Raw genomic sequence first — 57,671 nt, 5'->3', positions numbered from 1 at the left:
TGATGGCTATAGAATGTTACCTTCAAATAGACATAAGAAAAGAGGAGCGCCGGGAAGCGCTCCTCTTTCCGTTATGCATGCCCTTGGGCTAACTCCATAGACGGTCATTGGAATGATAGTGATTCCATTGATCTGTGGACTCCCATAGGCCAGGAATTTTTGGATGCAGATGCTGCGCGAGAATCTCGTCGTTCAGATCGTCAATGCCGAGACCCGGAGCGTCACTCATATGAATAAAGCCATTCTGGACGAGCTTCTTAGGGAGCTTGCTGCTGATGATGATATCATCCCACCAAGGCACCTCGCAGGAGTGGTATTCGAGAGCAAGGAAGTTTTCTGTAGCTGCAGCAACATGTGCGGCGGCTAGGCAGGCAATAGGGCTCTCCGCCATATGAATGGCCATCGCCACGCCATACTCCTGCGCCATATCTCCGATTTTCTTTGTTTCCAGTATACCGCCAGTCGTGAGCACATCCGGATGAATGACCGATACGCCGCCGGCTTGAAGAAGCGGGCGGAAGTTTTCCTTCAAATAGATATCCTCGCCCGTACAAATCGGAGTGGCCACGGCGCGTGAAAGCTTGGCATATTGATCGGTATACTGCCAAGGGAGCATATCCTCCATCCACGCAAGGTTGAATTTGTCGACACGTCGGCCAAGCTTGATGCAATCCTCAAGTCCAATGTGACCGAAATGGTCGACTGCCAGCGGGACCTCATAACCGATTACGGCACGAACGTCCGCGACATACTGCTCCAGCATATCCAATCCTTTCTCCGTAACGTGAATCGCCGTGAACGGATGGGGAATGTTGTGAATATCGTAGTGCTGATTGCGGATATCGCGGATTTCTTCGTCGGTCAGCGTATCGTGATTATTGCTGTACCTGTTTTTTGAAGCGTTCCGCATTTCATCGATAAAACCGACGGGTGCGCTTAAAGTGCCCGGTTCATTTATAATTTGACCGATGCCCAAATCCATTTTGAGAAAGGAGAAGCCTTGTTCCATTCGTTTTTTAAGAGCTAACCCCATTGCGGTTCCCGTGTCCTTGCCAACAACCTCCGTATCGCAGTACATACGGATTTTTTCACGGAATTTACCGCCCAGCATTTGATATACCGGAATACCGTATGCTTTGCCTGCCAAATCCCAAAGCGCGATCTCGAGGCCGCTGACACCGCCGCCTTGACGGGCATGGCCGCCAAACTGCTTGATACGCCTAAAGATTTTATCAATATTGCAAGGATTTTCGCCTAATAAACGTCCTTTTAAAATTTGCGCATACACTTTATCCGCACCATCGCGTACCTCGCCAAAACCAACCAACCCCTGATTGGTATACACTTTAATCAAGCTGCTGTGGAAAGGGCCGCCAACGATGTCCGTAAACCGAATATCGGTTATGCGAAGCGTGGAAGGACTGGAAAACGTACTGACATGGGCAAGTGTTTCCTCAAAAGACGGATTATTGGACACAAAGGTCACTCCTTGGTTAGTAGAATGGAATTGTTTTAAAATGCTTGGATTAAAGCAGCATGCTGCCACCGTCAAGCCTAATCGCAGAGCCCGTCATGAATTCGCTTTCATGGGATGCGATGAAACAAACGAGCTGAGCAACATCGAGCGGGCGGCCCACGCGTCCGAGCGGGAATTTCTCGCGGATGGGACGAGACTGCCTTTTGTGCTTATCCATTTCCTCAGCTGTCATGAATGGTTTCGATTCACGTGCGCTTTGCTTGCCTACGTCGACTGCGCCAGGTTCGATCGTATTAACCGTAATGCCATATTGGGCCAGCTCAATCGCGCTTTCTCTGCCCAGCATGCGAATGCCGCCTTTCGTCATGGCGTATACCACATCGAAATCGGTAGGCCGTTTGCTATGAACCGAGGACATGAGAATAATCCGGCCGAACTGCTTTGCCTTCATATAAGGAACGACAGCCTGAATGCACTGCCAGTATCCTTTCAAATTAATATTGAACATTCGGTCAAAATCAGCTTCGCTATACTCGAAAAAAGAATGGTTAAGCTGAAGCGCAGCGTTATTGACCAAAAGATCGACACCGCCATAATGTTCAGCTATACGGCTGACCATTCGCTCTATTTCCAGCTTATTGGCCACATTAGCCTGCACGAGAAGGCAGCTTCCGCCTATCTCGTCAATCATTTGCTTGGTATGGAGCGCGCCTGCATCGCTTTGGTTGTAATGCACGGCGACCTGTACGCCGCGCCTTGCGAGCTCGACAGCTACCCCTTTGCCGATACCCGTTCCTGCTCCCGTCACTAATGCGATTTTGCCTGCGATACTCATGCTACACCTCCAAAACGGCGGTTAAGGTTTTTTCATTTTGACATTCATATAATGGAGCAGGAAGCCGCCATCCAGTCTAATATCCGTGCCATTTATATACGTGGAGGCATCTGATGAGAGGAAGTAAATGAGCTCGGCCAGATCTTCCTGCGTCCCAAGGACAGCATTCGGAACCTTGTATTCATAATCGTTATAAAGGGTCGAAATCGTGCTTTCGAACAGCTGCGTATCAGCTTCGATCGGACCAACTTCAACCGTATTTACGCGGATGCCGTAACGGCCAAGAACAAGAGCAGCTTCCTTCGCCAGCATGTTGACAGCACCTTTGGCGATGCTGTAGGTAAATGCTGCACCTGTAGGTTTCTCAGCATGAATGGAAGAGACGTAAATAATCGTTCCTGCTTGCTTCTCCTTCATGAGCTTCCCGGCGGCTTGCGTACAAATAAACGCTGATTTGGCATTAACCGCTATGCTTTGAGAGAACAGTTCCTCATCCCCATACTCGATTGAGCTCGGCAAGACCAATTTGCTGTTGTGGATAAGCGTGGTTACCGTGCCAAGCTGCTGCTCGGCGAATTGCAGCATATCCATTACATCAGCATGCTTGCAAAGATCAATATTAACGACTATCGCTTGCTTACCCGATTCCTCGACGAGCTTCAACTCTTCAGAGAGGGCTGCCCCTCCAGATTCACTGTTCAATAGGAAATGCGCCTCTTCAGAGATGAATCTGCGAATAGCCGCTTTGCCGCTGGCGCTATCCGAATCTGTAATAAAAACAACATAATTTGACAAGAGCATAGATCCCCTCCAACATGCAATCTGGAAAATGAGATGAAATCATAGCTTAATCTTAGTAAGTTTGGCCCCCAGGTGGCGATGCCGTAAAGTTATGATTTTGTTTGTTTTTTTGCAAACCGTATAATGGACGAATGCCTCCATCATGCGGCATGCACGTTTTCAAAGAAACAGATGATATGAAAATATTAAAAATGTGCTTTATATGCTACTATGGATGTACGATCCGCCGTTTCTGCACACAGGGCTGGCATTCATGCTATGTCATCGTCTCAAATTCACAAAACGATAAGGAGCGATAAACGATGAAGGTGTTATTTATTGGAGGAACCGGATTAATAAGCGAAGCCGTTTCCAAGCTGGCGATAGCGCGAGGAATAGAGCTATTTCTGTTCAATAGGGGCAAGCGCGATGAATTCGTGCCGGAAGGCGCTCAAGTCATTACTGGTGATATAAGAGACGCCAATGGGGCCGCCGAAGCGCTCGGAAATATGCAGTTCGACGTTGTCGTGGATTGGATCGCTTTCACGCCTGAGCATGTAAGCGTTGACATTGAGCTGTTCCGCGGGCGCACGAAACAGTACATATTTATTAGCTCCGCTTCCGCCTATCAAAAACCACCGCAGCATTATATTATTACAGAGGAAACAACGCCGCTTGATAATCCGTATTGGCAATATTCGCGCGACAAAATCGCATGCGAGAAGCTCTTAATGGAAGAACAAGCTGCTAGTGGTTTTCCCGTCACCATTGTTAGGCCATCCTATACGTATGGGGATACGATGATTCCAGCGTCTCTTAATAGTTGGCAGCACCCTTGGTCAATCGTTGCTAGAATCCGCGCAGGCAAGCCTATAATCGTACATGGCGATGGTACATCATTATGGACCATGACACATAATACGGATTTTGCAAAAGGTTTTGTCGGTCTTTTAGGCAAAGAAGAAGCCATTGGTCAAGCCTATCATATTACATCGGATGAGGTTTTAACCTGGAACCAAATCTATGAAGCAATAGGCGCAGCTGCCGGTGAAGCGCCAAAGCTCGTCCACATCGCTTCTTCGTTCCTAATCTCCCATGATCCAGACCTGGAAGGCGGATTGCTCGGGGACAAATCAGTTACGAGCGTATTTGACAATAGCAAGATCAAAGCACTGGTTCCTGATTTCGATGCTGCGTTATCCTTTGCAGAAGGAATCAAGCGTACCGTTGCTTGGTTTGAAGACCATCCGAGCCGCTGTACGGAAGACGAAGCATGGAATCTTCAAATGGACATGATCATTGCCGCACATGAATCAGGCTTTAAAAAATAAAGCTCAAACACCTGCGCATATCTGAAAAAAGCTCTTAATCCTTAGGGATTAAGAGCTTTTTTGCGCTTGAAGCTAACCTCCGAGAATGAAGAATAAAGCTTGGATCATTTACTGAAAATTTCCTCATAATTCGCAATTAGCTGAAAATTTGGCCGAAACCTCGTCTTTTGATGGACGGACCGACATATACTCATCACAGACCGTCCACTTTTTCTTGATGCCTGCTTATAATCGCGATCTAACTTATATCGTAACAGGTATACTTCATTAACTTAAGGGAGAGGTATAATCATGCGAAAAAAGTTGAGTCAGCATTTATTTTTTTATTTGCTCATATTGTCGTTAGTCGTCACATTGGGTATGTACGTGCAACCTTTGAATAATGAAGCTAAAGCTCCAGTCAGCAGCACCCTGCCGGCGGAGGAAACGCTGCTTGCCGTATCCGAACCCGTACTTGAGATTCCGACAATTGAACCATCTCCAGCTTTAAGTCCCGCGAGTACGCCACCAACCACACAGAATTATGCGTCGATCATTAAACCAACCCTTTCAACGAACAGCCCCCCTGAACCGGTGCAAATCTCCCAAAACAAACCGAACTCGGCGGATATCATTGAAGATCCGCTGCCTACATATGAAGTTACTGCCTTTTACTTAAACATACGGAAAGAGCCGAATGCCAAATCCGAGATTCTAAGCGTCGTGAAACAAGGAACGCCATTAATGATTACAAAAGAAACAGCGAATGGTTGGTTAGCGCTGAAGGACGGCGGATTCGTCCATGGCGGTTACGCCAAAAAAATGAAAAATGAAGTTTCCATTCTGTCTGTACCAGCTTCAAGCAACAGACAGCCAACAATTGCAATTGTTGACAACGGCGCACAAATTGCGCAGCAGTCTGAAAGCATAGATGAGGGCATTGAAACAGAGAAAGGCGAAAGCGCTGAAGAAAAGCTAAACGCGCCAACTTCGTTCGTCGAATCCGATTCCGGTCTCACGGAGGAGCATATCGCGACCATATTTGAAGGAACGGCGCTATCGGGGCATGATTTGGAACAAGCTATCCTTGAAATAGAAGATGAGTACGGCATCAATGCTTACTTTACGATTGCAGTAATGAAGCTGGAGAGCGGAAACGGAAAAAGCCGATTGGCTAAGAGCAAAAACAACTTGTTTGGTTTAAACGCTATTGATGGAGATAAGTACAACAAAGCGTTCAGCTTCGAAACGAAAGGGGACAGCGTACGCAAATTCGGCCAGCTGCTCTCCAAAAACTACGTGGGCAAAGGTCTTACCACCATCGAGAAGGTAGCCCGGAAATATTGTCCTGCCAACTCCAAGTGGTCGAGTTTAGTCAAAACCATTATGAAAAGCGATTATAGAAAGCTCTAACATGGCAATTTTGCAGCCAATATGGTATTTTCAACTTCTAGGTGATTGAAGATCATTGACCAAAGGAGGCTGCCGGCTATGAGCGATATGGTTCAAAAAATGCCTTTCGGCTACGAACCACCAGTAGATGAGCGGAAAGGCACAATCGTATATTATGATTCCTTCGAGCATACGACAGATCGAGAGCTGGACCTCGCAGCTTCGATTGCCAAGGAGCGTTCTTTTCGCAAGCTGGTGCTTTATCCCTTGCACGAGCAGAGCATAAAACGGATGACCAAAGAGGAGGTTAAGCCTTTCTATAAAAGGGAAGACCGGCTTCACTTATGGAAACAGGAACGCGGTGCTGCTGATGTTGTTGTTGAAAGACTGGAGATTAAACGGAAAAAATATACGCCGATCGATTCGGCTCTGAGACATTTGGCAGAGACTTATCCTAAACCGTTGTTTTTGCTCGTGACGGGCGAATTGGCTAATTTATTCGCTTCTTATTCATCGTTCGATGAATGGATCGTCAAAATTAGATTGCTGCTATCAGAAGAGCCACCTAGCTTGCATCCGAAATTGATCGCCAACAAGCATAGATGGGAATCCATTGTGAATAAATAAGAAAGAGCTGTCCGCAGACATCGTCGCGGACAGCTCTTTTTCTGTACACCAAGATTCTACCCTGTAGATGGACTGTTCGGCACATGGCCTTTCTGATTGCGGTTTTCTTCAGTCGATGCGGCTGTGTTATTCTCTGCTTCGCTTGAGCTTGCTAAGAAAGCTTCGTTTTTTGCGGGTATTGATTGATTTTTGTGCTTCGCCATTTGACAACCTCCACTTGTTCATATGCTGATCTGAGAAAGCAAACATAGGTTATCCATGTTCCTTGGAATTCATTTGTCCTTGCCGTGCATTGGATAGAAAACGAAGGACTGGAAAATAATAAACGGACCTTGTATTCCGCTTCCATGAAAGGGAACCACTGAGATGAATGCAGTCGCCTTTAATCATGATCAGGCAATATCCGCGCATATCGAGCAGTCACGCATACAAATGGAGGCATTGCTGAAGGACTGCAGCGATGCTGCCTATTTGGAATGCAAGCTTGGCGGTCAAGTAAAGGGCATATTTTGTTATTTCAACGGTTTAACGAATGAAGAACGCTTGAATGAAATCAGATTCGAAATGTCAGAATGGGATATCGGAAGTGCGGAGGAATGGTTGGAGTCTGTGGAGCAGGAAGTCACGTCTTTCAGCTGCACAAGAATGGAATCGTTTACCGATATGATGGATCAAATGACGCTTGGCAATGCGGTCTTACTGGTCGAAGGTTTTGATTTCGGCTTTGTATTCTCGCTGTCGGATTGGCGGAAACGGGCGATCGAGGATCCTGTTGCGGAATCCGTCATCCGAGGACCGCGTGAAGGCTTTACGGAGTCCCTTGATGATAATATGGCGATGCTAAGGAGGAGAATTCGCAAATCATCCTTGAAAATGAAAGGGATGGAAATTGGCGAATACACCAAAACGCGGATTGTCATCGGATTTATTGAAGATCTTGCCGCCCCTGAGCTGATAAAAGAAATCGAGGAGAGGCTGTCAGCCATAAAGGTGGATGGCATTCTGGAGAGCGGCAATATTGAAGAATATATTGAGGATGAGCCTTATTCTCCTTTTCCCCAGCTGATCTCAACTGAGCGTCCGGATACGGTAGCAGCAGGATTGCTCGAAGGGCGAGCTGTTATTTTCACGGATAATACGCCGTTTGCATTGGTGGCGCCGATCAGCTTATTTTCACTGCTTCAATCACCAGAGGATTATTACCAACGTTTCCTGATCTCTACCTTTATCCGTTGGCTGCGTTATTTGTTTTTCTTGGTCGCTTTGCTTGTTCCGTCTGCTTATGTGGCACTGCTTACCTTCCACCAAGAAATGATCCCATCCGCACTATTGCTCAGCATTGCCAAATCACGAGAATCGATTCCTTTCCCCGCGCTCGTGGAGGCGTTTATTATGGAGACGATGTTTGAAGCGCTGCGGGAAGCGGGAGTAAGACTTCCGAAGCAGGTTGGCGCTGCCGTCAGTATCGTTGGTGCACTTGTCATTGGACAGGCGGCAACCTCGGCAGGACTGGTTTCCTCGCCAATGGTTATGGTTGTGGCCATTACGGGCATTGCTTCATTTTTACTGCCTCACTATTCGATTGGAATATCCATTCGATTATTAAGGTTTCCGATCATGCTTATGGCAGGCGTCTTGGGACTGCTTGGCTTATTGCTCGGCGTGATCGGAATTGTTATCCATCTGAGCGGCCTGCGCTCCTTCGGTGTCCCGTACCTATCGCCGATTGCGCCAATGATGGTCGGTGAATGGAAAGACGTCGTCATGCGGCCGCCTGGCTGGGTTTCGAGGCAAAGGCCCAGATTTACAAGAAGCGGGGGAGGCTTTCGAAAAGGAGCAAAACGCAAAAACGTGGGCACCGCAAGCAATAAGGAGTGAGCAGCGATGAAGCGTTTCCGTACTCGTTTGTTTCTATGTAGTCTTAGCGTATTAAGCTTGGTGCAGCTAACCGGCTGCTGGGATCGAATGGAAGTCAACGATATTGCGATTATTGTCGGTGCTGGCATCGATCAAGCAAGCTCTAATCAGGTGAAGCTCTCCGCTGAGATCTATATTCCCGAGGAGAATAATTCGGAGTCCCAGGTCGGAGGAGTCGCAAGCAATAGCGGCAATGGCAAAACATTCGTTTCAAGCGCTACTGGCGCATCGATGGCTGAAGCCATGTACAAGCTGCAAGAGAGATCGTCAAGGAAGCTATATTGGGGTCATAATGACATTTTTGTATTTGGCCAAAAACGAGCAGAGAAAGGTATACAGGATGACCTGGATTTCATTCTGCGCTATGTTCGGATGCGGGAGAGAGCCAACGTCTATGTCGCGGAAGGCAAGGCTGTTGACATTCTCGGCATTATCCCCATGCTGGAGCCGAATTCGATGGAAGCATTAAGCGAACTTTCCAAAACGGAAATCAGCATGACTGTCGATATAAAAAAAGTGACCCAACAGATCATAGAGACGCCTGACGAATCGTTTTCCATACCCTATATCAATCGCGGCACAATGATCACAGACAAGAACCATGTTCGTAATCCAAACGTTTCTTATTTTCAGGGAGTCAGCATTTTTAAAAAGACGAAGATGATCGGGAGTTTGAATACGAACGTTAGTTGGGGATATTTCTGGATAACGAATAACATTAAAGGCAATACGATTATTGCGCTCGACATGCCTCAACAAGAAACGATTGCCATCCTCCTCACGGGAAGTAAAACGACGTTAACTCCGCGCATTACTGCAGATGGGAAATGGATCATGAGGGTCAAGGTACGCAGCGAAGGCAATCTCCTGCAAAATACGTCCGACATCGATTTCATGAATCCGAAGCAGCATGCTGAAATCGTCAAGCTCGCTAATGAAGAGGTGAAATTCAGCATTTCGAATACGATGCGAATTTTGCAAAAGAAATACAAGGTAGATGTGCTTCAATTCGGCGATGAATTCCGCAAAAAATATCCGAAGCAATGGAGTAAAGTGAAATCCGATTGGAGTACGGCCTTCCAGCAGGTGCAGCTTGAATTAGATGTCATGGTTAATGTTCCTCGACCTGGCGTTCTGAATAAAACGATCCTTCAAATGAAAGGGGCTAGCAAATAAATGCCTTGGACAACGATTGCCGCCGTATGGGGAACGATCGGTATATATGGCTTTGTGAACCAGTCATGGAGGAAGCACACAAAGCATGATAAAATGCTTATTTTCAGCATACTAGGCGCATCACTGCTGTTATCTATATGTCTAGGCATAAACCCGAAGCTTCCTGGATTAACGGAATGGATAAATGCACTATTCAGTCCTTTCAAAAACTGGTTAACTCCATAAGCTAGAAGCGCGAAAAACGATACGAATCGAAGGTTCAGAAAAGGAGAAGGATGTTATGGTACAGGGCCGGATATCCGCCTTTCAATTATCAATTCTGATGTTTCAGCTCATCCTAAGCTCCTCTGTCTTACTGATGCCATCGATCTCGACTGCCCTATCAGGCAAGGATATGTGGATGACGCCGATATTGAGCTCTTCTCTTGGTTTCCTGACAATCTGGATGGTGCTCAAAATCCATGAAATCTCTCCCAATGGATCGTTTGTGCAGCTCCTGGAGACAACATTTGGGAGATTAGTCGGCAAATGCATCAGCTTTGCTTTTATTCTTTTTCAAATTCATATTGTGGCTATTACGATTAGAGATTATGGCGAATTTATCGTGACGAATTTCTTCTTGAAAACACCTGTCCAAGTCATCATTGGCGCCATGCTGCTTATGTGTGCTTGGGTTGTGAAGAGCGGTATCGAGGTGATGGCGCGAACCGGGCAAATTTTCATCCCGATTATAACCTTATGTACCTTGGTTATTTGTATGCTGCTTATTCCGGAGCTTGATCCTTCGGAAATTCTTCCAGTATTCGAACGAGGTGCTGTCCCCCTTGTAAAGGGAACGGTCGTCGTTGCTGGGTGGTTCTGCCAGCTTTCGCTCATTCTCTTCATCCTGCCAATGGTAAAAGACGTGAAGGCCCTACGGAAATGGGGTTACCTTGCTGTGACGGGTATCATGCTTATGATGCTGATTGCTAATCTTACCGCTTTTTTGCTGATGGGGGAAAGCACTGCATTTTTTAACTACCCGTTGTTTACCGCTTCACGCTATATTGCTTATGCGGAATTTTTCGAGCATGTAGAAGCAGTCGTGATGATGGTATGGGTGCTCGGAGAGTTTTTTAAGATTAGCTTTTATTATTACGCGATTTTCAAAGGCCTTGCGGAAACCTGTGGGGTAACCAAACCCGAAGTCTTGGTCATGCCAGTCTGTGTGCTCTTATTTACTACTACCTTCTGGCTAGCGAAGGACTTTCAAATGATCGGGGATTTCATCGCGGTTGCCGGAACGCTATATATTCTCGCCGGTAATGTCATTTTCCCGTTATTCGTTTATATCGCTGCACGAATGAAGCAGTGGTTGAAATGGAATCAAACACAAAACTAAGCTTGGCCTCCTTAATGCAGAAGCCAAGCTTAGTTTTGATTTCTATATCGTTATTTAACTCCGACAACATGCTCCTCGCAAGCCGTCGAGCAATAGCCATGCTTCGTTTCTTGGCAATCCGTGCATACAATATGCTGCAAATGGCAGGAATCATCTGCGCAGTTGATATACGTATCGGCAGGCTCGCCGCAATGATGGCATTTGCCTACGACAACCGCTTCATCCGTCTGATTGATGACAACGGAGGTACGCTCATCGAATACATAACACTTGCCGTCGAACAGCTTGCCTTGAACTTCCTCATCTTTGCCGTAGGTGACGATCCCGCCCTCTAGCTGATAGACATCATTAAAGCCCTCTCTCATCATAACGCCAGTCAGCTTCTCGCATCGGATGCCGCCCGTGCAATACGTAAGAATAGGCTTGTCTTTGAACTCAGCCATGTTCTCGCGTAACCATTCGGGAAATTCCTTAAAGGTCTCCAAATCGGGACGGATCGCGTTGCGGAAATGTCCCAGGTCATATTCGTAGTCGCTGCGTCCATCCAGGACAATAACATCTTCCCGCTGCAGGTACTCATGGAATTCCTTCGGAGAGAGACGCGTGCCGCTTAATGTATTCGGATCAAGCGGTTTGTCGTAACGAAGGGTTACGAGCTCCTTTTTGTACCTTACGAAAATCTTCTTGAACGCATGCTGATCCACGTCGTCGATTTTGAACACCATATCCGCAAACAAAGGGTTGGCGCGCATATGTTCGATATAGTGCTCCGTTTGCTCAACGGTGCCCGAAAGGGTGCCATTTATGCCTTCGTCAGCAATAAGAATGCGGCCCTTCACGTTTAATTCCTTGCAATATGCGAGATGCTCCGCGGCAAATTGCTCAGCATCGGGTACAGCTACGAATTTATAATACAATAAAACGCGATATGGTTTAGCTTCGTTCATCATAGTCGTTCCTTTCCGGTAAACAAATAAAAGCATACTATATTATAGTTGACTGGTCTCATAATTTCAATAGAAAAACATATGAAAGCAGAAGCCCAAAACGGTTTTTCTTACGGAGTATCGGGCTAAGCTAAGCCGCCTAAGCCATATGGGCGCGCATACTAATCCATAAACCTGCAAAACATGTAAATGAGCCTCTCTGGCAGAAGGAGGGGCTCTTTCACATTAAAACAACAGCTCTACGAATCGTTTGGCGGCAATCGATAGCGAGGTCTCACGTTTAAAGGCTAGACCGATGGATCGGATTGGCACATTTTCGCTTGGTTTTAGCGCAAAGAGCTTCTCTTCATTTAATTGTTCCTGGATGAAGGTTTTAGTGACAAACGCCGCGCCGTAACCTCGAATGGCAAGCTCGACAAGCATGTCCATGCTGCTTAGCTCCATGTCAGCCTCGACCTTCATTCCTTGCGACAAAAACCACTGATCCACGAACATTCGCGTGCTGCTTCCTTCGGAGAGCAGCAGAAGCGGGGTTTCTGCCAGCTGTTCCACAGTGATCGTTTGGCTTGACAGATGCTGATAGGCGGTACCTACGACAAAACACTCTTGAATGTCTGTCACATGCTGCACGCTCAGCTCAGGATCTGAGAATGGCAAATGAACGAAGCCGATGTCGATGATCCCCGCTTTTAACCTTTGCCGAATATCAGACGTTTTCCCTTGAAGCAAGCGGATGCGAACAGCTGGATATTCTGCTTGGAAGGAATCAAGCAGAGGGAGCAGCAGATGCTTGATGACGGGACCGCTAGCTCCTATTTTTAATTCGCCAGCACTCATTTGCTTGAGCGCCTGTAATTTCGCCTCCCCTTGCTGCAGAATGGTAAATGACTTCTCAGCATATTCAAGTACGGCTGCACCCTCTGGGGTAAGCTTCACTCCTTTGGAGAGCCGATCAAAAAGCTTCACCTCAAGCTGCGCTTCTAATTGCTTGATGGCATAACTGACAGAAGGCTGCGTGATATGGAGATCTTGGGCCGCCTTCGTTAGATTGCCGAGTTTCGCGGTATGCATAAAGATGCGATACCATTCCGTGTTAGCTTGCATGATATAATCCCTCTCTATGACAGGAGTTTGAATTTTTGATTTCATTTATTTCATTAACGAAATTATAATGGACAGATAAAGAATGCGTCAACGCATTCAAACGGGAGGAATAGTCATGGCAGGGAATACGTATGGCGAAAGCTTTAAAATTACAACTTTTGGAGAATCACACGGAGAAGCCGTTGGGGTTATCGTCGATGGCGTCACACCAGGGGTAGAGCTGGATGAACGATACATACAGACCCAGATGGACAGACGCAAGCCAGGCCAATCAACCGTCACGTCTCCACGCAAGGAATATGATGTCATTAGCATACTTTCAGGGATGTTCGAAGGGAAGACGACAGGAACACCGCTGTTTATTATGCTGCACAATAAAGATATGAGGCCGGATGCGTACAGTGATATTCAATATTCATTCCGGCCAGGTCATGCGGACTTTACGTATTTGCAGAAATACGGCATCCGGGATCATCGCGGAAGCGGGCGCGCATCCGGACGTGAAACCGCTGGACGAGTTGCTGGTGGCGCTGTAGCCCGCAAGCTGCTTGAAGCAAAAGGAATAAGTGTCGTTGCTTACACGACCGAAATCGGCGGCATTAAATGTGAAACGTTTGTGGAGGAATCGATTGAACTAAATGCGGTGAGAGCATGTGATCCTGAGGCTGCAATTAGGATGATCGAGAAAATCGAGCACTTGGCGGCGATTGGCGACAGCTGCGGCGGGATCGTGGAGTGCCGTATAAGAGGCGTACAGCCGGGTATAGGCGAACCAGTCTTTGATAAGCTCGATGCCGAGCTTGCCAAAGCGATGCTCTCAATCGGAGCGGTTAAAGGCATTGAATTCGGAGCTGGCTTTGCTGCAGCGGGCATGCTTGGCAGCGAGCATAACGATGAGATGAATAAGGAAGGATTCCTTAGCAATTTTGCAGGCGGCATTATAGGCGGCATTAGTACGGGGGAGGAGATAATATTCCGAATCGCGGTTAAGCCTACATCTTCGATTTCATTGCCACAGCATACCATTGACATACACGGCAACGAAAAAATGATTGAAACGATTGGCAGGCATGATCCGTGCATTTGCCCACGCATTATTCCCGTCGTAGAAGCGATGGCTTGTATCGTTGTCGAGGATTTATTGAAGCGTCAAACCGCTATGCATGCATAAACACTAGCATCTAGGAATGAAAGGATTGACCGATAGCATAAATAATCCGAGCTAGGTGCTCGGAAACTCTTGTTATGTTATGCTTATTTATAACAAAGCACGAGAGGAGACTATCCATGAAACCAAATGTTTTTATTGACAGAAGTGTGCCTAGCGAGGTCGAGGCTTATATGGCACAATACTGCACAGTCGACAAATGGGAAGAGTCTTCCCCTATACCTCGCAATATTTTGCTGAGAAAGCTTGAGAATGCGGAAGGCCTCCTGACTGCCGGAACTCATGTAGACGCCGAATTGATCGCAAATGCACCAAGGCTGAAAGCCGTAAGCAGCATCAGTGTAGGTTACAACCATTTCGATCTAGCCGCGATGAAGGAGCACGGAATTATTGGGACACATACGCCGCATGTGCTTGATGATACGGTTGCAGATCTAGCTCTGGCTCTTATGCTGGGTGCGGCAAGACGAGTTGCTGAGCTGGATCGGTACGTAAAGGAAGGCCAATGGAAGGCCGGTATAGGGAATAAATGGTTCGGACAAGATGTTCATCACGCGAAGCTCGGCATAATCGGTATGGGCCGAATTGGCGAAGCCGTAGCTCGAAGGGCGAGGTTTGGCTTCGACATGGATGTCGCCTATTTCAATCGCAGCCAAAAGCCAGAAGCCGAGGCGCTGTTAGGCGTCCGTTACCTAGCTCTGAATGAATTGCTCGCTGAATCGGATTTTATCGTTATGCTTGCGCCTTTTACGCCTGAGACCAATAAGCTGATTGGACGAGAGCAATTTAAGCTAATGAAGCCAACAGCGATTTTTATTAATGTCTCGCGTGGGCAAACGATTGATGAAGCTGCTTTAATCGAAGCACTGCAAGCCGGCACGATATCGGCTGCTGGACTTGATGTATTCGAGCAGGAGCCTATTCCAGAGGACCATCCCTTTTTGACCATGAATAATGTACTTACGCTTCCGCATATCGGATCCGCAACCGAAGCAACAAGAGCTAACATGGCAATGCTGGCCGCTCGGAATCTTGTGAATGCGTTAACGGGACAAACGCCGACCAATACGGTAGCCGAGCTCCGATAAACTTCTAATTAAGCATTCATAATGTTTATTTACGTATAGAAGATCTCTATTTGCTACCGTCTCAGCGAAATGATAAAGTGAAACCATGTTATCCCGATTATTCGAATCGGTATTTATGAATTTCATTGAACAAAGAGGTGGACATAATGAGCGAGGTATATCGATTAGCTCAATTAGAAGATGCGGAGAGACTTCTTCATGTCGTATATGAGGCTTACGTGACGATCAGAGAGCTTGAGCTGCATTGGCCGGCTGCGCATGCCGATCTGGCATTGATTCAAGATAATATTATTTCGAATGAGTGCTATGTTCTGGAGGTTGACGGTGAAATTGCTGCGACGGTTACCTTATCTAAAGGCGATGAGGTGAAGTCGATTACGACGTTTCCGTTTATTAAATGGTTTGCCGTTGACCCTGCTTATCAAGGAGTGGGCATCGGCAACAAACTGCTTAGCTGGCTTGAGCAAACCATAATAAAGGAGAAAGTCGGAGCAGCCGCAGTCACGCTTGCAACTGCCGAGAAGCATCCATGGCTTCTTGCGATGTACGAGAGAAGAGGGTATGAAAGGCTGCATGTTTTTGACTTTGATAACGGGGACGGACCCATGCATTTATTGCGAAAAATCGTTAACCCGTCCCAGTTTGAAGCTCAATCCTTGGAAAATGGGAATGAAACGAGAATGCAATCATAATTGGTTTTACATCGAAAAAAGGATTGGTTACTATTGAGCTTTTATTAATTGGAGCTACAGGTAAAACTGGGCAATATATCGCGCGTTATTTGGCGGAGCAGGAAGCTACATATCGAAGATTTGTGCGCGCTGAGGATCAAATGCTGCCCGGAAGCTTTCTTGGCGATGTACGTGAGCCTCACGATGTCTTTCAGGCGATGATTGGCGTGAGAGGCGTAATATGCGCGCTTAATACAGAAGGAAACGGAACATTGCTAACGGGGTTGGCAAATGTAATCGATGCTATGCAGCGGCATAATATCAAAAGGCTAGTTACCATTGGAACCGCGGGCATCCTACAAAGTGAAGCGCAGCCCCATCTGTATAGATATCAGTCTGTTGAGAATAAACGGATTAACCACGACGCGGCAATAGAGCATGAATCCGTCTATAACAAGCTCCTTCAATCGGAGCATTTAGACTGGACGGTCATTTGTCCGACTAGGCTCGTCGAGGAAGAGCGCAGTGGTGAATTTCGTGTTCGCAAGGATGTATTGCCAAGCGGCGGAACCGCTATTTCGTTTGCTGATACAGCTGCATTTGCGGTTGATGTCTATAGGAATGAGAAGCACATCCGCGAGCGTGTTGGTATTGCTTACTGAATGAGATCGAATCAAACAACCTGTATTCCGCATGAATCGGAGTACAGGTTATTTATTTACAACGATTTTTGATCGATTAAGTCGTCTTCAGCTTAACAACTTCGACGCGATTGGAGAAGAAAGTGGCTCCGCCGCCCATATCCGCCAGACGCTGAGGCGTGAGTGCATTGACTGCTTGATGCCCTTTACGCTGATTATCCCACCAAAGTCCTTGCGTGACCAAAACACCTGGAAGCACGTCGCTACCTACGCGCAGTCTGAGCTCGACCTCACCACGATCGTTTCGTACTTTTACCCGTTCTCCGTCCTGTATGCCTAAAGCTGCAGCGTCCTTGCTATGCATATGCAGCAGTGGCTCCTTCTCCAGCTTCTGAAGCCGTTCTTGGTTTGCGAAGGTCGAGTTGATAAAGCTATGATTCGGTCCCGTCATAAGCAAGAAAGGATAGGTCTCAGGCTCTATCAAAGATGAATGCGTAGGAAGGGGGGAATAACCATCCAGCAGCATCTGCTCGGAATAAAGTTCGATTCTGCCAGATGGCGTAGGAATTAATGAGGTTACAGCAGGCAGCGAATTCCCGCCGGCCTTCATCCAAGACTGCGACTTCAGTGCTTCATACGTCATTCCCGAAAGGAACGAATTATGCTTGCTGTCCAGCGCTTCTCGAATCATTTGTTCCTCCGTAACAGCAAACGCCTCATGCTCAAAGCCGAGACGCAGCCCTAGTTCCTTGAACAGCGTAAAGTTTGACTTGCATTCTCCCATTGGCTCCATAATAGGCTCGTGAAGCTGCAAATAGAGATGCCAATAGGAGGTATACAAGTCCAGGTTCTCGAAATGGGAAGTAGCCGGCAGCACAATATCCGCATACTTGCAGGTGTCAGTCAGAAATAAATCATGCGTGATGGTGAAAAGATCCTCCCGCATAAGGCCTTTGCGAACGCGGTTCTGATCGGGAGCTACGACTGCTGGATTACTGTTATAGACAAACAGCATGTTCACAGGGGAAGACGAATCAAGAAGTGCATCCCCAAGCTGATTCATATTTATCGTTCTCACGCTTGGATCCGGCATTAAATCCGGCCTCTCGATTTGGTCGACGTTAAGGCGTGAATACCAGCTGTTGCCTTTCAGCGCGCCGCCGCCACGAACACCCCATTGGCCCGTCAGGGCAGGCAAGCACGCAATGGTTCTTATGGCCATGCCGCCATTGTCATGATGCTGCAGACCGTTGCCGATACGAATAAAAGAAGGAGAGGTTTTTCCGTACAAGCGGCTGAGCTCCTCGATCTGCTCAGCTGGTACACCAGTAATGCCTGCAACGTATTCAGGCGTATATGACAATGCTTGAGCGGCAAGCTCTTGGTATCCAATTGCGTGCTGTTCTAGGAAGGCTTGATCCGCAAGCCCGTCTCGAATAATGACATGCATCATTCCGAGTGCGAGAGCAGCGTCTGTGCCTGGGCGCAAATGGATGAACTGATCTGCCCACGCAGTAGTTCGGTTGCGATGAACGTCTATGTGAATGATTGTTGCGCCGTTTTTTCGCGCTTCGTTTGCCAGCATGGTTTGATGCATATTCGTCGATACTAAATTGCAGCCCCAGATAAGGAATAGCTTCGTATGAACCGTCTCTTCCGGGTCTATGCCGATGGAGCCGCCCATTGTATATGCATAGCCTGTTGATCCTGCCGCGTTGCAAATGGTCCGGTCGAGCCTGCTTGCGCCGAGTCGATGGAAAAAACGCCGATCCATTCCTTCCGCATTCAATACGCCCATATTGCCATAGAAGCTATACGGCAAAATCGCTTGCGGCCCATCCTTCGTTATGATTGCCGTCATGCGTTTGGCAATTTCATCGTAGGCTTCTTCCCAAGTTATTCTCTCGAAGTCCAGGTTTCCTTTAGGTCCCTTGCGACGCATCGGGTAGAGAAGCCGTTCAGGGTGGTACACGCGGTCACCTAGCTGCCTTACTTTATTGCATATTGCACCGCGAGTAACAGGATGTGCCGCATCGCCATTTATTTTAGTTATTTTTTCTTCTTCAATTGTCACACTGAGCCCGCATGTATCAGGGCAATCAAAAGGGCAAACAGAACGAACCGTTCCATTCCGAACAATAGTACCCATGCCATCTCACTCCATCCGATATCCGTAATCATGTTTTCCTATCATAGCATAAGAAGCGGGCGATCATATCGACGATTTTAGTAAAATGAGATGAAACTTAGCTCTTCCAGTGAAATACCTATTGACTTAACCTTACTTGTCATGTAACATTCATAATGCTTATGAAATGGATTTCCAACTAAATAGCTTCGTATAACCTCACGACATTATAGGATCAAGCAGGGTGAGGGTTTCTACGGGAAGCCTTAACTTCCTAACTACGAATATGCGATCATTACGCGATGATCTTGTATTCCTAGTTAGGATTTTTTGCGTTTAAGTCTTTGAATCAAATGAACAAGAGAGGTGCTTACAGTAAGATGAAGTATATGATATCTGTATTTTTGGGTGCGGCAAGCTACGGGATTTTGTCCACGATCGTAGTACTTGCGTATGGTAAAGGTTATGAACTGGGAGAAGTAGTCGGAAGTCAATTGCTGACTGGCTTTATCCTTGCCTGGATTCTGACATTCATCATGAAATGGCGTGAGAAATGGAACAATAGCAAAAAGATGGAGTCGAGCAATAAGCCTATAGCGGTTTCCACTCGTCTAACATGGAAGCAGCGGCTTCTGCTGATGGCAGCAGGAGCACCTACGGCGATAACAGGTCTGCTATATTATCAGTCGCTGCGTTATATCCCGGCGTCGCTCGCTATCATATTGTTATTCCAGTTTACATGGATCGGCGTATTGATCCAAGCGGTCGGGCAGCGAAAACGTCCTAGCGGAATCATGCTTTTCACCATTGCCATCTTATTTGGAGGAACGATGCTTGCTGCTGGCATTATGGAACAGGGAACGGGAAATTTTAATGTTATGGGTGTCGTATTAGGCCTATTGTCTGCGGCAAGCTACTCGATGTTTATCTTATTTAGCGGCAAAGCGGTGCCTTCCGTCCATCCTGCATATCGCAGTGCTTGGATGATTACGGGCGGATTGGTTCTTGTGTTTATTCTATTCCCGCCGACATTTTTATTTAACGGCCAGCTATGGGGAGATTTGCTGCTGTATGGCTTTCTGCTCGGCATGTTCGGAGCCTTTATTCCGCCTGTCCTGTTTGCGATTGGCGTTCCCCATATCGGAGAAGGAATGGCAGGCATTCTAGGCGCTTCTGAGCTGCCGGTAGCTGTATTGCTGTCATCCTTCGTACTGAACGAGCATGTTAGCGCACTCCAATGGATCGGCGTGGTCGTTGTGTTAGTCGGAGTCGCACTGCCGGAGCTGATTAAACGAAGAAAAAACGGGTTAAATCGTCGTACAGGGATTTCTGTTTAAGGATAAACGGCTTTTCTTGAATAAGGGACTGGATTCGCATGGATACTAGATGGATATACAAATATTCATGTTACCCAGGGCTTTGAGGGGAATGGAGGGAACCGATGAAGTTCGAGTGCATTATCATAGGCGGAGGGATAGCCGGTCTACAGGCTGCCATACAGCTGGGAAGATATCGTCACCTTGTTGCCATAATCGATGCTGGCGACGGCAGATCTTCCCTATGCAAAAACTATCATAATCTAATCGGATTTCCAAACGGCGTGAGCGGACCGGAGCTGCTTGCTTCTGGGAAGCTGCAAGCTGAGCAGCTTGGAACGGTGTTTATTCAAGGAAAGGTTGCTCAGGCAGCGCGCGAAGGCGATTCTTGGTTATTAAATACAGTAGACGGTCGTACGTTCCGAGCAGAACGAATTCTGCTTGCTACAGGCGTTAAAGACCGCATACCTGATTTCCCCATGCTGGTTCCGTGCATGGGGATTAGTGTTTTTGTATGTCCGGACTGCGATGGATATGAGGTAAGGGATTCGGCTATTTTGGTGCTTGGTGCGGGCAATGCAGGCGCGAGAATGGCTCTTGCGCTTACCCACTGGACGTCCGACATCATCTATGTGAACCATGAGCTTTCACCGATTGATGACTCGCTGCTGGCTGAACTGAATGAGCGAAGTATTGCCTTTCATAATCAAGCTATTCGCGAGGTGTTGGCAAAGGGTGAGCAATTCAACGGAGTAGCCCTTCAAGATGGCTCCGTCATCCTGCGGTCCCGCTGCTTTGTCGCATTCGGAGGCAATGAGGTTCGCTCCAGTCTGGCCAATCAGCTAGGTGTTGAGCTCATGAAAAACAACCATATTATCGTTGACCCTCGTACGAAGCAGACTAACGTTAAAAATGTTTGGGCAGCAGGCGATGTCATTGCCCACTCCGAAATGGTCACTTTAGCGATGGGGGACGGGAGTCAAGCTGCAGTCTGGATCCATAAGAGCTTGATTGCTACATCGAAGTGACGATTTTATCGATGATACCGTATTCCAACGCCTCCTCCGATGACATATAATAATCTCGATCCATATCCTTTTCAATTTTTTCAATCGGCTGTCCAGTGCGTTCTGAACTAATCTGGTTTAGCTTGGCGCGAATCTTCAGGATACGGGCCGCACTGATCGCAATATCGCTTGCTTGCCCTTGCACGCCGCCATGCGGCTGATGAATCATAATTTCACTGTTAGGCAGTGCAGATCGATGTCCTTTCTCTCCGGCTAGCAGCAGAATGGCCGCGAAGGAGGCCGCAAAACCAGTGCAGATCGTGTGAACGGGCGGTTTAACGAACTGCATCGTATCCAGAATAGCAAAGCCAGCTGAGGTAGAGCCACCGGGGCTGTTAATGTACATCGATATTTCTTTATCCGGCTCCTCGGCAGCTAGAAACAGCAGCTGGGCAATAATACTGTTTGCAACAGAGTCATCAATCGCTGAACCGAGAAAAATGATACGATCCCGCAGCAATCTGGAATAAATATCATAGGATCTTTCACCTCTGCTTGATTGCTCGACTACATAAGGAACAAAGTTATTCATTCGTTTATCCTCCTTGGTTACTTTTGGACTCGTAAGGTAAACGAACAATGGCCGCTAAAAGATACGGCGTTTTTTTCACCGTTTGCGTAACTTTTCGACCGTTTCATTCGTTTACATCATAAGCGCTTTTCTATCCGTTGGATGGAATGGAGATAACCTTAATCGAGGGAGGCAGAGGAATGAAGGTAGCTGAATGGTCGCCGACGATCGAAGGGAATGAACAAAAAAGCATGCTTGAAGCGTTATATGCGACTTTGCATCGCTATTGCCTCTCGCTAACGAAATCAAGCTGGGATGCTGATGATCTCGTACAGGATACATGGTTAAGAGCCATGCCTACTATATTAGCTGCCGCACATGCCAATCCAGAAGCGTTTCTTCTGCGTATTGCCAAAAATATTTGGATTGATCAATTGCGGAGAAATCATTCGCATCGTTTGATTATAGAACGAATTATAAATTCGGATGCCAGAAAGGATCAATATGTAACGGATTGCGAAGAACCGCTATATGCGTTGATCCGGCATTTGTCGCCTATACAGCGAAAGGTATTCCTGCTTCGCGAGGTGTTTCATTATTCCATAGCAGAGACCGCGGAGATGCTGAGTACAACGGATGGTGCCGTAAAAGCCGCTTTATTCCGAGCCCGTGATGCGTTAACAGCAGCAAGAGCCGAGCTTGAGTCCGGCAAAATACCGCTTCCTAAGGAAGAGGAGTGGACGCAATGGCTGCGCGTAATGGCGATAGCCTATCATGCCGGTGATATTTCGTTATTAATCGAGCTGGCACAAAGAGATATGGCGGAGGCACCTTTGTTAATGGGCAAAACGACACGCATAAAACTAAAAACGGCTCGTCAAAAGTCGCAGCCGCAATGCCTGGAAGGCTCATGGAAATCGCTCGCCGCGTAATCTTGTCTCTCTATCGATGCAGCAGATGCATGATGGAATCAGCTTTTTATTTGCCTCGGATGCATCCGTTCACATGAAATAAGCTATAATAGAACAAAAGCAATCGAGAACTGAGGCAAATATGATGAATAAAAAGCTCATTTTTTTTGATATAGACGGAACTCTGGTTGATCACGAAAAAAAAATCCCGCCTTCAACAAAGGATGCGATTGAGCAATTGCAAAAGGCGGGACATGAGCTGGTTATTGCCACGGGCAGAGGGCCATTTATGTTAAAGCCTGTTTCCGAAGCATTAAAAATCGAATCATATGTTAGCTTTAACGGTTCGTATGCCGTATATAACGGCGAGGTCGTATACAGCCATCCCATCGATCCCGCCAGAATTGTAGAGCTTACTGCCCTTTCGCTACAAAATAATCATCCATTGGTGTATATGACGCCGGAAGGCATGCGTTCAAGCTCGCATCAAACGGCTTATCCGAACGAAGCTGACGAGGCCTTGCGTAAGAGACTGCCGCCGCTTGAGCCGGATTACCACATAGATAAATCCATTTACCAATGTCTTCTTTATTGCAAAGAGGAGGATGAAGGCTACTACAAAGAAGGCTTTGCTGAGCTCGGCTTCATTCGCTGGCATCGGTTTGGAAGCGATGTTCTTCCTCCAGGAGGCTCGAAAGCCATTGGCATTCAGGCATTAATTGAAAAATCCGGCTTTAAAAGCGAGGATATCTATGCATTTGGCGACGGAATCAATGACCTGGAGATGCTGCAGCATGTTCATCATAGCGTAGCGATGGGGAACGCTCCAGATGAAGTAAAGCAGGCTGCTCGTTATGTAACAAAGGATGTTACGGAAGACGGAATTATGTATGGATTAAAAATGCTTGGCTTGCTTGAATAAAGGATAAAGAGGGTGCTATCCGGCTGGGATAGCACCCTCTTATCCTATTTAATTACTCTTCTCGCCGTGACGTAGGTCTTGTCCCACGTACTGCCCTTGAAGTTGGAGATCGTTACGCCAACACCGACTCTATACGTATGCAGCAGCTTGCCGTTGCCAATATAAATACTGACGTGATTAATTTTGCCGTCACGATTCGTATCGGTGAATATAAGATCTCCTGCTTTCAGATTGCTTTTAGATACGTACGAGCCTGACTTTGCTTGCTGCTTAGACGATCTTGGCAGGCTTACTCCTACTTTTTTATACACGTACTGTGTAAAGGATGAGCAATCAAAGGAGCTTGTAATGCCTGATTTGGCTCCGAATTTATAAGGCACGCCGATATATTTCTTCCCAATGGAAACCATGCTGCTTACTTTTGAGGAGCTTGATGCTGTCGCTGCGTGCGCTGATTGGGGCATTGCAATGGATCCTGCGCATATAGCGATAGACAAGCTAATTCCTATACCTGCAATGGCTTTCTTCATTCGGCTGTTCGTCATGTTAATCATGTTGTTCCTCCTTGGATTGTGAATCTAGTGAATCGCCTAGAAATACCATAACATAGATTAAAAACCCAACAATTACCTATGAGGAAACAAACCCTTGCCATTACTGATAAAAATCGTCTTTATTAAAAAGTGATGATAAATAAACGGCAATTTTTAACTTGACAGCGGGATCGCTGGTAAAGATTATTTATAGCTGTTTTTTCACTATCGACGGTGATGCATTTGGATATATACTGATGAAGTCGGGCCGACAAATGAATAGGAAAGGAGCTGATCGAATTGATTAACAACCTGGAGGTGATCTCCGTTTAGTCGGAGATCGCTCATATGAAGGAGACCGAAAGGTCTCCTTTTATTTCGTTAAAGTGCTAGGATGGAAATATTGTCAAACATTTCTTGTCAACCGAAAAGGCTTACAATATAATGACAGAGTACAGGGCGAAAAAAGCTGAGAGGTCGGGATCAGCATCCATCGCTTTTTTGATTATATGAAGATGAGGTTTACCAAAAATCGAAGGGAGGAAGTAAAAAATGTTGATGACAACGAAATCCAATAATCTTACAAAGATGAGCATTTTCAAGGAGGACGTCTATAGTGAACTACAAAAATGGGAGAGATGTGCTTCCCCCTAGTTTGTTGCAAGAGCTGCAAAAATACATTCAAGGCGACTTAATTTACGTACCAAAACTCGCGGAGCAAAGAGCCCATTGGGGTGAAGTGAGCGGAACTCGCAAGCTTCTGGCGGAACGCAATAAGGAAATTTATCTTTATTATTCAAACGGATGGTCAGTCGCTGACCTGGAGCGGAAATATCATTTGTCAGGCGAGAGCATCCGCAAGATTATCGTGAAATCAAGATAACGAACCCTATTTAAACAGGCCGTCATTGCGGTCTGTTTTTTCTTTTGTTGGTGGAGTCACACCGATTGCTGTAAGTAAGAAATGTAGAGTACAAAGGAATTCATAATAAAATGTCGAATGAATTATGTGATTGTTGTAATTTGGCGTGAAATGTCGAAAAACAAACGAGAAAATAGCGGAGGATATCAAAAATGAAAACATTGCTTATTGCTGAGGATGAGCCGATCTTACGGATGCTCATAGCAGATACGCTCGAAGATGAAGGTTATAAGCTTGATGAAGCGGCGGACGGGGAAGAAGCGCTGCAAAAAATAAGAGAAACAAAGTTTGATCTGATCATTTTGGATTATATGATGCCAAAAATGACTGGAATCGAAGTAATCGAACAAACAAGACGGCTCGAAAACAGGCAGAACGCCAAAATATTAATGTTATCCGCGAAGAGCCAGCAGTCAGAGCAGGAGAAGGTGCTTCATGCGGGTGCAGATGGATTCATGTCCAAGCCCTTCAGCCCTTTGGAGCTGATCGACAAAGTAGAGGAGATGCTTCGTGGGTAAGCTGCGCCGCTATTTGAATAAACGAATTACAAGACAATTTGTGGCCATGATGGTGCTCTCCTTGTCTCTAATACTGCTCGGTGCCGTGTTTGTTTTAGTAAGTGCAGTATTAACCTTGAAGAGTTATACAGCTGAAACCACATTGCTAAGACAGAAGCAAGAGCTCGTCTCGGAAATCGCCGATCATTCCAACGAAGTTATTTTAAGAGCCCGTGGGTATTATGTTTATTTATCGGATTATGAGTATGAACAAATTTTCGCTGAAAAAGCGCTATTGGATGAAAATTTGGTGGAAATAAAAAAACTGAAGCTAACCGCTTCTGAAGAAGAAGTCATGCTGAACATCGAAAACTTTTTCACTAATTATTTTGACGAGCTTTTACCCAAAGCCATTGAATATTCGAAGTCTGAGGATTATCAAGCGTTGCGAGTCCTTATATCCGCAGGCGAGGATAATCCCGTGAACAAGCTCATTACATATGCGCATGATCTGGAATCGCAAGTGAGATTGATTGCCGAACAAAAAAATGATCAATTAATCGAACGGCTATCGTATCAAGCATTATTATTCATTGCCTATATCGTATTTATATTAGTGCTATCCTCATTGTTGACGAGAAGGGTTGCCAAGGCAATCGGCGTGCCCTTAATGACACTGACTAGCCAAGCTCGCAACTTTGCTAACGGCGAATATACCGAAGTTGATCTGAAAGATAGAGCTGATGAGTTAGGAGAGCTGGCACGTACATTCCATAGGATGCTGGCCCAAATTCAAGGCAAAGAAGAAGAACTTGTTGCACAGAACGAGGAGCTTATTGCCCAGCAGGATGAGCTGCAAGCTCAGCAGGAAGAACTGCAATTAGCTGTTAAAGTGATGGAGCAGAATGAAAAATATTTGTTAAAGCGAAATAAGTTCGTTCAATCGCTTTCGAGTACACTTGATCAGACTGAGCTGCTAGAGAGCATTATTACAAATATCGTGTCCATTACCGAAAGTGATAAAGGCATCATCGTCAAAATGGATCGTGAGCATGAATATGCTTCAGTTGGCATTTCAGAAGATGCGGCGTTACAGTTTATTGAAAACGTAAATGATGGCATTCTGCTGAGAGCCATGCAAACGAAAAAATCGTACAGCATCATAAGGGATTGTAATGTCGGCGAAAAAGGATACCATGAAAGTTCGATGAAGGCGACTGATCTTGTACTTCCTATTCTAAATGCAAGCCAAGAAATCGTAGCTTGCGTTGTAATCACGAAAGTGAATCGCGGAATTTCCATGCAGGAAGAGGTCGAAATCGCAGGATTGATGACGCAGGTATCCTTAGCCTTTGACAAGCTGCAGCTTTACGAAATGTCGGAGAAGCAGCGTTTGATGACCAGCGATATGCTTGATACGATTCAAGAAGGTATACAATTAATTGATTTAGATGGTTCAACTCGCCAAATCAACCGTAAAATGTCTGATATTTTGCCGTTTTTCACAGATACAGAGCAAACGATGATGATGAGCGATGAACAATTTAAAAACCATATTCGCGCTGTTGTCGCTCAATCTGAGTTGCTTATTCCGTTTATCGAGGGTCTTGTCCAATATGGTCATTATCAAGGTATGCGTAGTATTACCTATGAAGTGATTGAGCCGGAGAGACGGTTTATCCAGCTCTATTGCGAGCCGCTATACCGCAATGGGACTAAATTCGGCCTGCTGCTTGTACACCGGGATATTACGAAGGAATATGAGGTTGACCGGATGAAATCCGAGTTCGTGAGCACCGTTAGCCATGAACTAAGAACACCGCTTGCCAGCGTACTCGGTTTTGCCGAGCTATTGCTGCACAGGGAACTTAAACCAGAACGCCAGCACAAATACATATCCACGATCCATCAGGAAGCTAGAAGGTTAACGACATTAATTAATGATTTTCTGGACTTGCAAAGAATGGAGTCGGGCAAACAAACCTATGAATTGAAGCTTTTATCATTAACGCCATTAATAACCGATGCGATTGACACACAGCAGTTATCGGCGCCTACCCATCAAATAAACGCGAGACATGATGCGCCGAGCACGATTGTGCTTGCAGATCGAGATAAAATGCACCAAGTCATCATTAATTTGCTTAGCAATGCCATTAAATATTCGCCAAACGGCGGTCATATCGATATTGTTAGCGGCATTAATAATAATCAATATTTTATTCAAATCGAGGATCATGGACTTGGTATCCCGCCAGAAGCAATGAAAAATTTGTTCAATAAGTTTTATAGAGTAGATAATTCAGATCGCCGAGAAATTGGAGGAACAGGGCTAGGTTTAGCTATCGTAAAGGAAATTATTGCGAAGCATGAGGGTAAAATCGAGGTGCAATCCGAATTCGGCAAAGGAAGCAGCTTTACCGTTACACTGCCCATTGCTGAGCAGCCAAACCCCATAATAAGTGAAGAGTTTAACATAGCAGCATGGGATGAAACATCCATACAAGTCATGCTTGTTGAGAATGACAATAATTTAGCGACGCTGCTCAGCGACGAACTTCTCGCAAGCGGCTATCAGGTTCATTTATTCAAAGAAGGCGCGTTAGCGATTGATGCCATTGAAGAGCTGAACCCTGATATTGTAGTCGTTGATCTCATGCTCGAATCTGGCGTTACCGGTTGGGATTTGATTAGCAAAATTAAAAAAACGGATCTCTTATTGAATTTGCCAATCATCATTTCAAGCGCATTCGAAGAAAAAGAAAAAGCCTCGCAATGGGGAATTACAGAATTTTTAGTCAAGCCTTATTTGCCTGGAAGACTAAGTGCAGCTATTTCACGCTTGCTGCGATAATTGAAGGAGTTTAAGGCTATGAAAACGGAAAAGTATATTCAGCTCATCCAGCAACGAATTATCCAAACCATCGATGAATGGACGAGCCAAACGGTTGTGGAGGAACAGGAAATCCATCGTTTTTTTCATAATCTTAAGGGAACGAGCGGAACGCTTGGACTAGTAGAGATAGAAAGATTCTCAGAGTCCAAAGAACAACTATTCGCTGAAAGAAGCGACAATACATTGTCACGGACCGAATGGTCTGAGCATCTCATTCCTTTAAGAAGCATGATCACACCTGTCCAAACACAGGTAGAGCTCCCCAATCGTAGCCATACGGATGACGTTTATTTGAAAACCAGCCAAGACAGTCTGAACGATCACAAACGAGTGCTGGTCATAGACGATGATGTGGAATTTGTCACCTATGTCAAAGAGGTTTTGGAAAAAAGCGACTACCAGGTGTCCATTGCGCTAACTGCCGAACGAGGTTTGAAATTGTTTTACCAATGGAAACCATGTCTCCTCCTTCTCGATATTGTGCTGCCTGATCAAAGCGGAATGGAAGTGCTGCTTCAAATCGTTGAGAAAGCAAAGCTTGAGCATATTCCAATCATGATGGTTAGCGGTAATTTTACCGTTGAAAACCAGATTAACGCTTATCGCTCAGGTGCAATGGACTTCCTTGCGAAGCCATTTGATGTGGGCTTGCTGACAGCGCTAATTGATAATCGCTTCATGATGAAAATGGACTGGGATCGATCTATCACGCTCGATGAGTTAACCGGCGCGTTCAACCGCAAACATTTCAATCATGTGATCAAACAACAAATAGATGCATTCACACATAAAAATGATCTATTTTCGCTCGTCATGCTTGATTTGGATTATTTCAAGCATGTCAACGACGAATACGGGCACTTAAAAGGAGACGAAGTGCTGCAGGCGTTTGCAGCAACAGCTCGCGAAGTCACCGCAGCAAAAGGTATATTTTGCCGGTATGGCGGTGAGGAGTTCGCGCTCATACTGCCTTACTTCGACAGCATTGGGGCGACTAGCATAGTCGATAAGCTCCGCAAACAATTTAACCACATTAAATTCCGGACTGGGGAAGAAACTTTTCAAGTTACTTTCTCATCAGGCATCGCACAGCTGGCAGAAAACAACAGTGAGCCTGAAAAATGGATCGAACAAGCAGACCACGCGCTTTATAGCGCCAAAAGGGCTGGCCGAAACCAAACCATGATCTATTCAACGGATATACAAGAAAAGAAATCGGAAGCTTTGCTTAATCTTATCGTTGTGGATGATGATCCGCTAATTAGARATATTCTCATTAGTCGTTTCTCTGAATGGAGGCCGACATCCCATACGAAGGTTAAAGCTTTTGGGTTCGAAGACGGCAAGACGTTTTTGTCCTCAGAGTGGTATAGAGATGGCGAGAAGTATATGATACTGCTGGATGGATCCATGCCTGAGCTTGATGGATTGGATGTCCTGCGAGAGCTGCGCGAAAGTTATCCCGAGCAGCAGCTGCTTATTGTCATGCTGACAGCCCGCAATCAAAAGGAGGACATTATTCAAGCTTTGGAGATCGGCGCAGACGATTACGTCATTAAACCATTCCATATGCAGGAGTTGATGCTGAGAATTGAGCGCTTGGCGAGCCGAATGATGAACGGTTAGATGCAGCGGTGTTGCCCCATACGGGTAAGGTGAGCAAGCCTATCCCTTAAAATGCACAAAAAGAACCATCAGCGCCGCTTTCAAAAGTGGCGCCGATGGTTCTTTTTAGTCTAACATTTCGCAAAAAGCGTTAACTCATATTTCCAAAACCGACATTTACGTCTGCCCCTTTGGATGGATTACAGCTGGGTTATTGCCGCTGGCAGCTCAACAACGGTTTGCGGATATTTGTAATCGTTGCGAACACAGGTCGTATCTGAATCGTAGGTCGATTGAGAGAGCTTATGCGAGATAGAGAATATAGACAGATTCGGATTGACATGGAGCGATGACTCGAAAAAGGAACAGTGTTCGAAATTGAAATTCAATGTCGTTATTATAATCACACAGTTAGTAAACGTACAGCCGATAAAGCTAAAACCATCAAATGCAATCGTTTCGTTCTGGAAATGCTCGTTCGATATTGTGTTCATGATCAGCGCTCCTAGTCTGTGATGGGATAACCTATTGAAAATTCTAGCAGATCGAAGATGTGATGTTTGTCGGTTATTGGTAGCGTCACCTTAATAATTAACGACATAAATAGCGCTTCGATTTTCTAGTATTCATCCTGAATTAGGACTGTTATACTAATTGGGACAATAGATTGGCTTGGAGGTGCGGCATTGGATATTGAAATTTCCAGAGCGACGATTAAGGATGTTGAACAGTTGGCAACCTTATTTAATGAATATCGAATCTTTTATAAGCAATTGTCCGACGTACCTAGAGCCCAACAATTTTTAACGGATAGAATGCAGCTGGAGCAATCGATCATTTTTAAAGCGATAAAGCCTGAAAGCTCGAAAATGATTGCCTTTACTCAGCTTTATCCGATTTTTTCATCCGTGTCGATGAAAAGAGCTTTCATATTGAATGATCTTTATGTCATAGAGAGTGATAGAGGACAAGGCGTCGCAGAGCTGCTTCTCGATCGCGCCAAGACTTACGCGCTAGAGAACGGCGCGAAGGGCTTAGAACTCAGTACGGCGTGTGACAATGCCATTGCACAGCGCCTATACGAGCGTAATGGCTATGAGAAGGATGAAACGTATTTTCACTACTATTTAACGCTGTAATCGGAAGAGGAGGGGATAAGTAATGGAATCTAAGAAACTGGCTGCTGAAAAAGCGACGGAATCTATTGTTGACGGAATGATTGTCGGTTTAGGAACCGGTTCAACCGCCTATTATGCCATTCAAAAAATCGGGCAAAGAGTCCAAGAAGGACTTACTATTCAAGCAATTGCGACTTCCAAGCAATCTGAGGAGCTCGCCATTAGCCTTGGCATTCCGCTGATTGCAGCATCGGATATCGATTACATTGACGTAACGATTGACGGCGCTGATGAGGTCGATTCCAATTGGAATCTAATTAAGGGCGGCGGAGGGGCACTCCTGCGCGAGAAAATCGTAGCTTCAGCCAGCAAGCAGCTCATTATAGTCGTTGATGAGAGCAAGGTGGTTGCAGAACTTGGACGATTCCCTTTGCCTGTAGAAATCATAACCTTTGGATTTGAGATAACGATGCGCAAGCTGGAGAAGCTTGGTTGTCAGCCAGTTTTGCGGCAAGCCGGCGTTAAGCCCTACGTAACCGATAACGGCAACTATATTGCCGATTGCCATTTGGGCAGCATTCCGAGTGCCGTGGAGCTTCATTCCGCGCTGCAGCTTATACCAGGAGTAGTGGATAACGGATTGTTTATCGGAATGGCTAGTCAAGTCATTGTCGGCTATACGAACGGTACTGCGAAGCAAATAGAAAAGTAAATCTGTAGCATGAAAGCCAGGAGAGACCGACTAATCGGTCTCTCCTGGCTTTTTTAGTTGCTTTTGAACCGCTCAAAAAGCGATGACTAATTTCGAAACGAATGGTAAAAGCTACAAATGTGAGCAATATTACCAATCTCATTTTGCCTAAAGTCATCTTACAAAGATCGGTTGGTGACACATGCCTACATATGGAAACAAGAAAAAGCAGGCTATGCCCATTAAGAAAGGCCCAAGCCAGACGCTGGACAGCCTGAAAGATAAAAAAATAACTGCCGAAATCGATGCTACGATCGCCTTTATTGATGAAATACTAGGCGTAAACGTAGATCTTACAATTCGCAAATTCCATGTTTTTGGGCAATATGATGCAGTCATCATATATTTCTGCAATATGGTTAATCCAAACGTCATTAATCTTGATATTCTGAAACCGCTTATGTATATGCCACCGCATTTGCAAGACAAACACGTTCCAATTGATCAGCTTAAAGAAGTGCTGCATAATGACGCGCTTTACCACAGCGAGTGCAAATACGAGTCTTATCTCTCTACACTGATCGAGAGTATTCTAAGAGGGGAAACTGTTGTAGCGGTAGAAGGGCTTGAAGAAGCATTTCTATTTGAAACGAGAAGCATCGACAAACGTTCCATCGACCAGCCAGCAACCGAACAGGTCATTAGAGGACCACGCGAAGGGTTTATAGAGCCGCTTGGAACGAATATTTCGTTAATTCGCTATCGGCTGCAGTCGCCTGATCTCCGTATTGAGACGATGGAGCTCGGATTGCGAACGAAATCGAAAGTGGCCGTTTGTTACATGGACGGCCTTACAAATCCAGAGCTTGTCAAGGAAGTGAATGCGCGATTATCAAAAATTGATATAGACGGGATTCTTGATTCAGGCTATATTGAACAATTTATCGAGGACAATCATTATTCGCCTTTCCCGCAGGTGCAATATACGGAACGCCCGGATAAGGTTGTTGCTAATCTGCTTGAGGGCAGAGTGTCCATCCTCGTGGATGGATCACCTTTAGCTTTACTCGTGCCTACCGTATTTAGCCAATTTTATCAAACGATTGAGGATTACACGGAACGATTTCTGCTTATGAGCTCAATCCGATTGGCTAGACTTATCGCGTTAATGTTCTCACTTATCTTCCCTGCTATTTATGTATCTATCATTTCCTTCAACCCGGAGCTGATCCCGACAGAATTTGCCGTTGCCGTAGCAGGAGGAAGAGCAGGAGTACCTTTTCCGGCGGTCATTGAGGTGTTAATCATTGAAATTTCCATGGAAATTTTGCGCGAAGCTACGATTCGCCTGCCGCAGCAGGTCGGCGGAGCCCTTTCCATTGTAGGGGTCCTCGTCATCGGGCAAGCGGCAGTATCTGCGGGCTTTTCCAGTCCGATTACGATCGTGATTATTGCCTTAACGACGATTGGATCGTTCGCTACGCCAGCTTATAATGCTGCCTTGGCACTTAGGCTGCTGCGTTTTCCGCTAATTATAATGGCTGGTATTTTCGGACTATACGGCGTCATGATTGGTCTAATCTTAATCGCCAATCATCTCTTGTCGCTGAAATCGTTCGGAGTACCTTATTTAAGCCCGCTTGTGCCTGCTGAGTTCCAAGGCATGAAGGATTTGTTGATTAGAGGCCCGTTATGGTGGATGAACAAACGGCCATCATTTCTACAGCCCGTGGATACTGATCGGGTCAATAAGCAATCATTTGAAGAGCTTGAAGCGTCCACAACTAATGCGCTTGATCCGAAGAATGATAAAAACCAGCAGGGAGGATAACGAAATGGAATCTCGTCAAATAACCGTCATCCAAGCGGCGGCAATTCTCGTTAGCACCATCATTGGCGTCGGAGTGCTGGCGCTTCCGCTTTTTGCCGTGCAAGCAGCGGATTCAGGCGCACCGTTAGTTACGATGCTTGGTGTGCTGCTTGCGGTTATCGGCTTGGTGCTAGTAACCTTGCTGGGCATGAGATTTCCAAATCATACCTTCATTCAATATAGCGAACTGATCATCGGCAAAAGTGTAGCTCGGGTTGGCAGTGTGCTCATCATTATTTTTTTCTCCGTACTGACCTCGCTTACGGCACGAGAGTTTGGAGAGGTTGTCGTAACTTCCGTCTTAAAATCAACGCCAGTAGAGGTTACGGTAATCGTCATGCTGCTGCTCGCTGCCATATCTACCCGGAATAACATCATCACATTTGCCTACATCCATACCTTTTATTTCCCATTGCTGCTCGTGCCCGTGCTGTTAATTGCTGCTCTTTCCTTGAAAAACGCAGAAGTGATTAATTTATTGCCGGTTTGGGGGACTGATCCTAAAAAAATGCTAAAAGGAATGCTTACGATAGCAGCCTTGTTTCAGGGTACCTTCGTGTTGACAGCCGTCATTCCCGCGATGAAAAAACCAAGCAAAGCAATGAAAGCAAGCTTATGGGGCATTCTGATTGCAGGTGGTCTTTATGTCATCATAGTAGCTGCAGCGGTCAGCGTATTTGGCTCAGAGGAAATCAAGCAGCTATTGTGGCCGACCCTTGAATTAGCCAAAGCGACATCTTTGCCGGCGAATATTTTGGAGCGGCTGGATGCTGCTTTTTTGGCCGTCTGGGTAACAGCTGTATTCACAACGCTGTTTTCGAGTTATTATTTGACGATTTATTTTATCAGCAATCTATTCCGTTTGCGCGAGCACAAGCAATTCTCGTATTTTCTCCTGCCTTTTGTATTCGTTACGGCGATGCTGCCGCAAAATATTGTGCAAATGTATGAAATTATCGAAGGGGTCGGTCGAATCGGATTGTATATGACGATCGGTTATCCAACATTGCTGTTATTTATTTCAATTCTTCGCAAGAAGAGAGGTAATCCCGTTGCGCAACAAACAGTGGATCCCAATCGTTAAAGTAATTTGCTGCTTTAGTGTCGTGATTCCATTCCTTACCGGGTGCTGGGATCGGCTTGAAATAGAGGAGAGAGCGGTCGTGTTAGGTGTGTCTATCGATACCGTGTCTGACGAACAAGCCAAAGAAGCTGAAGAGGAAGAGGATGAGGTTTCGCATATCAGCGGATCCATCCCTCCGCCTTCAATGGGAATGGTTCGTGTTGCGGTGCAAATCGCCTTGCCTGGCAGAATACCGCTCGGACCAGGAGAAGGCGGCGGTGGAAAAGGCTCTGCCGGTGAGACGGTATGGGTTATTGATGTGGTAGGCCACAGTATTGATGATGCGTTTATGAATTTACAGCAGCAAGTATCAAGCAAGCTGTTTTTCGGACATTTGCGCGTTATTGTAGTCTCCGAGAAATTAGCACGAAAAGGACTTGAAAATGTAAACGATTATTTCCGCAGAAACCCAGAGGTAAGGCGAATGGCATGGCTGATGATTGCGAAGGGAAACGCGCTCAAGTTCATGAATGCAACCCCTCAGCTCGAGAGGGTTCCTGCTCTCTATCTCATGTCCACCTTGGATGAAGGCATCCGGATGGGGAAATTCCCCAAGGACTATATTGGAGTTTTCTGGAGCAACGTGTCCAAAAAAGGACAGGAAGGCTTTTTGCCTTATGTGGAAATGAAAAAAGAAGAGAATGTCGGGATTATCGGGCTTGCTTATTTCAATGGAGCCAAGATGGTTGGTGCGACTAAACCATTGGAAATAGCCGGATATTTGGGTATGAAGGGTGTCAATCCAGCCGGATACCGCGTATATATTCAGCTCGATCAATCATCGGAAAGTGTCATGACCAATGCGACGCATCGAAAATCAAAAATTAAAGTGAATATTCGAGAGAATGTTCCGCATTTTACGATAGATATTGATATCGAGCTTAATTTAGAAGCGAAGCTAAACGAGAATTTAAAGATCAATGATCCTAACATTTTGCGAGCGATTGAGAAGAAACAAGAGGGAATGTCGGTTCTATTTTACTCCAATCTGATCAAGAAAACACAAGCAAAAGGTTCAGATATATTCGGCTTTGGCGAATATGTCCGGGCTTTCAAGCCACAATTCTGGAATGCGCATGTCAAAACAGCAGAAGGTTGGCGAAGCATGTACAAGGATTGCGAATTCGACGTCAAGGTTTCGTTGAAAATCCGGCGCATAGGGATGAAAGCCCAGTAGTGTAGTATCCATAAAAAGAGGAGGGAACCCATACAGGATGATTGGCGAGAGTTATACGATGAGTTATTTAAATTATGTCATATTGCTTTGTTTGCTGAGCGGAATTTTGATCCTTGTCATTGATGTCCGCAGCTTCGAAATAGCAGGTTTAAACAAAGAGCGTAAAGTTTCAAAATATTTGGGTTGGTTTAGTATCCTTATTGGGAGTATTCTATTCATGGCAGAAATAATCCTACAATAAAAAAGGACGTGATCCGGTGAACGCTACTATCGAGCTGTTATTGAACCACCGCTCCATTCGTTCATACCTAGACAAGCCCTTAACGGAGGAACAAATACATACCATCGTGCAAAGCGCACAAGCTGCCTCAACCTCCAGTTACGTGCAAGCCTACACCATCATCGGCATAACAGACCAAGAAGTGAAAGGAAAGCTGGCTGAGCTCGCAGGAAATCAAGCTTATGTAGCAAAAAACGGTCATTTTTTCGTGTTCTGCTTGGACCTGCATCGACTGGAGCTAGCTGCCGAATTGAATGGTGAGCTAACGGAAAAGATGGAGCAAACCTTGAGTTCCACTGAAATGTTTATGATTGGCCTTATCGACACCGCTTTGGCAGCCCAGAACGCGGCAGTCGCCGCCGAGTCAATGGGGTTAGGCATTTGCTATATCGGCGGACTGAGAAATGAGCTGCCTGCTGTCGCAAAGCTGATTCATACGCCGGAGCGTGTAATTCCTTTGTTCGGACTAAGTGTGGGATTCCCGTCAAACCATTCGGACTTGAAGCCGCGATTGCCCATATTAAACGTGTATCACGAGAATAGCTACAATCTGAATCAAGAACAGCTCGCTCAGCAGCTGCGCGAGTACGATCGAGACATATCCAGCTATTATGCTGAAAGAACGAATGGAGCGCGAAATGACCGCTGGACCGAATCCATGTCGAAGCTGCTGCAAAATCCAAAACGGCTATTCATGAAGCAGTTTTTGAAAGAAAATAAAATACCCTTAGACTAGCGGTTAGCTGTCTAAGGGTATTTTAAGTGTTATACAAACAATTTGAATTTGTTACACATTAACATGGGACACATCAGACATGCCGTCCAATTGTGCTTTTCCGCCTTTGGCCATCCATTTGGTTTTCCATTTGGTTTGCATAACCGTTAACAAGACAAGTGATCCCAGCGTCACTGCGCTCAAAATGAGGAAACCTGATGTATACGAACCGGTAGATTGATACAGCTGACCGAGAATGAGAGGCAAAGCATATCCGCCAAGCCCGCCTGCTGCGCCGATAATGCCAGTCATGAGGCCAAGCTCACTGCCAAAGCGCTGAGGAACGAGCTGGAATACCGAACCGTTGCCGGCTCCGAGACACATCATGCCGATGAAGAGCATCGTGATAACGATAGGCAATGCAGGCAGGGAAGCAACGGCTGCCAGCATCAAACCGGCTCCTGCATAAAGGATGGTTAACATTTTCGCGCCGCCGATTTTGTCTGACAAATAGCCGCCAACAGGGCGGAAGAAGCTGCCTGCGATCACACAGAAGGTAGTAAAGTCGGCTGCCCGAACAGGAGAGAGGCCGTACTGCGTATTGAAGAAAATGGTTAAGTAATTTGACAGTCCGACAAACCCGCCAAATGTTACACAATAGAATGCGCAGAATACCCATGCATCACCTTGCTTAAGCACCTGAGCATATTGCGAAAGCTTTTTTGGAGCAGGACGATTAGGACTGTTTTTCGCAAATATCGTAAATATGATAAACACAAGAACGATCGGAATGATGGCTAGTCCGAATACAACCTCCCAGCTTCCGTAATGCTGCGCGATACGATTCGCAAACAGCGTTGAAATAACCGTACCGCTGTTGCCGGCTCCCGCGATTCCCATCGCGAGTCCTTGATGTTCCTTTGAATACCATTGACTAGCCAGAGGCAAGGCAGCAGCAAATGAAGCGCCAGCAACCCCGAGCAGCAAAGCTACGATATAAAGCTGATCTAAGGAATCAACAAATTTCCAGCCCATAATTAATGGGACAAGGGTAAACAGCATACCGAACTGAGCGGTTCGCTTCGGTCCGATATAATCAGTCATGAAACCTAACACCAATCTCAGAATGGAGCCTCCTAATATAGGAAGCGCAACAAGATTCGCTTTCTGAACGGGATCCATCGGGTAGTCAGCTGCAATAATAACGGCTAGTGGGCCGATTAACACCCAAATCATGAAGCTCATGTCAAAATAAAGAAATGCACTAAATAATGTAGGTTTATGCCCGCTTTGCCAAAATCCTTTTTTCTCCATCCTAATCTCTCCCTTATTCTCTGTAATGAAACCTAAAAAGCCGCAATTCGTCCTTGAATAGGAACGAAATGCGGCCTCATTGCCATTGGTTGCACGTCATTGTGCGACCTAATTACTGATTATGATTGGATCACAAATTTGTAATCCCAACTCGAATTATAAGATCACGTAATGTGCATGTCAATATACCTTACACAATTATTTTTTGTGATGCCGTAAATTTGAAATTTGGTGTTATATATATTGACATATATTCAGCCATCAACTAATCTATATTCTATAGAACGAGTCATGCACAGTGGCGTGCGAGCTCAAACGGCAACGATGCCTTTTCCCCAAACGCGGGAAAGGGTTTTTTCTGTTCATTTTTATTAAACAATGGGCTGGGGGGGATTAAATGTCGGTCATTAGCGTGCAAAACCCGCTTACAGCTTCTGTTTCCATAGCCGTCATGAAGTTGACACGAGATAGAAAAGAGCCGCCGTTCGAGAAGATTCCATTAGAAGAAGCCCTATCAAGAGTGCTTGCATCCGACTTTGAAAGCCCATTTCCGCTTCCCCCGTTTCGCCGAGCGGCCATGGACGGCTATGCGATTTGCTCATCAGCCTCAACCGGCGCCAGCAAAGAGCGGCCGGTATTGCTGGAAGTTAGAGACGAAATTCGCGCAGGGTACGTTGAAACGGATTATGCGATGGATGAAGGTATCATGAATGCTGTACGAATATTCACAGGAGCACCGGTACCGGCAAGTTATGATTGTGTTGTTATGCAGGAAACAGCTGTTGAACGAAAGAGTATCATCGGCAACCCCTCCGTACAAATCGATCGCTCGTATCCGCGTGGCCAGCATATCGCCGAAAGAGGAGAGGACGTCCCTCAAGGAATGAAGGTACTTTATCGCGGTGCAGCGATTGGAGCAAAGGAAATCGCCGTGCTAGCCTCTTTTGGACAAACGGAGGTAAAGGTATATAAACAGCCTGTCATAGCGGTCATCCCTGTCGGAGATGAATTGACTATACCTGGCGATCAAAGAAACACTGGTCAAATATATGACGCGAACGGTTATATGGTATCGGCAAGGCTCCGCGAGCTCGGCGCCAAAGTCATCCGGCACAATCCGGTGCCGGATTGCCAGCAAACGTTGGAAGCTTATCTTACAAAGGCTTTGGAGCAAGCCGATATCGTAGTCACTACAGGCGGGGTTTCAGTTGGAGATTATGATTATGTAAAGCTTGCCGCAGAAAATATTGGCGGCATTCCCTTATTTACCAAAGTGGTCATGAGACCAGGTACTCCGACTTCAGCGTACCAATTCGGATCCAAGCTGCTGGTCTGCTTGTCTGGCAATCCATCAGCTTGCTTCGCGGGACTTGAGCTTCTCCTTCGTCCCGTCGTATTGAAAGCGGCAGGCAGAAATGAATACCGATCCGTTTGGCTAGATGGACGGTTGATCGATGGTATCCATAAGCCTTCGCCATACCCGAGATATGCGCGTGCATTCGTATATCGAGGGGAAAAAGAGTGGATGGTTGAACCGCTGCGCAACGACAAGTCGGGCAATGTAGCCGCGTTTGCCAGAGCGAATGCGCTCGTCATTATAGAGGCCGGCGGGGCAGGTGCCGAAGCTGGTCAAGAAGTCCGATTTGTTTCTCTAACGATTTAGCAAAAACATGCGAGTGGATGTGAACATACATGAGTAGAGAAAAATTAGTCGTTATCGGAAACGGCATGGCAGGTATCAGATGCGTGGAGGAAATAATCAAGCTAGCTCCTCTCAAATATCAAATTACTGTTTTTGGCAATGAGCCGCATCCCAATTATAATCGAATATTGTTGTCTAAGGTTCTTCAAGGCGATTCCTCTATAGAGAGCATTGTCATCAATGATTGGTCGTGGTATGAGGAGAAGGGGATTCGCTTGTACACGAGCGAAACCGTCGCCCAAATCAATACGGATTCACAATTCGTCAAAACCGTATCGGGCATCCGAACGGATTATGACCATCTCATTATAGCAACAGGATCTTCTGCATTTATCCCGCCAATAGCCGGTATCCATAAACAAGGAGTCATCTCCTTCCGTAATATAAACGATTGCCAAACGATGATGACCTATGCCAAAAAATATAAGAAAGCCGCTGTCATCGGCGGCGGATTGCTCGGTTTAGAAGCCGCGAGAGGCTTGCTTAACTTAGGAATGGAAACCGACGTCATTCATAATGCGCCTTACTTAATGAATAGGCAGCTTGACCGAATGTCGGCAGATTTATTGCGCAAGGAATTGGAAGATCAGGGCATGAAGTTCTGGCTGAGCAAAGAAACAGACAGCATTATCGGTTTAAATAGAGCCAAAGGCATTCGTTTCACAAACGGGAACACGCTCGATGCTGACCTCATCGTCGTTTCTGTCGGGATTCGCCCGAATATTGAGCTTGCCAAAAAAAGCGGAATTGAAACGAACCGCGCCATTGTCGTGGATGACTATATGCGAACAAGCATGCGAAATGTATATGCGGTAGGTGAATGTGCAGAGCATCGAGGTGTTGCATATGGGCTGGTAGCTCCGCTATACGAACAAGGAAAAGTGCTCGCTAGTACATTATGCGGTCAGTTGACGGAGCCTTATCTGGGATCGGTCCCCTATGCGCAGCTAAAAGTGTCCGGCGTTGAGGTTTTTTCCGCAGGAGACATCCAGTCTGATCAAGCCGAGACAGCTGTCCAAATCTACGATGGAATCAAAGGCACTTATAAGAAGGTTACGATGAAGGATGGAATCGTGAAAGGCGCCATATTGTTCGGCGATTCCTCAGAAGGCACGCAGCTATTGAATCTCGTTAAAAAGCAGGCATCGATCACCGAGCTGGCTACGAAAGCGACTTCGGGCGGAAGCAGCGCGAATGAAGAGCTCATCGCAAATATGCCTGATCGTGAAACGGTTTGTGCTTGCAACGCGGTAAGCAAAGGGGCTATCATGTGTGCTGTGCTGGAGGAAGGCATGCAAACGACCGACCAAGTGCGGGATTGTACAAAGGCATCGAGCTCCTGCGGCGGCTGTCGCCCTATGGTAGACGCGATCGTGCAGTATGCGCTCCAACATGGAAAAGCAGGCATGTCAGCGCAGGCTGAGCCTATCTGCAGCTGTACGGAGACCAGTCACGAAATGCTGAAAGCGGCTATCGCCGCCGATCCGGTCATCGCGCCAAACGAACGTATGGCTATGCTGGGATGGAGTCGGCCATCCGGCTGCGCCATTTGCAGAGCTGCTATTCAATATTATGCTTCGCTCCACAACCAAAAAGCCATGATGAACAGTAACGCAGATGCATGGATCGTTCATGCCAACCGGCTGCATGTAAACGCTCATTATGAGCTTGGCATAAATAGCAGCGCGACATTTGATTCACATTCACTAGGCAGCTTGCTCCAAGCTTCTTGCAGCGAATTGTCTTACCCTACTGCCGTGAGGACGGCCATCACATCCGGCCTTCATCAGGCAGCAGGCGTTTTGGTTCATGATCTCGGCATTACCGGGGCACCTGCCGGATGGGAAATCTATGCCGGCGGTCATTCCGAGCACCCGGTCAAGCAGGCACATTTGATTGGAATAGCCGAAACTGACAGGCTTGCACTATCCTTATCCGTTTCCCTGCTTCAGCTGTACCGCGAAAAAGCAGAGTACGGCGAATCTGTGTGGAAGTGGATCGAGCGAGAAGGTCTTGTGGAAATACGGGAAATGGTCCTCGACCCCGAATACCGGGAAGAGCTCGTAGATCGGGCTAAAGCATCAGCCCTTTGGCTAAGAACCGACGAAAGGCAAGGTGAAGAAATATGCGGCAATTGCTAGCAGCAGCTGAAGTGAATGCTGGTTATACGATGGATACACAGTGCCCATTCTGCAGCGTTCAGTGCAAAATTCGCATTACGAAGGAACTGCCGATTCCGGGCTCACGGCGATTTGCTTATTCGATTGAAGGTATACCGAATGCGGCTTCTGAGGGACGCTTATGTGTGAAAGGGATGAATGCGCACCAGCATGCAACGAGCAAGGAACGAATCATGCAGCCGTTAATCAAAAAAAACGGCGAGCTTGTGCCCTCCACTTGGGAGGAAGCGATGTCTCTCATAGAGGAGCGCTTCCAAAGCGGCAGCAATGCTTACGGCCCACATTCACTAGGCGTTTATGGAGGCGGCTCGCTGACGAATGAATCCGCTTATCTGCTTGGCAAATTCGCCAGAGTTGCGCTTGGAACCAAATATATCGATTACAACGGCAGATTCTGTATGTCTGCCGCCGCTTCGGCAGGCAACAAAACGTTTGGCATTGACCGGGGACTTACATGCAGGCTTGCCGATATCCCGCTAGCGCGCTGCATCATTATGGCAGGTACTAATATTGCGGAGTGCCAGCCTACCTTAATGCCTTATTTCAACAAAGCGAAGGAGAACGGCGCTATCATTATCGTGATAGACCCGCGCGCTACAGCAACTGCCGCCATTGCCGATATACATCTGCAGCTGAAGACCGGAACCGACGCTGCGCTCGCTAACGGTATGCTGAAGGTGCTTCTAGAAGAGAACCTGATCGATGAAGCGTTCATTGCTCAGCGGACGAAGGGTTATGCTGAGCTTGTTGAGCATTTGGCAGCGGTCGATCTCAAAGACATTGCCGAGCTAACCGGGCTTGATGAAGTCTTGATCCGCAATGCTGCAAGGGCTTATGGCGCCGCAGAAACAGGCATCGTGCTTACGGCAAGAGGCGTTGAACAGCAGACCGACGGGCATGTCGCGGTTCGGAATTTTTTGAATATGGTGATAGCCACAGGAAAAATCGGGAAACCGGGCTGCGGCTATGGTGCCGTAACCGGACAAGGAAATGGGCAAGGCGGTCGGGAACACGGGCAGAAGAGCGACCAATTGCCCGGCTATCGCAATATTGAAGACGAGCACGACCGTGCTTATGTCGCTGGCGTATGGGACATCCATCCAGACGAGCTTCCGCGCAAAGGCGTTTCAGCCTATGAGATGATGGAGCTCGTTCACAATCGCGAAATCCGCACGCTGCTTGTCATGGGTTCGAATCCGGTTGTATCCAATCCGAATGCGGATTTAGTAGAAGAAGGGCTTCGCAACTTGGATTTTCTTGTCGTTGCCGATATGTTTCTTTCGGAGACTGCCGTCATGGCGGATGTCGTGTTGCCCGTCACCGCCTATTTGGAAAATGACGGCACCTTGACCAATTTGGAAGGGCGCGTATTATTGCGGGAATCGACAATCGAGCCGCCAGGTGAAACGAAGCATGATTGGCGAATCTTATGCGATATCGCTGAACATCTTGGGAAAAAGAAATACTTCCCGTTCGAGAACGCGGAACAAATATTTGATGAGCTGCGAATAGCAAGCAAAGGCGGTTTAGCCGATTATTACGGCATTACCTACGACCGGTTAAGAACGACAGGCGGAATTTATTGGCCTTGCACCTCAACAGAAGAAGACGGGAATCAAGGCATGATGTTCGAGCATACTTTTGCCCATACAGACGGGAAAGCCATATTCTTTCCCGTTGCCAGCCGGATCCCTCAAGAAACGCCGAACGAGGAATTCCCATTAACCATGACGAACGGCCGTGTACTGTCGCATTATCTAACCGGTGTTCAAACGAGAAGAAGCCACACATTAGCAGCTCGAAATGTGGAGAACTACATCGAAATTCACCCTAAAACGGCAAAAAAGCATCATATCATCGACGGTGAATGGATCGAGGTTGCTTCGCGAAGAGGCAGCTTCAGCGTTCGCAGCCGGTTCACCGACAAAATCAGGGAAGATACGTTATTTGTCCCCATGCACTGGGGGGGCATACAAAACGTAAATAAAGCAACGAGCCCAGAGCTCGATCCTAATTGCAAGATGCCTGGCTTCAAAACCTCGACGGTGTCGATAACGCCTTTGCGGCTCAAACCATTGGCACACATAATGATGCAGTAATTGTGAGAATGACGCATTCATAATCCCTAATGAAAGGACCGATACATGTCGCTGCTGCGATGTGGATCGGTCCTCTCGCGCGTCCCCGCTTGACATAGAGCCTGCTGGTGGTTTACAACCATATACAGAGGTGAAAGTCATGAGCGTGATTCGGTTGGAGAATGTTACGAAAAAATATGAAGATACCCTAATTTTCCGCGATATTTATTTTCGGATAAACAAGGGCGACCGAATTGGTCTCATTGGTAGAAACGGTGCAGGCAAATCGACCGTATTCAAGCTGATTCTAGGCAGGGAAGAGCCAACAAACGGCAAGGTTGAGGTCGATCCGAAAGCAAAGGTAAGCTACTTTTCCCAGTTCTCTGAGCTAAGCGGCAGCCGATCAGTCCGCGAGGAGCTAGAGCTATGTTATGAGCATATTTGGACGATTGAGCGTGAACTAAGCGAAATAGGAGAGAAGCTAGGTTGCACAACCGACGACAAGGAAATGGAAGGGTTGCTCAATCGGCAGGCTGAGCTGTTCGAGGAAATGGAGCATCATGATGGCTGGAATGCCGCGGTAGAAATAGATACGGTATTGACTAAGCTTGGATTCGACGAGCATGCTCGTCAGCAGCCCGTGGATCAGCTGTCGGGCGGGTGGCGGAATCGCGCTGCGCTGGCGAAGCTGCTTATCGAGCTGCCGGATGTCGTATTGCTTGATGAGCCAACGAATTTTTTGGATCTGGACGGGCTGGCTTGGCTGGAGCAGTGGCTGAACCGATTTAGCGGGACGATGGTGCTCGTATCACATGATAGGCAATTTATCGATAGAGTCGTTACGCGTACGATCGAGATCGAGAACTATCATTTTCAGGAATACGAAGGCAATTATACCGATTATATCCGCAAGAAGAAGCTGCGCAAGAAAGAGCTTGACCGGCAATTCGAATGGGAAGAAGAGCTGCTTCTTATGGAATCCGAGGAGCTTGATAACCGTTCCAAACGAAAATCGGGCAAGGATCGCCTGTCGCGCAAGCTAGCAGATATGAAAAAACGGATCGAGCCTCATCCGGTGAATGTCCTTATTACGGATATTTATGAGAATTTACGGTTTCCCGACAATTTATGTTCGGTTGAAGCTATCCACAAGGGCTATGGGGACAGGCAGATATTCCAGAATGTCAGCTTTGATATACAGAAAGAAGACCGGATTGCGATCATTGGCCCTAACGGGAGCGGAAAGTCAACTTTAATCAAAGTGCTGACTGGGCAAGAAGAACCGGATGCCGGCGTCGTTCGATTCGGGAAAGACGTTAGCTACGCGTATTTCAACCGGATGTGGGATGAGCTGGATCAGAAGGATACAGTCAGTCATGCCGTGAATGTTTATGGACTCGGTCTCGATGCTCCTCGCAAGAAGGTAAATAAGTTTTTATCCATGCTGCAATTTTCGGAAGCCGATCTTCAGAAGGTCATCGGAAGCCTGTCTGGCGGTCAGCAGGCACGGGTTGCATTAGCCAAATGCCTGTTGTCAGGCGCGGAGATCATCATTCTGGATGAACCGACCAACCATCTTGATTTGACGAGCATACAGGTGATGGAGCAGGCGTTGATTCATTTCCCCGGAGCTGTTGTTACAGTAAGCCATGACCGGTTCTTTATCGATAAAATCGCCACAAAGCTGCTAACGTATGAAGCCGGCGGCAGCATCGTTCAACAGAGCGTATAGATTCGCTGATTGCTAGCGCTCCTGTAATCCCGTTTCATATTATGTTTTGGAGATGAGCAGGGTTGACTTGGACTACCTTATACCAATTGAATACCATCTTTATCAGCATGGTGATGGAAGCGATCCCGTTTGTGCTCGTTGGCGTGCTCATTTCCGGATTGATTCAGACTTTCGTGAAGGATCAATGGATTGCTAGGATCATGCCCAAAAACCGATTTCTCGCGACGATATTCGGCTGCGGGATCGGGATTTTTTTCCCATCCTGCGAATGCGGAATCGTACCGATCACTAAACGCTTGATCAACAAGGGCATGCCACTGCATGCCGGCATCGCCTTTATGCTGACGGGTCCGATCATCAATCCGATTGTCTTGTTCTCCACGTATATCGCGTTCGGGAACGATTGGGAAATGGTCGGCATACGTGCGGGATTAGCTATCGCTGTTGCTTTTTCGGTGTCGATCATCGTTTCCTTTCTGTTTAAGGATCTTCCGTTCCGCATACAGGACGGTCAAGCTGCGGCTGCACACGAGCATGCCAGCAGTATCGCCTCGGTACGCATTCCGGTGCGCAAACGACTGTACGAAGTGATTGTACATGCCGTTGATGAATTTTTCTCGGTCGGCAAATATTTAGTTTTGGGAGCTTTTATCGCGGCTTGCATGCAGACATTCGTTCCGACTTCGTATCTGCTTCATCTTGGAAGCAATCCGGTAACGTCTTCTCTTGTCATGATCGCACTAGCGTTTCTTATCTCGCTCTGCTCGGAAGCGGACGCATTCATTGCCGCATCGTTCAGAAGCACGTTCACGGTTGGCTCTTTATCCGCCTTTCTCGTGTTCGGGCCGATGATTGATATTAAAAACACGCTCATGCTGCTCGGAACCTACCGCAGCAAGTTTGTCTTTACGCTAATTGCGCTCGTTACGGTATTTACATTATTAGGCTCACTGCTGGTCTGGAGGTTATTCGGATGATTCGCTTCATCATTTTATTCGGATTTTCTTTCATGTTTTTTATGCTTCACTATACCGGAGACATTAATAAATTTATTAATATGAAATATGCTTATTTGTCGATAAGCGCTGTTGTCATCATGGGACTGCTCAGTATTTTTGAATTTGTACGCATATCCCGTGAGCAGATCGCAGCAGAAAAGAAGCTGGCTGAAGCGGTTCAAAGTCCTGAATGCACCAGCCATGATCATGAGCAGCATGAACATTCGCATGCCCATCATGGACATGATCACGCGCATGGACATGATCACGCGCATGGACATGATCACGCGCATGGACATGATCACGCGCACGGCAACAATACGAGATTGAAACGGTTTGTCAGCTATTTCATTCTGTTTGTACCCATTCTGACGGGCCTGTTTCTTCCGGCTTACGCGCTGGACTCCAGCTTTGTGAAGGCGAAAGGGTTCTCGTTTCCTTCTTTTGAAGAAAACATTGCGAATAATCCAGGCGCTCATCAGTTTTTAAAACCAGATTCCAGCGTTTTTTACCGCAAGGACGACTATGACAACGTAAAAAACAAACAATTGGCTGAGTTCGTCAATCGCCCTAGCATCAACTTGACGGATGAAGACTATTTAAAGGGCATGGAGGTCATCTATAATACGCCTGAAGCTTTCATGGGGAAAACGATTAGCTTCGACGGGTTCGCTTATAAAGGGCAGCAAGTGGACGGCAATCATTATTTCGTCTTTCGCTTCGGCTTTATACACTGCGTGGCGGATTCCGGCGTCTTTGGCATGTTAGTTGAATTTCCGAAAAATACCGAAATCAAGGATGATGATTGGGTCCGCGTATCGGGAAAGCTCACATGGGAATATTACCAGCCTTTTAAACAAACGATTCCCGTACTGAAGGTTAATGAATGGCGTGCAATTGATGCGCCAAAGGATCCATATGTTTACCGAACTACTTAAACCTAAGGCTGCTCCAAATGTCATGCAATATGACTTGGAGCAGCCTCTTTTTGTTTAGAATCGGATGCCAAATACAAAAGAATACATACGGGCATTTTTATTGAAGTCGTGCACATATACTACAGCAAATGCGGATACCGTCGAACTTTGTCCACTTGCTTCTGTTCAAGCGTAAAGGGGGAGGGCGATGCAGTTTTCAATAAGCACGGAGCAGGACATGACGCGTTCATTTGTTCGTGAGTTTGCAGAGAGCGAGGTTGCGCCGCATGCCTCGGACAGAGATGAGCATGAACGGTTCGATCGCAAGCTATTTGAACAAATGGCTAGTCTTGGCTTGGCAGCTATCCCGATCAGTGAGCAATATGGAGGCGCAGGTGGAGAATGGTTGACGTTTGCCATTGCGATAGAGGAAGTATCCCGAGTATGCGCATCCGCCGCAGCAGCATTGGCTGCTCATACGTTATTTACGGCTTGGCCGATCTATGCATTCGGCAATGGAGAATTGAAGGAGACTTATTTGAGCAGGCTTGCCAGCGGACAGCTGCTCGGCGGCTGCGCTTTGCCCAGCGTGATACGGACGGGTACGATGAACGATTACACCCTTGCATACAGCGGCAGCAGGAACAGAAGGGAGCTTAACGGACGACATAGCACGGTTTTACAAGCAGGGGTCGCTGATCTCATGCTTGTTTTCGCTAAATCGCGCAAGCAGAAACGCAAGGACGAATCGCTAGCTTTTATTGTTGAACGAAATTCGCCTGGCCTATTTATTGGTGAGAATATTCAAAAAATGGGGCTTCGATCCCTCATGCTTCATTCCGTTCGGTTTGAGCATTGCTCGGCTGCGGGAGCATGCTTGTTTAATAAGACGGAAGATATGGCTGAATTCCTCACATCCCTCTCACAACTGGCACATATTAGCGCGGCTGCGCAAGCGGTCGGCATGGCGCAAGGCGCTTATGAAGCTGCGGCAGCCTATGCCAAGCAGCGCAAGCAATTCGGCATTCTCATTGGAAAGCACCAAGGCACTTCCTTCAAGCTCGCGAATATGTGGACGCGAATTGAAGCTGCCAGGCTGCTTGTCTATCAAGCCGCATGGCGGAGAGACGAAGGTCTTAGCTGTGACAGGGAAGCGGCAATAGCACGGAAATATTCGGCTGACTGTGCGGTAGAAACAGCCATTGAAGCCATTCAAATATTCGGCGGATACGGCTACATGCAGGAGTACCGCATGGAACGATTTTTGCGTGATGCGAAATGCTTGGCAACCAAGCTAGGGACCGGCGGAATGGACACCGACTGCGTCTCACATATCGTAATGGCTTAAGGAGTGATTAAGCATGCGCCATGCGGTTATCGTCGGCGGGAAACGAACACCTTTCGGAAAACTAGGCGGTACATTCAAGGATGTGGACGGTGTCCAGCTTGGCGCGTCAGCTATCCGCGGTTCCATGCAGCAATGTGGAATGGAATCGTCTGAGGTTGACGGCATCTTAATGGGAATGGTGCTTCAAGCCGGGAATGGGCAAAATCCAGCGCGCCAAGCCGCGATTCGAGCGGGACTGGATTGGAGTATCCAAGCGGACACCATAAATAAGGTGTGTGCTTCAGGCATGCGGGCAATTACGCTTGCCGAGCAGCTGATACGTGCAGGCGATTCGGAGGTGCTGATTGCCGGAGGAATGGAGAGCATGAGCCAGACCCCGCTTGCTGCGCGCACGGCAAGATGGGGGAGTAAGCTTGGGCATGCGGCGTTGACGGATTTATTAATTCACGACGGATTGCTCTGCCCGTTTCATGATGTCCTAATGGCGGTTCATGGCAATCAGGCAGCTGCGGAATATGGAATAAGCAGAACCGAGCAGGACGAATGGGCACTAAGAAGCCACGCCCGGGCATGCTCGGCCATGGACGCTGGATTTTTAGCGGAGGAAATCGAAGCATTCGCCACGCTTGGAAGCGTGATGATCGATCAAGATGAATGTCCCCGCCGTGACACGAGTGAACGCAAGCTGGCCATGCTCCAATCGATTGCAGGTGCTAACGGAACGATCACTGCTGGCAATGCACCAGGCGTGAATGACGGAGCAGCGTCTTTAGTTTTGATGTCTGCGGAAGCAGCTGCACGGAAGGGCTGCAAACCGCTAGCACGCATAGCGGCACATGCCGCGATCGGAACGAGGGCTCCCCATTTAGCGTCAGCGCCTGCTTTGGCTATACAGAAGCTGCTGCACAAGCAAGGCCTCTCCTTGCGGGATATTGATTTGTTCGAAGTCAACGAGGCCTTCGCGGCGGTTCCGCTCGTATGCGGACATATTCTCGGATGGAATGACGACAAAGTCAATGTTGCAGGCGGAGCCATCGCACTTGGTCATCCCATCGGTGCAAGCGGGGCAAGGATTGTGCTTAGCTTGATGCACCAGCTGCGACGAAGAGGCGGCGGACTCGGCATAGCAGCCATCTGCAGCGGAGGCGCGCAGGGTGACGCCATACTCATTGAGGTTCGATCATGAAGCGAAGGGAGGAGATAAAGATTGAGCATTCGGACAGCAGCGGTAATGGGTGCAGGCCAGATGGGCAGCGGCATCGCGCAGGCGCTAGCGAGAAGCGGCATCGCTGTTTTGCTATATGATTTGAATCGGGACGCCGCAGCGCTTGGTCTAAAAAGGATTGGCGACTCGTTAAGCCTGCTTATCGCCAAAGGAAAACTGGAGGATAAGCAGCGCAGCGAGCTTTTGTCCCGAATCACGGTATCTACAGAGCTTGCCGATGCGCAAGCTGCGGATCTTGTCATTGAAGCAGCGCCCGAGCGCATGGATATCAAAAAAGAAATACTCGCCGAGCTTTGCCGTGTCTGCTTGCCTCATACCATATTGGCAACGAATACTTCCTCTCTCTCCATTACAGAGCTGGCATCCGCGACCGGCAGACCATCGCTCGTCATTGGCATGCACTTTATGAATCCGGTGCCTGTGATGCCGCTAGTTGAACTTATTCGCGGATTGGAAACCTCCGACGACACTTACGATCAAATTAGGCAGCTCTCGCTCGCAATAGGCAAGACGCCGGTCGAAGTCAGAGATTTTCCTGGCTTCGTATCCAACCGTATTCTCATGCTCATGATTAATGAAGCCATATATACGGTTTATGAAGGGGTAGCCTCTCCAGAAGCGGTCGATGAGATCATGAAGCTTGGAATGAAGCATCCGATGGGACCGATTGCGTTAGCCGATTTCATCGGATTGGATACATGCCTCGCGATTATGGAGACACTCCATCACGGATTTGGCGACTCTAAATATCGACCGTGCCCGCTGCTTAGCCAACACGTAAAGGCAGGCTGGCTTGGCCGGAAAACAGGACGCGGCTTTTATAGCTATCCATAGCATGACAATAGCTGCATCGGAGAGGGTGCATAGCGATGGAGCTCCGTTTTACGCGGGAACAAGCAGACCTGCAAGAAGCTGTCAGGCAGTTTGCAGAACAAGAAATCGCACCGGTCGTACATGAGATGGAAGAAACCGATCAATTCCCGTCTTCACTATTAGCAAAAATGGCGCAAAAAGGATGGATGGGCATTCCTATTCCGAAAAAATGGAATGGTGCCGGACTCGATTTTATTTCCTATATTATAGCTATCCATGAGATATCCAAAGTGAGTGCGGCAGTCGGGGTCATCTTATCCGTTCATACCTCAGTAGGAACCATTCCTATTTTAAAGTATGGAAACGATGAACAAATCGCGAAATTCGTGCCTTCCCTAGCCGCTGGGGAAGCCTTGGGCGCATTCGCTTTGACGGAGCCGCAGGCTGGTTCGGACGCAGCCGCTATCCGTACTTCAGCCGAGTTGGCAGGCGATCATTATACACTGAATGGCAGCAAGCTTTTTATAACGAATGCAGGGGTCGCCCAAACGTATGTGACCTTTGCAGTAACGGACACGGCGAAAGGCTCTTATGGAATCAGTGCATTTATAGTTGAGCAGAATACAGCCGGCTTTGCAATCGGAAGGAAAGAGAGAAAGCTGGGGCTTCATGGATCCAATACATGCGAGATCATGTTTGATCAGGTGCGGCTTCCGGTTGCTCAGCGCCTTGGCAGGGAAGGAAATGGTTTTGAGATAGCACTAGGAGCGCTTGACGGCGGCAGAATCGGCATTGCGGCACAGGCGCTCGGCATCGCGGAGGCGGCACTGCGACTTACAAATGAAAGGATGAATCAAAGTTTCATGCTGTATGGAAGAACCACTGCTGTGGCTCGCAATAACAAAGCAAAATGGGCTGAACTGACCATTCAAGTCGAAGCTGCAAAAATGCTCGTATACCGTGCTGCATATTTGCGACAACAAGGACTGCCCTGCACGAAGGAGGCTTCCGCTGCCAAAATGTATGCAGCCGACACCGCAGTCAGGGTTACAAATGAGGCGATGGCTATCTTGGATATGGACGGCTGCTTGAGGGGCTCGGGGATTGAACGAATGTTTCGTGATGCAAAAGCTACGCAAATATATGAAGGGACAAATGAAATCCATAGAATCGTCATTAGCGGCCAATTGTTGAAATAATGTTTCTCCGATGAAAGGCGGTGGTGAAATGTGTGCTGCTCCAGGCCAGCGGCTGCGGGAAGCCATTCAGGCTGAAATGCCTCTTCAGGTTGCAGGTGCTATACATGCCTATTCCGCGATAATGGCTGAACGAGTGGGCTTCCGATCATTGTATTTATCTGGCGCTGGCGTAGCCAATGCTTCATTCGGGCTTCCGGACCTTGGTATGACTACACTGTCGGATTGCTTGGAGGAAACGAGGCGCATAACAAGCGTAACGGAGCTTCCTTTGCTCGTTGATGTCGATACGGGCTTTGGCGGAGCTTTCCAAATCGCACGAATGATGAAGGAAATGAATCGAGCCGGCGCAGCTGGCATTCATATTGAAGATCAAATATCAGACAAACGATGCGGTCACCGTCCAGGCAAAACGATCGTAAAGCAGGAGGAAATGGTCGACCGCATCAAAGCCGCCGCGGATGCCAGAATGGACCCGTCATTCGTCATTATGGCGAGAACCGATGCAATTGCCGTTGAAGGGTTGGAAGCTGCGATTGAACGCGCCTGCGCTTGCGTGGAGGCCGGAGCGGACATGATCTTCCCAGAGGCGGTCACTTCGCTTGATGATTACCGAACTTTTGCTAATGCGGTTCAAGTTCCCATCCTTGCCAACATGACAGAGTTCGGCCAGACACCATTATTCTCGGTAGAGGAGCTTGGCAATGCCGGGGTTGGCTTGGCGCTTTATCCGTTGTCCGCATTTCGAGCAATGAATGCAGCGGCACTACATGTATATCAGGCAATAAGAAGCGAAGGGACCCAAAGGAACGTAATGGACCGCATGCAGACAAGAGCCGACCTTTACGATTACCTCAACTACTACGACTTTGAAAAAAAGCTGGATCAGCTGTACGGCTTCAATAAGGGGGGAAGCAGCGATGACGGTTAAAAAAAGCGGCGGGCTCGCCGATGTGGTTGCCGGGCAAACCTCCATTTCGACGGTTGGAAAAGCAGGAGTTGGGCTTACTTATCGGGGATATTCGATCGAAGATCTCGCTGCGAACGCCGTGTTTGAAGAAACGGCATATTTGCTTAACTACGGCAAGCTTCCGACTCTACCGGAATTGCAGGCATACAAGATTAAACTCCGAAAGCTGCGCAAGCTTCCAACAGGATTGCTTCACATTCTGGAGCAGCTGCCCGCTGCCGCGCATCCCATGGATGTGCTGCGTACGGGTGTCTCTGCGCTTGGCACCTATGAACCTGAAGATACGGCAAACGATCACCATGCCGTGACCGATCGGCTGATTGCCTGCTCCGCTTCCATGCTCTTATACTGGCATCATTTCCACGCCCAGGGCATCCGTGTCGATACTGAGTCGGACAGTGACAGCATCGCCGAACATTTCCTGCAGCTGCTGCATGGTCATCCTCCAAGTAAGCTGCACGAAAAGGCACTTGACGTATCGCTGACGCTTTATGCTGAACATGAGTTCAATGCCTCAACCTTTGCCGCAAGAGTGACGGCTTCGACTTTGTCTGACGCTTATTCTTCGGTTACTACCGGTATCGGCACCTTAAGAGGCAATCTGCATGGAGGCGCCAATGAGGCTGCCATGGCGCTTATTGAAGCTTTCCCGAATCCAGCCAAAGCAGAAGCCGCCGTTAGGCATATGCTGCAAGAAAAGAAATTAATAATGGGCTTCGGCCATCGTGTCTATTCCGTCCGTGATCCCAGGTCGGACATTATTAAGCGCTGGTCCAAAAAGCTATCCGATGATGCACAGGACTGGATTCTATATGATGTATCTGAGCGAATCGAGCAAATTATGCAAAAGGAGAAGCAGCTTTTCCCCAATCTGGACTTCTACAGTGCATCCGCTTATCGGTTAATGGGCATTCCAACCTCTTTGTTTACGCCTATATTTGTCATTTCCCGTATAAGCGGCTGGATGGCTCATCTTATTGAACAACGCAGCCATAACCGCATTATTCGCCCAAATGCCGAATATATAGGTCCTGAGTCAGCACAATGGCTGCCAATTGATCATCGATCGTGAAGAAAGGGAGGACTGATGCACCGATGTCATCGCCGGTCTTCAACGCTAAGCCTGATCCGGATCAGCTGTTAGTCGATATTGCTTCCTATGCATCAGCGTACAAGATTGAAAGTGATGAAGCTTACGAGACGGCTCGCTACTGCCTCATGGATACGCTAGGCTGCGGCTTGCTTGCCCTGCGGTATCCGGAATGTACAAAGCTGCTCGGACCTGTCGTTCCCGGAACAATCGTCCCGCACGGCGCCCGTGTTCCGGGCACCTCGTATATGCTCGATCCGATAACCGCGGCTTTTAATATCGGATGCCTCAACCGCTGGCTGGATTACAATGATACCTGGCTTGCCGCGGAATGGGGGCATCCTTCGGATAATCTTGGAGGTATTCTAGCCGCTGCGGACTACGTAAGCAGAAGAAACCTATCGGAAGGCAAATTGCCGCTAACGATGCATGATGTATTAACGGCGATGATCAAAGCACACGAAATTCAAGGCGTGCTTGCGCTCAACCATAGTTTCAACCGCGTTGGCTTAGACCATGTTATTCTCGTAAAGATTGCCTCAACCGCCGTCGTCACTGCGATGCTCGGCGGGATGCAATCCGAAATTATCAATGCCGTCTCGCATGCGTGGCTTGATGGGCATTCTCTTCGAACATATCGGCATTCGCCCAATACCGGAACGCGCAAATCTTGGGCTGCCGGTGATGCAACGAGCCGTGGCGTCAGGCTTTCATTATTGGCTCTTAACGGTGAGATGGGCTATCCTTCGGTGTTGTCCACGCCTGAGTGGGGGTTCAGCGACGTGCTGTTCAAAGGAAAGAAGCTACAGCTGGCACGTAAATTCGATAGCTATGTGATGGAAAATATTTTGTTCAAACTATCATTTCCTGCCGAATTCCATGGGCAAACAGCCGTTGAAGCGGCAATCGCTCTGCATCCGGAAGCCATTCTTCGGTTACATGATCTGGATCGCATTATGCTCACGACGCATGAATCCGCGTTGCGGATCATCGATAAGCAAGGACCGCTCCACAATCCAGCTGATCGTGATCATTGCTTGCAATACATGGTTGCAATCGGTCTGCTTTATGGAGAGTTGACCGCGGACCATTATGAAGACCTTGCAGCTTCAGATCCACGAATTGATCAGCTTCGCCAAAAAATGATAACAAAAGAGGATCCGTCATTTTCAGCTGATTATTTGGATGAGAATAAACGATCAATTGCCAATGCCGTACAGCTGTTTTACCTTGACGGCACCTCATCAGACCGTATAGAAATCGCCTATCCTGTCGGCCATAGAAGAAGAAGGAGCGAAGGCATCCCATTGCTTTGGCACAAATTCGAAGCTAACTTAAGAAGCCGTTTCCCTGTCAAACAGACTCAACTGATTATGGAGCTGTGCCAGAATCAAGCTAGGCTTGAGGAAACCTCGGTCCCGCAGTTTATGGATATGTTCTTCATTTAATCAACAGCCTGCGACAGCCGCAGGTTTTTCTTTTTTTGCAATTCATTTGTATCCTTTCTGTAACTTATTGAGCCCCGCTTTCGTTATATTGTATAAGTAAGCTGAATATGAATATAAACCATACCTAAAAGGAGCGTCAGCGCTATGAAAAAATTTGGAATGATCGCAGTTGTCGCGATAGCTTGTCTCACGGCCTTTAGCTTTGCGCCGACGGGAGGCCGTGAATATACACCGCTGGAGCAATCGTCGGATATGGAAAGCGGATATATCGAGCAGGTGCAAACACGGGATGGCCACTATATGTTGTCCATTGACGGGATCGAATGGTTCGAGGGTCAAGAAGCCATTGCGCCGTTTCTTGAACGAGAAGGGGACTCCGAGCTGGATGGGCCACCGGACGGCTACTACATTATTAATGACGAGAGCAGCCTGCACGACCTTCCCATTGCGGAGGATGCTGAAGTTCTGATGCAAATCTACAACCGTACTGGCAATGCAGCTGAAGCGGATATCGTCTGGAACGAGCCCGTTTCAATCGAAACGTTTGTCAAGCTGCTGAACACGGAGGATGATCTGGATATCAAAAGCTTCCCGTATCATTTGACCGTTCAGAACGGTGAAATTACCCGCATTGTTCAACAATATGTTCCTTAACCAAACCACTTATCGAATACAAAGAAAGGCTCAGACCGCAGACATGAAACATGACTGCAGCGTGAGCCTTTTTTAATAAGGGAATTAATCTCTTCCCGCTTCGTAAATTTTTTGGGCAAGCATGGCTGGATTGGTTTTTGCCGTTGTCATATGGTCACCGGTTCCTTCTATATACCGGAATACACCTAATCGGTTGGACATATGCGGATGCCAGCCGTATTGGCTATTAAACTGAGGCAATACGTTATCCTCCGTCAAATAAATATAGCTCTTCGGAACGGCGAGGCTGTAAAATTTTTTGAGATCCAGCTTTTCGTAATTTGGCTTGGCGGGTTCCGGGCTGATCTGATTGTAGATGTATTCGGCCATCCCTAAGCTAGCTAAATTAACGAAGGTATCGCGAAATATTGGAAATGGCAGCATAATCGTATCATCAATCGTGCTTTCTCTCAGCTGCTTGAACAAGGCCTGATAAGCTGGCGGGAATTCATCGGCAACCATTTCACCGTCGTTAAGCACGAAGGCATTCCAGAAAACAAGCCGTTTCAGTCGGTCTGGTATTTGCTGTGAGACCGTCTGCACGAGCGTCCCGCCAAAGCTGTGGCCAACGAGCACGATATCATGCAGGTCTCGCGCGACGATGTCATCTACGATCGATTGGGTAAGCATGGCATGTGTCACATTTTTATTCGTATCGGCTCCATGACCCGGATATTCCGGCACATAGACGGTATGCCCCATTTTACGAAGCTCAGCGGCGATACCATCCCAGAAACTCGTATCTGCCCAGGCTCCGTGGATCAGAACGAAAGTGAGCGGCTGTTCACTCGGTCTTGTGGCATAGCGAGCACATACAGGATAAACATTTGTATAGGGATGGGAATATGTCCAGGTCACCCACTCATGCTGATAAGGATACACGTTTCATTTCTCCTCGCATTCAGATACATCAGCATATGCCCATATGCGTTCAAGAGTAACTGTAATGCGAATTTTGAACGCAATCCCATCAAACATGGAGATTAATCAAGTCAGGTTCATGTTTTTGCTTTTATCGACAGGCAGCCGAAAGCTATGTCTGGCTGTTTTAGATTGCGGCGGATTATTCCTCGCAGATGCGAGCGTAGCATTGATCTCACCGCCTAGCATAATGAGAATCGAGCTCATGTAGAGCCAAATTAATAGAATGATCATTCCTCCAAGGCTTCCG

The 57,671-nt window shown here is 47.2% G+C and carries 53 protein-coding genes and 1 riboswitch (1 of these 54 only partly in view); of the genes, 40 read left to right on the top strand and 13 right to left on the bottom strand.

The genetic code is table 11. From position 1 onward, the window contains the following. Positions 1-88 precede the first annotated feature (88 nt). From AB4Z29_RS07875 to AB4Z29_RS07865, 3 genes are read right to left on the bottom strand one after another with little or no spacing between them, the layout of a single operon-like run. The gene (locus tag AB4Z29_RS07875) at positions 89-1,477 is read right to left on the bottom strand and encodes a mandelate racemase/muconate lactonizing enzyme family protein (protein WP_441942518.1); all 1,389 of its coding nucleotides are present in this window, start codon (positions 1,475-1,477) and stop codon (positions 89-91) included. 49 nt (positions 1,478-1,526) lie between these two features. After that, positions 1,527-2,312, bottom strand: coding sequence for an SDR family NAD(P)-dependent oxidoreductase (locus AB4Z29_RS07870; RefSeq protein WP_441942517.1), 786 nt, complete (start codon positions 2,310-2,312; stop codon positions 1,527-1,529). Positions 2,313-2,333: 21 nt separating this feature from the next. Next, positions 2,334-3,113, bottom strand: a complete 780-nt coding sequence (locus AB4Z29_RS07865) for an SDR family NAD(P)-dependent oxidoreductase (protein ID WP_441942516.1) — start codon at positions 3,111-3,113, stop codon at positions 2,334-2,336. Positions 3,114-3,415: 302 nt separating this feature from the next. Between AB4Z29_RS07865 and AB4Z29_RS07860 the strand changes: the two genes are divergently transcribed. The 3 genes from AB4Z29_RS07860 to AB4Z29_RS07850 all read left to right on the top strand — a co-directional run bounded on the left by AB4Z29_RS07860 (position 3,416) and on the right by AB4Z29_RS07850 (position 6,421). Next, positions 3,416-4,423 carry an SDR family oxidoreductase gene (locus AB4Z29_RS07860; protein WP_441942515.1) on the top strand — a complete coding sequence of 336 codons (1,008 nt, stop codon included), beginning with the start codon at positions 3,416-3,418 and terminating at the stop codon, positions 4,421-4,423. Positions 4,424-4,714: 291 nt separating this feature from the next. Further along, a complete protein-coding gene (locus AB4Z29_RS07855) occupies positions 4,715-5,815 on the top strand; it encodes a glucosaminidase domain-containing protein (RefSeq protein WP_441942514.1) in 1,101 nt (366 codons plus the stop codon). Between the two features lie 78 nt (positions 5,816-5,893). Then, complete coding sequence (locus tag AB4Z29_RS07850) at positions 5,894-6,421, top strand: hypothetical protein (RefSeq protein WP_441942513.1); 528 nt, start codon at positions 5,894-5,896, stop codon at positions 6,419-6,421. A gap of 56 nt (positions 6,422-6,477) precedes the next feature. Here the strand turns inward: AB4Z29_RS07850 and AB4Z29_RS07845 are convergent, their stop codons facing one another. Next, positions 6,478-6,624: a hypothetical protein gene (locus AB4Z29_RS07845; RefSeq protein ID WP_441942512.1), complete on the bottom strand. Its 147-nt coding sequence runs from the start codon at positions 6,622-6,624 to the stop codon at positions 6,478-6,480. A 163-nt stretch (positions 6,625-6,787) separates the two neighbouring features. On the opposite strand from AB4Z29_RS07845, the gene AB4Z29_RS07840 reads away from it, so the two are divergent. From AB4Z29_RS07840 to AB4Z29_RS07825, 4 genes are read left to right on the top strand one after another with little or no spacing between them, the layout of a single operon-like run. Beyond that, positions 6,788-8,299, top strand: coding sequence for a spore germination protein (locus AB4Z29_RS07840; RefSeq protein ID WP_441942511.1), 1,512 nt, complete (start codon positions 6,788-6,790; stop codon positions 8,297-8,299). Positions 8,300-8,305: 6 nt separating this feature from the next. Next, the gene (locus AB4Z29_RS07835) at positions 8,306-9,514 is read left to right on the top strand and encodes a Ger(x)C family spore germination protein (protein ID WP_441942510.1); all 1,209 of its coding nucleotides are present in this window, start codon (positions 8,306-8,308) and stop codon (positions 9,512-9,514) included. Continuing rightward, a complete protein-coding gene (locus AB4Z29_RS07830; RefSeq protein WP_441942509.1) occupies positions 9,515-9,739 on the top strand; it encodes a hypothetical protein in 225 nt (74 codons plus the stop codon). A gap of 55 nt (positions 9,740-9,794) precedes the next feature. Beyond that, positions 9,795-10,895, top strand: coding sequence for a GerAB/ArcD/ProY family transporter (locus AB4Z29_RS07825; protein WP_441942508.1), 1,101 nt, complete (start codon positions 9,795-9,797; stop codon positions 10,893-10,895). Between the two features lie 50 nt (positions 10,896-10,945). Here the strand turns inward: AB4Z29_RS07825 and trhO are convergent, their stop codons facing one another. Beyond that, the gene (gene trhO / locus AB4Z29_RS07820; protein ID WP_441942809.1) at positions 10,946-11,842 is read right to left on the bottom strand and encodes an oxygen-dependent tRNA uridine(34) hydroxylase TrhO; all 897 of its coding nucleotides are present in this window, start codon (positions 11,840-11,842) and stop codon (positions 10,946-10,948) included. Positions 11,843-12,067: 225 nt separating this feature from the next. Next, positions 12,068-12,946, bottom strand: coding sequence for a LysR family transcriptional regulator (locus AB4Z29_RS07815; RefSeq protein ID WP_441942507.1), 879 nt, complete (start codon positions 12,944-12,946; stop codon positions 12,068-12,070). A 115-nt stretch (positions 12,947-13,061) separates the two neighbouring features. Between AB4Z29_RS07815 and aroC the strand changes: the two genes are divergently transcribed. From aroC to AB4Z29_RS07795, 4 genes are all read left to right on the top strand, one after another. Next, on the top strand, positions 13,062-14,117 hold the full coding sequence (gene aroC / locus AB4Z29_RS07810) for a chorismate synthase (protein WP_441942506.1): 1,056 nt from the start codon (positions 13,062-13,064) through the stop codon (positions 14,115-14,117). 116 nt (positions 14,118-14,233) lie between these two features. Continuing rightward, complete coding sequence (locus AB4Z29_RS07805; protein ID WP_441942505.1) at positions 14,234-15,202, top strand: 2-hydroxyacid dehydrogenase; 969 nt, start codon at positions 14,234-14,236, stop codon at positions 15,200-15,202. Positions 15,203-15,348: 146 nt separating this feature from the next. Beyond that, on the top strand, positions 15,349-15,894 hold the full coding sequence (locus tag AB4Z29_RS07800) for a GNAT family N-acetyltransferase (RefSeq protein ID WP_441942504.1): 546 nt from the start codon (positions 15,349-15,351) through the stop codon (positions 15,892-15,894). 23 nt (positions 15,895-15,917) lie between these two features. Beyond that, a complete protein-coding gene (locus AB4Z29_RS07795; RefSeq protein ID WP_441942503.1) occupies positions 15,918-16,535 on the top strand; it encodes an NAD(P)-dependent oxidoreductase in 618 nt (205 codons plus the stop codon). A gap of 76 nt (positions 16,536-16,611) precedes the next feature. Here the strand turns inward: AB4Z29_RS07795 and AB4Z29_RS07790 are convergent, their stop codons facing one another. After that, on the bottom strand, positions 16,612-18,663 hold the full coding sequence (locus AB4Z29_RS07790; RefSeq protein ID WP_441942502.1) for a molybdopterin-containing oxidoreductase family protein: 2,052 nt from the start codon (positions 18,661-18,663) through the stop codon (positions 16,612-16,614). 168 nt (positions 18,664-18,831) lie between these two features. Continuing rightward, positions 18,832-18,943, top strand: a riboswitch (purine riboswitch). Positions 18,944-19,022: 79 nt separating this feature from the next. Here AB4Z29_RS07790 and AB4Z29_RS07785 point away from each other — a divergent pair. Together AB4Z29_RS07785 and AB4Z29_RS07780 are read left to right on the top strand one after the other, a co-directional pair. Next, positions 19,023-19,979, top strand: coding sequence for an EamA family transporter (locus AB4Z29_RS07785; protein WP_441942501.1), 957 nt, complete (start codon positions 19,023-19,025; stop codon positions 19,977-19,979). 104 nt (positions 19,980-20,083) lie between these two features. After that, a complete protein-coding gene (locus AB4Z29_RS07780; protein WP_441942500.1) occupies positions 20,084-20,986 on the top strand; it encodes an NAD(P)/FAD-dependent oxidoreductase in 903 nt (300 codons plus the stop codon). Here the strand turns inward: AB4Z29_RS07780 and clpP are convergent. Further along, positions 20,973-21,557, bottom strand: coding sequence for an ATP-dependent Clp endopeptidase proteolytic subunit ClpP (clpP, locus tag AB4Z29_RS07775; protein WP_441942499.1), 585 nt, complete (start codon positions 21,555-21,557; stop codon positions 20,973-20,975). The genes AB4Z29_RS07780 and clpP overlap by 14 nt on opposite strands. Positions 21,558-21,736: 179 nt before the next feature. Here clpP and AB4Z29_RS07770 point away from each other — a divergent pair, with 179 nt between their 5' ends. Both AB4Z29_RS07770 and AB4Z29_RS07765 read left to right on the top strand, forming a co-directional pair. Next, positions 21,737-22,468: an RNA polymerase sigma factor gene (locus AB4Z29_RS07770; protein WP_441942498.1), complete on the top strand. Its 732-nt coding sequence runs from the start codon at positions 21,737-21,739 to the stop codon at positions 22,466-22,468. A gap of 121 nt (positions 22,469-22,589) precedes the next feature. After that, on the top strand, positions 22,590-23,369 hold the full coding sequence (locus AB4Z29_RS07765) for a Cof-type HAD-IIB family hydrolase (RefSeq protein ID WP_441942497.1): 780 nt from the start codon (positions 22,590-22,592) through the stop codon (positions 23,367-23,369). 44 nt (positions 23,370-23,413) lie between these two features. Here AB4Z29_RS07765 and AB4Z29_RS07760 read toward each other — a convergent pair whose 3' ends face one another. After that, positions 23,414-23,923, bottom strand: a complete 510-nt coding sequence (locus AB4Z29_RS07760) for a C40 family peptidase (RefSeq protein WP_441942496.1) — start codon at positions 23,921-23,923, stop codon at positions 23,414-23,416. A 595-nt stretch (positions 23,924-24,518) separates the two neighbouring features. Between AB4Z29_RS07760 and AB4Z29_RS07755 the strand changes: the two genes are divergently transcribed. The 4 genes from AB4Z29_RS07755 to AB4Z29_RS07740 all read left to right on the top strand — a co-directional run bounded on the left by AB4Z29_RS07755 (position 24,519) and on the right by AB4Z29_RS07740 (position 29,843). After that, a complete protein-coding gene (locus AB4Z29_RS07755; protein WP_183560607.1) occupies positions 24,519-24,785 on the top strand; it encodes a CD3324 family protein in 267 nt (88 codons plus the stop codon). A gap of 191 nt (positions 24,786-24,976) precedes the next feature. Next, entirely contained in the window at positions 24,977-25,342 is a 366-nt protein-coding gene (locus AB4Z29_RS07750) for a response regulator (RefSeq protein ID WP_441942495.1), read from the top strand. Further along, on the top strand, positions 25,335-28,175 hold the full coding sequence (locus tag AB4Z29_RS07745; RefSeq protein WP_441942494.1) for an ATP-binding protein: 2,841 nt from the start codon (positions 25,335-25,337) through the stop codon (positions 28,173-28,175). The genes AB4Z29_RS07750 and AB4Z29_RS07745 overlap by 8 nt, the downstream gene beginning before the upstream one ends. An 18-nt stretch (positions 28,176-28,193) precedes the next feature. Beyond that, on the top strand, positions 28,194-29,843 hold the full coding sequence (locus AB4Z29_RS07740) for a GGDEF domain-containing response regulator (RefSeq protein WP_441942493.1): 1,650 nt from the start codon (positions 28,194-28,196) through the stop codon (positions 29,841-29,843). Positions 29,844-30,022: 179 nt separating this feature from the next. On the opposite strand, the gene AB4Z29_RS07735 is transcribed toward AB4Z29_RS07740, so the two are convergent. Then, positions 30,023-30,316 carry a hypothetical protein gene (locus AB4Z29_RS07735; RefSeq protein ID WP_441942492.1) on the bottom strand — a complete coding sequence of 98 codons (294 nt, stop codon included), beginning with the start codon at positions 30,314-30,316 and terminating at the stop codon, positions 30,023-30,025. 198 nt (positions 30,317-30,514) lie between these two features. On the opposite strand from AB4Z29_RS07735, the gene AB4Z29_RS07730 reads away from it, so the two are divergent. From AB4Z29_RS07730 to nfsA, 7 genes are all read left to right on the top strand, one after another. After that, positions 30,515-30,961: a GNAT family N-acetyltransferase gene (locus tag AB4Z29_RS07730; RefSeq protein WP_441942808.1), complete on the top strand. Its 447-nt coding sequence runs from the start codon at positions 30,515-30,517 to the stop codon at positions 30,959-30,961. 22 nt (positions 30,962-30,983) lie between these two features. Beyond that, on the top strand, positions 30,984-31,652 hold the full coding sequence (gene rpiA / locus AB4Z29_RS07725) for a ribose-5-phosphate isomerase RpiA (RefSeq protein ID WP_441942491.1): 669 nt from the start codon (positions 30,984-30,986) through the stop codon (positions 31,650-31,652). A gap of 181 nt (positions 31,653-31,833) precedes the next feature. Then, the gene (locus AB4Z29_RS07720; protein ID WP_441942490.1) at positions 31,834-33,462 is read left to right on the top strand and encodes a spore germination protein; all 1,629 of its coding nucleotides are present in this window, start codon (positions 31,834-31,836) and stop codon (positions 33,460-33,462) included. 4 nt (positions 33,463-33,466) lie between these two features. After that, entirely contained in the window at positions 33,467-34,585 is a 1,119-nt protein-coding gene (locus AB4Z29_RS07715) for a GerAB/ArcD/ProY family transporter (protein WP_441942489.1), read from the top strand. Continuing rightward, positions 34,554-35,801, top strand: coding sequence for a Ger(x)C family spore germination protein (locus tag AB4Z29_RS07710; RefSeq protein WP_441942488.1), 1,248 nt, complete (start codon positions 34,554-34,556; stop codon positions 35,799-35,801). Before AB4Z29_RS07715 ends, AB4Z29_RS07710 begins: the two co-directional genes overlap by 32 nt. Before the next feature lie 37 nt (positions 35,802-35,838). Next, positions 35,839-36,042: a CLC_0170 family protein gene (locus tag AB4Z29_RS07705; protein ID WP_441942487.1), complete on the top strand. Its 204-nt coding sequence runs from the start codon at positions 35,839-35,841 to the stop codon at positions 36,040-36,042. Positions 36,043-36,058: 16 nt separating this feature from the next. After that, positions 36,059-36,817, top strand: a complete 759-nt coding sequence (nfsA, locus tag AB4Z29_RS07700) for an oxygen-insensitive NADPH nitroreductase (RefSeq protein WP_441942486.1) — start codon at positions 36,059-36,061, stop codon at positions 36,815-36,817. Positions 36,818-36,868: 51 nt separating this feature from the next. Here nfsA and AB4Z29_RS07695 read toward each other — a convergent pair whose 3' ends face one another. Continuing rightward, positions 36,869-38,110, bottom strand: coding sequence for a nitrate/nitrite transporter (locus AB4Z29_RS07695; protein WP_441942485.1), 1,242 nt, complete (start codon positions 38,108-38,110; stop codon positions 36,869-36,871). Between the two features lie 397 nt (positions 38,111-38,507). Here AB4Z29_RS07695 and AB4Z29_RS07690 point away from each other — a divergent pair, with 397 nt between their 5' ends. The 14 genes from AB4Z29_RS07690 (at position 38,508) to AB4Z29_RS07625 (ending at position 56,461) form a co-directional block, all read left to right on the top strand. Continuing rightward, entirely contained in the window at positions 38,508-39,773 is a 1,266-nt protein-coding gene (locus tag AB4Z29_RS07690) for a molybdopterin molybdotransferase MoeA (RefSeq protein ID WP_441942484.1), read from the top strand. Between the two features lie 29 nt (positions 39,774-39,802). Beyond that, entirely contained in the window at positions 39,803-41,953 is a 2,151-nt protein-coding gene (gene nirB, locus AB4Z29_RS07685) for a nitrite reductase large subunit NirB (protein WP_441942483.1), read from the top strand. Continuing rightward, the gene (gene nasC, locus AB4Z29_RS07680; RefSeq protein ID WP_441942482.1) at positions 41,938-44,091 is read left to right on the top strand and encodes an assimilatory nitrate reductase catalytic subunit NasC; all 2,154 of its coding nucleotides are present in this window, start codon (positions 41,938-41,940) and stop codon (positions 44,089-44,091) included. Before nirB ends, nasC begins: the two co-directional genes overlap by 16 nt. Positions 44,092-44,230: 139 nt before the next feature. Then, positions 44,231-45,802 (top strand): ABC-F family ATP-binding cassette domain-containing protein, encoded by a 1,572-nt coding sequence (locus AB4Z29_RS07675; RefSeq protein WP_441942481.1) that lies wholly within the window; start codon positions 44,231-44,233, stop codon positions 45,800-45,802. Positions 45,803-45,864: 62 nt separating this feature from the next. Beyond that, the gene (locus tag AB4Z29_RS07670) at positions 45,865-46,779 is read left to right on the top strand and encodes a permease (RefSeq protein ID WP_441942480.1); all 915 of its coding nucleotides are present in this window, start codon (positions 45,865-45,867) and stop codon (positions 46,777-46,779) included. Continuing rightward, positions 46,776-47,738: a TIGR03943 family putative permease subunit gene (locus AB4Z29_RS07665; RefSeq protein ID WP_441942479.1), complete on the top strand. Its 963-nt coding sequence runs from the start codon at positions 46,776-46,778 to the stop codon at positions 47,736-47,738. Before AB4Z29_RS07670 ends, AB4Z29_RS07665 begins: the two co-directional genes overlap by 4 nt. A 187-nt stretch (positions 47,739-47,925) precedes the next feature. After that, complete coding sequence (locus AB4Z29_RS07660; protein WP_441942478.1) at positions 47,926-49,065, top strand: acyl-CoA dehydrogenase family protein; 1,140 nt, start codon at positions 47,926-47,928, stop codon at positions 49,063-49,065. Positions 49,066-49,078: 13 nt separating this feature from the next. Then, positions 49,079-50,251 carry an acetyl-CoA C-acetyltransferase gene (locus AB4Z29_RS07655; RefSeq protein ID WP_441942477.1) on the top strand — a complete coding sequence of 391 codons (1,173 nt, stop codon included), beginning with the start codon at positions 49,079-49,081 and terminating at the stop codon, positions 50,249-50,251. Positions 50,252-50,272: 21 nt separating this feature from the next. Then, complete coding sequence (locus AB4Z29_RS07650) at positions 50,273-51,124, top strand: 3-hydroxybutyryl-CoA dehydrogenase (RefSeq protein WP_441942476.1); 852 nt, start codon at positions 50,273-50,275, stop codon at positions 51,122-51,124. Positions 51,125-51,159: 35 nt separating this feature from the next. Then, positions 51,160-52,302, top strand: coding sequence for an acyl-CoA dehydrogenase family protein (locus AB4Z29_RS07645; RefSeq protein ID WP_441942475.1), 1,143 nt, complete (start codon positions 51,160-51,162; stop codon positions 52,300-52,302). Positions 52,303-52,330: 28 nt separating this feature from the next. Beyond that, positions 52,331-53,230 (top strand): methylisocitrate lyase, encoded by a 900-nt coding sequence (gene prpB / locus AB4Z29_RS07640; RefSeq protein ID WP_441942473.1) that lies wholly within the window; start codon positions 52,331-52,333, stop codon positions 53,228-53,230. After that, the gene (gene prpC / locus AB4Z29_RS07635; protein ID WP_441942472.1) at positions 53,220-54,341 is read left to right on the top strand and encodes a bifunctional 2-methylcitrate synthase/citrate synthase; all 1,122 of its coding nucleotides are present in this window, start codon (positions 53,220-53,222) and stop codon (positions 54,339-54,341) included. Before prpB ends, prpC begins: the two co-directional genes overlap by 11 nt. A 23-nt stretch (positions 54,342-54,364) precedes the next feature. After that, the gene (locus AB4Z29_RS07630) at positions 54,365-55,807 is read left to right on the top strand and encodes a bifunctional 2-methylcitrate dehydratase/aconitate hydratase (protein WP_441942471.1); all 1,443 of its coding nucleotides are present in this window, start codon (positions 54,365-54,367) and stop codon (positions 55,805-55,807) included. Positions 55,808-55,951: 144 nt separating this feature from the next. Then, the gene (locus tag AB4Z29_RS07625; protein WP_441942470.1) at positions 55,952-56,461 is read left to right on the top strand and encodes a hypothetical protein; all 510 of its coding nucleotides are present in this window, start codon (positions 55,952-55,954) and stop codon (positions 56,459-56,461) included. Between the two features lie 84 nt (positions 56,462-56,545). Here AB4Z29_RS07625 and AB4Z29_RS07620 read toward each other — a convergent pair whose 3' ends face one another. Beyond that, entirely contained in the window at positions 56,546-57,382 is an 837-nt protein-coding gene (locus tag AB4Z29_RS07620) for an alpha/beta fold hydrolase (RefSeq protein ID WP_441942469.1), read from the bottom strand. A 105-nt stretch (positions 57,383-57,487) separates the two neighbouring features. Continuing rightward, positions 57,488-57,671, bottom strand: partial view of a YihY/virulence factor BrkB family protein gene (locus AB4Z29_RS07615; RefSeq protein ID WP_441942468.1) — the 3' portion only. Its footprint extends 716 nt past the window's final position; 184 of the gene's 900 nt are visible here — the last part of the coding sequence; the start codon falls outside the window, past its right edge — the gene reads right to left on this strand; the stop codon is at positions 57,488-57,490.

Origin of the sequence: Paenibacillus sp. 2TAB23 (assembly GCF_052115165.1) — a bacterium.
Taxonomy (GTDB): domain Bacteria; phylum Bacillota; class Bacilli; order Paenibacillales; family Paenibacillaceae; genus Pristimantibacillus.
The sequence above is the reverse complement of the archived record's forward strand: the minus strand, read 5'-3'. Positions and strand labels throughout refer to the sequence as shown.

Excerpts from the sequence above, each read along its gene's own strand:
- AB4Z29_RS07870 (WP_441942517.1), bottom strand. The coding sequence starts at position 2,312 with ATGAGTATCGCAGGCAAAATCGCATTAGTGACGGGAGCAGGAACGGGT.
- AB4Z29_RS07865 (WP_441942516.1), bottom strand. The coding sequence starts at position 3,113 with ATGCTCTTGTCAAATTATGTTGTTTTTATTACAGATTCGGATAGCGCC.
- AB4Z29_RS07860 (WP_441942515.1), top strand. The coding sequence starts at position 3,416 with ATGAAGGTGTTATTTATTGGAGGAACCGGATTAATAAGCGAAGCCGTT.
- AB4Z29_RS07855 (WP_441942514.1), top strand. The coding sequence starts at position 4,715 with ATGCGAAAAAAGTTGAGTCAGCATTTATTTTTTTATTTGCTCATATTG.
- AB4Z29_RS07850 (WP_441942513.1), top strand. The coding sequence starts at position 5,894 with ATGAGCGATATGGTTCAAAAAATGCCTTTCGGCTACGAACCACCAGTA.
- AB4Z29_RS07845 (WP_441942512.1), bottom strand. The coding sequence starts at position 6,624 with ATGGCGAAGCACAAAAATCAATCAATACCCGCAAAAAACGAAGCTTTC.
- AB4Z29_RS07840 (WP_441942511.1), top strand. The coding sequence starts at position 6,788 with ATGAATGCAGTCGCCTTTAATCATGATCAGGCAATATCCGCGCATATC.
- AB4Z29_RS07835 (WP_441942510.1), top strand. The coding sequence starts at position 8,306 with ATGAAGCGTTTCCGTACTCGTTTGTTTCTATGTAGTCTTAGCGTATTA.
- AB4Z29_RS07830 (WP_441942509.1), top strand. The coding sequence starts at position 9,515 with ATGCCTTGGACAACGATTGCCGCCGTATGGGGAACGATCGGTATATAT.
- AB4Z29_RS07825 (WP_441942508.1), top strand. The coding sequence starts at position 9,795 with ATGGTACAGGGCCGGATATCCGCCTTTCAATTATCAATTCTGATGTTT.
- trhO (WP_441942809.1), bottom strand. The coding sequence starts at position 11,842 with ATGAACGAAGCTAAACCATATCGCGTTTTATTGTATTATAAATTCGTA.
- AB4Z29_RS07815 (WP_441942507.1), bottom strand. The coding sequence starts at position 12,946 with ATGCAAGCTAACACGGAATGGTATCGCATCTTTATGCATACCGCGAAA.
- aroC (WP_441942506.1), top strand. The coding sequence starts at position 13,062 with ATGGCAGGGAATACGTATGGCGAAAGCTTTAAAATTACAACTTTTGGA.
- AB4Z29_RS07805 (WP_441942505.1), top strand. The coding sequence starts at position 14,234 with ATGAAACCAAATGTTTTTATTGACAGAAGTGTGCCTAGCGAGGTCGAG.
- AB4Z29_RS07800 (WP_441942504.1), top strand. The coding sequence starts at position 15,349 with ATGAGCGAGGTATATCGATTAGCTCAATTAGAAGATGCGGAGAGACTT.
- AB4Z29_RS07790 (WP_441942502.1), bottom strand. The coding sequence starts at position 18,663 with ATGGGTACTATTGTTCGGAATGGAACGGTTCGTTCTGTTTGCCCTTTT.
- AB4Z29_RS07785 (WP_441942501.1), top strand. The coding sequence starts at position 19,023 with ATGAAGTATATGATATCTGTATTTTTGGGTGCGGCAAGCTACGGGATT.
- AB4Z29_RS07780 (WP_441942500.1), top strand. The coding sequence starts at position 20,084 with ATGAAGTTCGAGTGCATTATCATAGGCGGAGGGATAGCCGGTCTACAG.
- clpP (WP_441942499.1), bottom strand. The coding sequence starts at position 21,557 with ATGAATAACTTTGTTCCTTATGTAGTCGAGCAATCAAGCAGAGGTGAA.
- AB4Z29_RS07770 (WP_441942498.1), top strand. The coding sequence starts at position 21,737 with ATGAAGGTAGCTGAATGGTCGCCGACGATCGAAGGGAATGAACAAAAA.
- AB4Z29_RS07765 (WP_441942497.1), top strand. The coding sequence starts at position 22,590 with ATGATGAATAAAAAGCTCATTTTTTTTGATATAGACGGAACTCTGGTT.
- AB4Z29_RS07760 (WP_441942496.1), bottom strand. The coding sequence starts at position 23,923 with ATGATTAACATGACGAACAGCCGAATGAAGAAAGCCATTGCAGGTATA.
- AB4Z29_RS07750 (WP_441942495.1), top strand. The coding sequence starts at position 24,977 with ATGAAAACATTGCTTATTGCTGAGGATGAGCCGATCTTACGGATGCTC.
- AB4Z29_RS07735 (WP_441942492.1), bottom strand. The coding sequence starts at position 30,316 with ATGAACACAATATCGAACGAGCATTTCCAGAACGAAACGATTGCATTT.
- rpiA (WP_441942491.1), top strand. The coding sequence starts at position 30,984 with ATGGAATCTAAGAAACTGGCTGCTGAAAAAGCGACGGAATCTATTGTT.
- AB4Z29_RS07720 (WP_441942490.1), top strand. The coding sequence starts at position 31,834 with ATGCCTACATATGGAAACAAGAAAAAGCAGGCTATGCCCATTAAGAAA.
- AB4Z29_RS07715 (WP_441942489.1), top strand. The coding sequence starts at position 33,467 with ATGGAATCTCGTCAAATAACCGTCATCCAAGCGGCGGCAATTCTCGTT.
- AB4Z29_RS07705 (WP_441942487.1), top strand. The coding sequence starts at position 35,839 with ATGATTGGCGAGAGTTATACGATGAGTTATTTAAATTATGTCATATTG.
- AB4Z29_RS07695 (WP_441942485.1), bottom strand. The coding sequence starts at position 38,110 with ATGGAGAAAAAAGGATTTTGGCAAAGCGGGCATAAACCTACATTATTT.
- AB4Z29_RS07690 (WP_441942484.1), top strand. The coding sequence starts at position 38,508 with ATGTCGGTCATTAGCGTGCAAAACCCGCTTACAGCTTCTGTTTCCATA.
- nirB (WP_441942483.1), top strand. The coding sequence starts at position 39,803 with ATGAGTAGAGAAAAATTAGTCGTTATCGGAAACGGCATGGCAGGTATC.
- nasC (WP_441942482.1), top strand. The coding sequence starts at position 41,938 with ATGCGGCAATTGCTAGCAGCAGCTGAAGTGAATGCTGGTTATACGATG.
- AB4Z29_RS07675 (WP_441942481.1), top strand. The coding sequence starts at position 44,231 with ATGAGCGTGATTCGGTTGGAGAATGTTACGAAAAAATATGAAGATACC.
- AB4Z29_RS07665 (WP_441942479.1), top strand. The coding sequence starts at position 46,776 with ATGATTCGCTTCATCATTTTATTCGGATTTTCTTTCATGTTTTTTATG.
- AB4Z29_RS07660 (WP_441942478.1), top strand. The coding sequence starts at position 47,926 with ATGCAGTTTTCAATAAGCACGGAGCAGGACATGACGCGTTCATTTGTT.
- AB4Z29_RS07655 (WP_441942477.1), top strand. The coding sequence starts at position 49,079 with ATGCGCCATGCGGTTATCGTCGGCGGGAAACGAACACCTTTCGGAAAA.
- AB4Z29_RS07645 (WP_441942475.1), top strand. The coding sequence starts at position 51,160 with ATGGAGCTCCGTTTTACGCGGGAACAAGCAGACCTGCAAGAAGCTGTC.
- prpB (WP_441942473.1), top strand. The coding sequence starts at position 52,331 with ATGTGTGCTGCTCCAGGCCAGCGGCTGCGGGAAGCCATTCAGGCTGAA.
- prpC (WP_441942472.1), top strand. The coding sequence starts at position 53,220 with ATGACGGTTAAAAAAAGCGGCGGGCTCGCCGATGTGGTTGCCGGGCAA.
- AB4Z29_RS07630 (WP_441942471.1), top strand. The coding sequence starts at position 54,365 with ATGTCATCGCCGGTCTTCAACGCTAAGCCTGATCCGGATCAGCTGTTA.
- AB4Z29_RS07625 (WP_441942470.1), top strand. The coding sequence starts at position 55,952 with ATGAAAAAATTTGGAATGATCGCAGTTGTCGCGATAGCTTGTCTCACG.